This is a genomic window from Acidimicrobiia bacterium, assembly GCA_029210695.1.
Classification (GTDB): Bacteria; Actinomycetota; Acidimicrobiia; order Spongiisociales; family JAHEDJ01; genus JAHEDJ01.
Window position 1 is genome coordinate 1 of sequence record JARGFH010000026.1, and the last position, 49,233, is coordinate 49,233.

Genomic DNA, 49,233 nt, shown 5'->3' on the forward strand with positions numbered 1-49,233 from the left:
TCCCCGGCCCACTACCAACGATGTCCTGAACCCCATAGACGGTCTACAAACCGCCAACGATGTCCTGGACCTTCCCCTCTAGGTTCTAGGTTCTGAGTTCTCAGTCGGTCGGTTCGTAGACGCTGCGGCCGAACAACTCCTGGTTCAGACGTGCGACGGCCTCGCTGCCCTCCGGCGCCAACAGCCAATCGAGGAACTCCTCGCCGGCGCTCCGCTCGGAAGAAGCCGCAACCACGATCAGATGGTACGGATTGGCCGGGATGCCGGTCACGTCCAGGGGTTCGAGGGTCAGAGCATCCGAGGCGGCCAGGAACGCACCAAGCTCGCTCAGGGTATAGGCGTCACGCTGATCGGCCACTTGCAGGGTCAATCCCATCCCCTGGCCCGTCTCGATGTACCAGGGCTCCTTGCCCGGCTCGACTCCGGCTGCCTCCCACAAATCGACTTCCATCTCATGGGTTCCGCTCCCATCGGCCCTGCTCACGAACGGACCGCCCTGTCCGGCAATTGAACGCAGCACCTCCGCGACGGTGCCACCGTCCGGCACGCCATCAGGTGGACCGACGATCACGAAGGAACTGGTCAACACGAGCTCATAGCGGGCGGCCAGTCCCTCACCGACGAAGGCAGCCTCCAGGGCCGGGGCATGGGTGATCAGCACATCGGCGCCGCCGCGCCGCCCGAGCTCGAGCACCTGAGCGGTCGCCTCCCCCACAACGCTCAGCTCGATGTCCGGATGGCCTGCCTCGAAGGTCGCGGCCAGTTCATCGAGCAAACCGCTATCAACGAGGGTCGTCCCGGCCGCAACTATCACCCGCGTCTGCCCGACACTCGAACACGCCACCAGCACGAGCAGCAGCACCGCAACGGCCTGCTTCACGTCGGATTCACCCGAACGGCCGCCGCCTTGACCGTCGCCGTGACTCCTGCCCCCGGCTGCAACTGCAGCACTTCCTGCGAACCGGGCGTGACCAGCGCCACTACCCGGACGCCGGCGTCGATCACTATCTCGACGAGCCGGCCGAGTTGCCTGACCTCAGCCACCTGCCCCACCCATCGATTCCGAGCACTACCTGCAGCCCCATCACTGCCGCGGAACAACGTAACCGACTCGGCGCCGAACACTGCCCTCCCCGGACTACCGGCGGGCACATTGCCCAACCCCCAGATCGTGAGGTCGCCAGCTCGCAGCGAGTTCAGCGGACCCTCCCCTTCGGTGACTTCGCCGTCGATCACGTTGCCGATCCCAACCGCCGCCGCGACTTCATCGGAGACCGGCAGCGAGAACACTTCGGCCACCGGGCCCTCTTGAAGCAACCTGCCGTTCACAAGGACCGCCATCCGATCGCCGAGCACGGCTGCTTCGTCGCGATCGTGGGTGACGATCACGGCGCCCCGATCGCCGAGTCCATCAAGGAGCACGGCAGCCACCTTCATTCGATCACGGGCATCCTGAGCAGACAGCGGCTCGTCCAACAGCACCCAGGGTTCCGGTCGCGCCAGCGTTCGGGCCAGTGCCACCCGCTGCGCCTCTCCCCCGCTGAGCGAGGAGGCTGCGTATATCAGCAGCTCTCCGACACCGAGCCGGTCGGCGAGCTGTCGGGCTCGAACCGCCTCTTCGGCCGAGAGACCGAGGCCCATATTGAAGCCGGCGCTCCCGCGAAACAGATAGGGCCGCTGGGGCAGGTAGGCGGCCTCGAGCGCCGGACCTCCGCCGAGCGTCCCGGCCAGCAGTCGGAGCAGTGTCGACTTCCCCGCGCCGTTCGGGCCGAAAACCACCAACCGATCGCCCGGCCGCAGCTCCAGTCCATCGATGGTCAAAACCGATCCGTCCGCAGGAAAGCGAAGATCCAGTCTTTCATTCATGTCGGCCACTTCTCAGTTGCATCCAGGTGAGGAAGCCGTTGACGGCTGCCGCCAGAATGATCAGCAGCAGTCCGAGCGCCAGCGCATCGCCGAAGTTCGCCTGGCGTGTTTCCTGCACGATGGCGGTGGTGAGCACCCTGGTTTCTCCAACGATGTTTCCGCCGACCACCAGTACCGCCCCCACCTCGGACACCACTCTCCCGAAGGCGGCCGCTACCGCCGCGACCACTCCCGGCCAGACTTCGACCAGCATGACCCGACCGCGCTCCCAGCCGGGAAGGGCCAGTGCAGCCAGCTGCTCTGAGGCCGCCGGAGGCAGCCCCTTGATTGCGCCGGCGGTGACGCCGGCCGCGATCGGGATGGCCAGCATCGTCTGGGCGGCCACCATGGCGGCCGGGGTGAACAGCAATCCAAATCCGCCGAGTGGCCCGGTGTCCCACAACACGAGCAGCAGTGCCAGACCGGCGAGCACCGGCGGTATCCCCATTCCGATGTTGACCGCTACGAGCCAGGCCGTCCGCACTCTCGTCCGCCCCAGCGCGATCCAGGTACCGAGCGGCACCCCGACTACGACACCGAAGACCGTCGCCAACAGCGAAACGACGAGTGTGAGGCCCAGAACCTGCCGGAGCTCGTCGCCGAACCCGAACAGTGCTTCCAGCGCGTCGCCGAGGACCTCAACGAGGAAGTCCATGAGACCCGATCAGGACTGGAAGTAGTAGAACCAGGCGGCGACTCCGACGATCCCGGCGTAGATCGCCAGCTTGAAGAACTTCTTGAAGATCCACCACCCGACCAGGGCGGCGGCGGCGATACCGATGTACAGGGAGAGGTTTTCCATGCGGGGAGGATAGTCAAGCGCTCAGTTGGCAGGTGCAATGCGCCAAACGCTCATCGAGGTTCAGTGTTGAGTCCCGGTTTCCGGCCCGTTGGCGGCCACTTGTCTTGATGCCGGCCGCGTTCGGGCTACGCCAGTACGGCCGGGGTCAGGCGGGGGACGATGATGTCCGCCTGAGCCAGTTGTTCCGGCGAGTAGGAACCGCGCAGCACCGCCACCACGCGCATCCCGGCAGCTTTGCCCGCCGCCACTCCTGCCGGTGCGTCCTCGACGGCCACACACTCGGCCGGATCGACGCCCAGCCCTTCGGCGGCGGCTAGATAGATGTCGGGCGCCGGCTTGCCGCTGGGCACTTCGTCGCCGGCAATCACGACGTCAAAGAAACGGTCGAGACCGGTCGATCGCAGTGACAGGTCGAGTCGCTCCCGCGGGCTACTGGACGCCACCGCCATGGCTCGCCCGCGCTCGTGCAGCACTTCAAGCGTATCCGCAGCATCTTCGAAGGCTTCGAGATACTGTTCAAATAGCGCACGCACCCGATCGGCGAGCAGCGGCCAGAAGTCCTCATATGGAGGCAGCTCGGCACGACCGGCGAAATGGTCGAAGGCGTCTCTCTCGGTACGCCCCGAGAGATCGGCCACCTCCTGTTCGGAAATCTCAACGCCATGCGGTCTCAGCGCTTCGCGCCACGCAGACCAGGCCAGATCCTCCGAGTCGACCAGCACGCCGTCGCAGTCGAAAACGATAGAACGGCTCATCGCGAGGCCCTGTCCCGCAGGATCTCATTGACGACCTTCGGATCCGCTTTGCCGGAGGTAGCTCTCATCACCTGCCCGACCAGGTAGCCGAAGGGCTTCATGTCGCCGGCGCGCAGGGTCTCGAGTGCTTCGGGGTTGGAGGCCAGCACGGCATCAACCGCGGTTTCGATAGCACTCGTGTCCGAAATCTGGATTAGATCCCGAGCAACCGCCACCTCCCCTGGTGAACCCTCACGATCGAGGACGCCGGTCAGCACCTCTTTGGCAGCCGTGGCGGAGAGTTTCCCGTCGGCCAGCATGCCGGTGATCTCGACGAGATAGGCGGCGGTCAAGCCGGTCTGGTCGACCGGGGTCTCCTTCCGGCGCAGATAGGCGGTGGTCTCGCCACTGAGCCAGTTGGCGGCCTGCTTGGGATCGGCTCCCATGCCGACTGCTTCCTCGAACAGAACGGCCACGTCTGCTTCGCCGGCCACCAGCACGGAAGCTGCATGGGCTTCAAGCCCGAGCTCGATGTATCGCGCACGGCGCTGGTGGGGAAGCTCCGGCAACTTCGCGCGGATCTGTTCCCGCCACTCGTCTGACACGACGATCGGCAGCAGGTCGGGTTCGGGAAAGTAGCGGTAGTCCGAGGAGCCTTCCTTCGATCGCATGGCCCGCGTGCGCCCGGCTTCTTCGTCCCAGTGCCGCGTCTCCTGCTCGATGCGCTGCCCGGCTTCGACGGCCTCCGTCTGCCTGATGATCTCGAAATCGAGGGCTCGTTCCAGCGAACGGAACGAGTTCATGTTCTTGACTTCGACCTTGGCACCGAGTTCTGTGTCCCCTTCCGGCCGGATCGACACATTGGCGTCGAAACGCATCGATCCCTCTTCGAGCCTGGCGTCCGAAACACCGAGGCTCAGCACCACATCTCGCAACTGCTGAGCGTAGGAGCGCGCGTGAGCAGGGCTGAAGATATCGGGTTCACTGACAATTTCAACGAGCGGTACACCGGCTCGATTGAAGTCGAGGAGGGTCGCCTCAGCCGAATGGATTCGGCCGCCGCCACCCATGTGAATGCTCTTTCCGGTGTCCTCTTCCTGATGCACCCGATTGATCGCCACTCTGACGGTCTCACCGTCGACTTCGACGTCGAGATGACCGCCAGAGCACACCGGGATGTCGTACTGCGAGATCTGGTAGTTCTTCGGAAGATCGGCGTAGAAGTAGTTCTTGCGATGAAAGATGCTCTCCCGGGTGATGGTGCAGTTCAACGCCAGGCCGATTTGCACGATCCACTCGATGGCCTGTTCGTTCGGAACGGGTAGCGCTCCCGGTAACGCCAGGCACACCGGGCAAACGTTGGTGTTGGGAGCTGCTCCGAAATCGACCCGACACCCGCAGAACATTTTCGAATCGGTAAGCAACTCGACGTGCACCTCGATGCCGATCACGGGCTCCCAGTTCATGTCCACTCCTCCAGCCGCGGCGGCCGCGATTCGAACGCCACGGCCTGCTCCACGGCTCTGGCCACCCGGAACAGGACGGCCTCTCCCAGCGCCGGGGCCATGATCTGGAACCCGACCGGGAGACCGTGGCGGTCGAGTCCGACCGGGACTGAAATCGCCGGGTGGCCGGTGAGGTTGGACGGGATCGTGCAGATATCCGACAGGTACATGGAGAGGGGATCTTGTGTCTTGGATCCGATCTCGAAGGCGGTAGTCGGGGTGGTGGCGGAGACCAGGACATCAACCTGACGGTAGGCCGCCTCGAACTCGCGGAGGACCACGGTCCTGACCTTCTGCGCCTGACCGTAGAAGGCGTCGTAGTAGCCGGCCGACAGGGCATATGTGCCGAGCAGGATCCGCCGGGTCACCTCGGGACCAAACCCGTCTGCGCGGGTCGCCGTCATCATGTCCTCGACCGTTTCCCCATCGCGTCGTAACCCGTAGCGAACACCGTCGAATCTGGCGAGGTTGGCCGAGCACTCGGCCGGCGCAATCAGGTAGTAGGCGCTCAGCGACACATCCACCGAGGGAATCGAAACCTCTATCACCTCTGCTCCGGCGTCGCTCAGCAGATCGACCGTGTGGCGGACCGCCGCCTCCACGTCGGGTTCGAAGCCTTCGCCGGTCAACTCGCGAACGACGCCGATCTTGAGACCTCGAACGCCGGCTTCCAACCCGTCGCGAAAGCCCGAACGGTCACCCCGATAGGAGGTGGCGTCCAGCGGATCATGGCCTGCCACTGCTTCGAGTGCCGTAACGGAATCTTCCACCGTGCGAGTAATAGGACCGATCTGGTCGAGTGACGAAGCGAACGCAATCAGCCCGTAGCGACTCACCAGGCCGTAGGTGGGCTTCATCCCGACGACCCCGCACAGTGCGGCCGGCTGCCGTATGGAACCACCCGTATCGGAGCCGAACCCGACCACCGCCGAACCCACGGCCACGGCTATCGCCGAACCACCCGACGAGCCGCCGGGAACTCGATCGGTGTCCCACGGGTTGCGACTCGGCCCGAATGCCGAGTTCTCGGTCGAGGAGCCCATCGCGAACTCGTCCAGGTTGGTCTTGCCGACGACCACCGCTCCCTGACCCTTGAGGCGGACAACGGCGGTCCCGTCGTAGGGGGGCACCCACCCGGCCAGGATTTGTGAAGCGGCCGTCGTGGCAATGCCTCTGGTGACCAGGTTGTCCTTGAGCGCCACCGGAATGCCCTGGAACGCGCCCGAGTCGCGGCCCGAAGCGAACGAACCGTCGGCCGCCTCGGCAGCTGAGCGGGCCCCGTCGTGGTCGAGCGTGAGAAAGGCGTGTAACTCGGCTTCGGACTTGGCCGCCCGATCGAGTGCAGCATCGGTCAACTCACGGGACGACGTGGATCCGTCGCGAAGGGCGGTCGCCGCCTCTGAGAGTGTGTAGTCACTCACGGCGCCTCGAGATGAGGTGGAACCCGGAAGTAGCCGTCCTCATGGTCGGGAGCTTGTGCCAGCACCTCGTCTCGATCGAGCGGCGGACGGACCTCGTCGGGGCGAAAGGCGTTCACCATGGGAAGTGGGTGGGCGGTGGGTTCGACACCGTCGGTGTCGATTTGCTGAACGCGGGCGGCATGTTCGAGGATCACGCTGAGCTGCGTCGCATAGTGGGAGAGCTCCTCGTCGCTCAGCCCCAGCCGGGCGAGCCGCGCAACATGAGCAATATCAATGTCGATGGGCATCAGCTGAGTTTAGGGGTTGTGACGCGACACCTCTCTCGCCGCCCGGCCGCGCCCCGGGCGAGGCCGGCGGGTCGTACCCCCGCCGTCGCCCGGCTAGCGTGAACGGCGAAGGAGGAGCGACGACGTGCAACTGATATTCGCTGTGCATTGCCACCAGCCGTTCGGGCAACTCGAGACGGTTCTGGACCAGGCCATCCAGCGCGCCTACCTGCCGTTTCTCTCCGTTCTCGAACGCCATCCGGATGTGGCAGTGAACGTCCACTATTCAGGACCGCTCCTCGAGCAGCTCGACGACCGGAACCCCCTGCTCCTCGAAGCGCTGGCGGGGTTCGGCCGCCAGATCGAATGGATGGGCGGGGCTATGTACGAACCCATCCTGCCGGCGATCCCTCCGCGCGACCGGCTCGAGCATTTCAAGCGGATGCGGGCGACCATCAACGAGCGCTTCGCCCAGGATCCGGTCACGGCCTGGATCCCTGAGCGCGTTTGGGAACCCTCGCTCGTGGATTCCCTCGTTGAAGCGGGATACGCGGCCGTCCCACTCGACGACGTCCATTTCGAGCGGGCGGGCCTCGAACATCTCGATCGCCCGTATCTCGTTCACCATCTCGATCAGCTCATCACGGCGTATCCCATCTCCGTCGACCTCCGCTACGCAGCGCCGCGGGAAGACCCGGTGGTGTTGATCGAGAGCCTCCGCCACCTCCACGAGCACAATCCAACGGCGACAGCCGTGCTGGCCGATGACGGCGAGAAGTACGGCCTGTGGCCTGGAACTCATTCGCTCGTTTACAGCACCGACGGGTGGCTCGACCGGTTCTTCGCCGCCGCCGAGGTGGCAGATTGGGTGGAGCTGACCACCTTCGAGCAACACCTGTCCGATCACCCTGCCTCCGAGCGGACTTCACTTCCGCCTGGCTCATATCAGGAGATGACGGAGTGGTCGGATGGGAGATGGGAGCACTTCCTCGATCGCTATCCGGAAGCGGATACCCTCTACCGCAAGATGCTCAACGCATCGAATCGGGCCGCCGGAAGCAAGGCCCCGGCGGCCGCCCTCACCGAGATGCTGCGCGGACAAGGCAACGACGCCTACTGGCACGGGGCGTTCGGCGGGTTGTACCTACCGCACCTCCGCGCCGAAACACACCGGCGCCTGCTGGCGGCGAGGATCGCAGTGGACGAAGCCGGACGATCTGGGCGCTCGTGGGTGAAGGTCCACCGATTCGACTGGGATGCAGACGGGCGCGACGAAATCCACGTGGAGCTCCCCGACCAATCCTGGGTCCTCGACCTCGATGACGGCGCTTTCGCCTACTTCGACGACAAGCCGTCACAGTGGATGGTGCCGGATGTGGTCGCCGCCCATGTAGAGGGCTATCACACGGACGAGACACCATCGCGGGTTCATCGCTGGTTGGCGACGCGCACACTCCCGATCTCCTCAACTCCCGGGTCGCTCGAAGCGATCGGCCCCGACGTCGTTTCTGTAGGCCCATTCGAAATTGATGAGGTGGATGCCGGGCGGGGATCGGTAACGTTGACATCGACGTCTCACGAGGGGCGGGTGCGACGGGTACTACACGCCGAGAATCGCAAGTTCGATATCAGCTATGAGATCGACGATCTCCCCGATTGCCGATTCGGACCCGAGTTCCCGATCGGCATCTGGCGGGGCGCGGGTTCGTTGCGGGTTGATGGCGGGCCGTGGCAAGTTGTCGACATGCCGCTGGCACTGACCGGACACCGCTTCAGGTTTCGCCACGAGGGCAGGAGGAACGAGATCTTGATCGCTCTGCGACAGCCCGGCGAACTGTTTGTGTTGCCATTGACAACCGCCAACCGCAACGAGTCCGGCCGCGAAGAGATCCAGCAGGGCATCCTTCTCTGGCCCCACTGGGTGCGCCCGACCGGCGGAATCCACAGCCTGAGCGTGGAGGTGCTCGATGTGGCAGATGAGCCGGCCCCGGCCGAGGCAGAGGTGGACGAACAGTGAAAGTCCTCCTGGCCGCGTCTGAGTTCTCTCCTCTTGCCAGGACCGGTGGTCTGGGCGAGGCGGTGGCCGGCATCGCACGGGCGCTGGTGGCGGCCGGTCACGAGATTTCGGTTGCACTCCCCCGCTATCGACATCTCACCGCACTCGGAACGGCCGGCCCGTCGGTCGGCCCGGCGCAGGCAACGTACCGACACGGGATCGGAGGGGTAGAGGTGATCCTGATCGACGATCCACCTGCTTTCGATCGGGCCGGAATCTACGGCGATGGACACGGCGAGGGCTACGACGATCAATGGTGGAGATTCGCCAGGTTCTCTGCGGCCGTCCGAGTACTTGCTCATGACTACGACCTGGTCCATCTTCACGACGCCCACGCCGGTTTGGCCGCTCTGGATAGCGTCGTTCCTGCGGTGTTCACCATTCACAACTCGGCCTATGGCATCTTCGGTCCGCTGGTTGAGACGGCGGCCATCATCGGCGCCGATCCCCGCCATATCCAACCTGAAGGTGCACTGGAATGGTGGGGCCAGGCGAGCTTCCTCAAGGCAGGAATCGCCGGATCAGACCGCGTCACGACCGTGAGTCCCACGTTCGCCAGACAACTGACGGAAGATGGTTCGATTTCGGGTGGCCTGGACGGTGTCCTACGGGCGCTACCCCACCCGGTGGCCGGCATCGTCAACGGCCTCAACCCGGACGAGTGGAACCCGCGCACCGATCCGGCCGTAACGGCTCCCTTCACTCCCAACCGGCCGTACGGCCGGCGAGCGACCAGGGAGTCGCTCCTGGCCGAATCGGGGCTCTCCGACGGCATCATCTTCGGCAACGTCGGCCGCATGACCGAGCAGAAGGGCCTCCACTTGCTCGACCCGTCGATCGACCTGTTGATCTCCGAAGGTCTGCGGTTGGTTCTCGTTGGCGACGGCGAACTGAACCACATGGTCGACGATTGGGCGGAACGGTTCCCGCATGCCGTGTGGCACGCCCCCTATGAAGAGCGCCTCGCCAGAGTCGTGTCGGCCGGAACTGACTTCTACCTGATGCCATCGCGTTTCGAACCGTGCGGCATTGGACAGATGTACGCCATGCGCTACGGCTCGCCGCCGGTTGTGCGCTTCACCGGAGGGCTGAACGATACGGTCATCGACCTGGACGAGAGCCCCGCCGATGGCACCGGATTCGGCTTCCGGGACTTCAGAACCGAAGAACTGGTCAAGACGGTGCGCAGGGCTATGCGGATCTTCCGGCAGTCGCGAGCCGAGTACAGGAGGCTGCAGCGGAACGGCATGCTCAGTGACTTCTCGTGGGGGGCGGCCGCTCAGCACTATCTCGTCACCTACGAGCAGGCAACGACCTACCGTCGGGAACGATTGGCCCTCCGGTGACGTCGTAATGAGGATGAGAAAGATCATCCTATGGATGGCTCTGGGTGTCGTTGCGACTGCTTGCTCGGCTGATAGCGTCGCGACAACGACCTCTTTGCCGTCGAGTCAAACGACAACCACGATGGGGACCACCGACACGACCTCGCCTCCGGTCTCGACCACCCGGCCGGCACCGCCGGACGTTTCGCTGATCGTGTCCCGCGCCGGAGGCATCGACCTCCTCGCCGACGGTATCGATATCGAACTCGAAGGCGATTCCGATTACCCGGTGGTCGCAGCCTTCGATGATCTGGCCGGTGGCCTCGTGTATCAGTATGAGTTCACGCCCGAGCAATTCCCGGCGGACAGCATCCTCTGGATTCCTGCAGGCGGTTCTGCGCCGACGGTCATCCTGTCTGCAGATCCTGGGCGAACGATCCGGCTGCTCGACGTCGAAGTGCTGGATGGTCGTACGAACGTGCTGTTCCTCGAAGGTGATCCGGGGACCCATCCGGATTCACTCTTCATCGCCGATCTGGCTGGAGGAGCGCCGACCCGCCTGGCCGGCGCTGAACCGGGGGGCGAGGCGGGTCCGGCCGGCGTCACACCGACCGCCGTCCTGAGCGGCTCCCTGTCGGAGGCCGGTGTCGCCGTCGTCTGGTGGTATGGAGACATCGAAGCAGCCTGCAGCTACGTGGAGGTGGTCGACTTCGATGGTGAGGTGATTTTCGGACCTCTTCCCAACCTATGCGGGGAACAGAACCTCAATCAGGCGGCGCTCTCGGCGGATGGATCGCGAATCGCCTACGCAGGTGGAGACACCGTCGTTGTTGCCGACGTCGAATCCGGGGACGTGCTGGGCGAGTGGGTAACCGACGACGTGAGCGGCCTCGACTTCGACGGATCGACGGTCATCGTGACGACCGTCAACGGCTTCACCACACTGTCGCTCACCGGCAGAGCAACGGTCACCTATCCGCTACCACCGGCGACCAGGCTGATCGTTGCCGCCAGAGGGCCGGTCGACCTGGCGGCCGGAACATTCCTCGGCGGGGTGCGAACGTTGTCGACGAGTTGTTCTGCAACCGGTCTGCCGTCGACACCCGAGGCGCAGGGCGGGCTACCGGAAGCCGTCTCCATGACCAGGGAAGCCATCGTGGCGGCAGCCACCAGTTGCGACATAGATTCGCTGGCCGCCCTGGCGGGCGAGTCCTTCGTCTACGGCCTCGATCCGGTCGCCGGCCCCGGCCGAACCTGGCGGCAGATCGAGCAGCGGGGTGGTGGTGTGCTGGCCCGTATCGCCGATGTTTTGGCCTTGCCGTATGTGGTCATCGACGTTGATGGTTCCCGGGTCTATACCTGGCCGTCGGCTTTCCAGGAACAGCCCACCGAAGCGGACTGGGACGCGCTCAGTGCGGTTTACAACGAAGAAGACGTCGACAACTTCAAGGCCCTGGGTGGCTACGCCGGTATGCGAGTCGGCATCGCCGAGGACGGAGCCTGGGCTTTCGCCGTCGAGGGTGACTAAAGCGGAGGTTCTGAGTTATGGGTTGTAGGTTCTTGGTTGGTCCGAGATAGAACCTGGAACTCACAACCTGGAACTCACAACCTGGAACCTCGGGTGGCCACACTCCTGGCGGTCGCCTAGGAGGTCAGAAAGGCCTTCATGCCCTCGAAGGCCGGTTCCAGGTTGGCGATTGGAACGTGCTCGTGCACCTGATGGGCTTGTGCAACGACGCCGGGTCCGTAGTTGACGGCAGGCACCCCGTAGAGGGCGAGGCGGGCGACGTCGGTCCATCCTTGTTTGGCAGCCCGGTCGGCCTTCGTTACCGCGGCGAGACGATCGAGATGCGAATTGCCTTCCGGGACCGGGGCGGCCGGGGCACGATCGACGATCTCCACGTCATCGGCAGCCAGGGTCAGCAACCGCAAGCGCCCGACTGCTTCTTCGATGCTGAATACCGGAGGAAACCGGTAGTTCAGGTTCACTTCGAACATCGCGGGCAGGATGTTGTTGGCGATGCCACCCGCCGCCTTGGTGACCGAGTAGACCTCGCGGTACTCGAGGCCGTCGATCTCGAACAACACCGGTTCACGCTGATGGAGTTCGGCCAGCCATGCCCCCGCCTTGGTAATGGCATTCTGACCCAACCACGGCCGGGCGCTGTGGGCGGATTTCCCCGTGAATCGCACCGTGGCGTTGATGGCGCCGTTGCATCCGATTTCCAGCCGGAGGTCCGTCGGCTCCATGACCACGGCAAACTCGGCGTTCCGCAGCCACTCGACCTCCTGGAGCACTCGCTCGAGGTTGTTCCCGGCGGCCGGGCCCTCCTCTCCGTCGTAGAAGATTCCAACCACGTCGTAGGGCCCGTGGCGCACATCTGTGTCTTCGAGGAGATGCACCATGACGGCGACGCCCGCCTTCATATCGGAGGTGCCGAGACCGTACAGCAGTCCGTCCTCCTCGAAGGCGGGCGGTTGGCCCTGCGATGGCACCGTATCGATGTGACCTACGATGAGCATCAGCGGCTTGCCGGTCGGGCGGCCGATCACCACGCTGTCTCCGACACGAACGATCGACTCCTGGTCGTAGGATCCCGCCAAGCGATCTATCAACGCCGAACAAAGGCGGGCTTCGTCGCCGAGTTCGGATGGCGTGTCGACCATCCACACCAGAGTCTCGAGCAGCGTCATACCGTCAATCCGAACGTCCGGAGCGCGTCGTTGAGCGACGTACGATCGTCCGTCGCTTCGGAGCGATGGCCGATGATGTAGGCGCACTGGAGATCGACGGTGCCCGCCGGGAACTGCTTGGGCCTGGTACCCGGCACCACGACCGACCGGGCGGGTACCCGTCCCTTGAAGGTCACGGGCTCTTCACCCGTTACGTCGATGATCGGAATCGTGGCCGTGATCGTTGTATTTGCGCCGAGGACCGCCCCCTCTTCGATGATGGCCCCCTCGGTGACGATGCAGCGGCTACCGATGAAGGCACCGTCCTCAACGATGACGGGGCGGGCATTGGGAGGCTCCAGCACTCCCCCGATGCCGACGCCGCCCGACAGATGCACGTTCCGGCCGATCTGTGCACACGATCCCACGGTGGCCCAGGTGTCGACCATCGTCCCTGAGCCGACCCTGGCGCCGATGTTCACATAACCGGGCATCACCACGACCCCCGGTTCGCAGAATGCGCCGTAGCGAACGGTTCCGGGCGGTACGACGCGTACTCCGAAGTCGGCGAGGTTCGACTTCGTCGGGATCTTGTCGTGATACTCGAAGGGACCCGCCTTCATGGTGGTCAGTTCCTGCATCCGGAAGTAAAGGAGGATCGCCTCCTTGACCCACTCGTGCACGATCCATTCGCCGTCGATCTTCTCGGCCACCCGCAGCTCGCCGCGATCGAGCGAGGCGATCGTCCGCTCTACGGCCGGGCGCGCCTCGGCGAGACGGTCGAGATCTGCATATACCGCTTCGATCAATTCCCGGTCAGACACGTCGTCAGCACCTCCACCGCGTGTTCGGACTCTTCCAGCGTCGGAACCAGGGCGAGCCGGATGTAGCCCTCGCCGCCGGGCCCGAAGGCACGACCGGGCGAGACCAACACGCCTCCTTTGAGCAGGCGCGCCGCAATTGCGACATCGTCGTCGACCTCGACCCACAGGTACAGGCCGGCTCTCGACGCCACCACCGGGTAGCCGAGGTTCTCAAAGGCTGCTCGCAGCAGTGCTCGCTTGGCCCCGAATATCTGCCGGCGCTCGGCAGCGTGATCATCGTCCGACCAGGCGGCCACCGCAGCCGACTGCACAAACTCGGGCGAAGCCGTCCCGGTTGACGTCCGCAGCGAGCGCAAGGCGGTAATCGCCCTTGCATCACCAACGATGGCCGCCGACCTATAGCCGGTCATTCCAGACCGTTTGGAGAGGCTCAGGAACGATAGAGCGCCCTCGATTCCATCGTCGGCCACTTCGAGGATCGACGGCGGTTTCTCATCTTCGTAGAGGTCGACGTAACACTCGTCGCCCATCAGCCACGTATCCGTTTGCCGGGCTTTGCGATACATGGCTTCGACGTCGTCCCGGCTGGCGAGGGCGCCGGTCGGATTGTGCGGATAGTTGGTCCAGACGAGGCTGGCCCGTTCCCACACGGGCTCGGGAATCTGATCCGGGCGCAATACGAAGTCGCCGGTCAGTGTCACCGAATGGCCGACCGCGCCGGCCAGCAGGGCACCACGTTCGTAGATCGGATAACCCGGGGTCGCCCACACGACCACATCGCCGGCCGATCGATCGACGAACGCAAGCGGCGTGGAGAAGATGGCTTCCTTCGATCCGGCCGTAGGGAGGACGTTGCGATCAGGGTCGATCCGAACGCCGAACCTCCTTTGTACGTAATCGGCGACTGCCCTGCGCAGCTCTGGAAGACCGGTGGTGGTCGGGTACTGGGAAACGACCGGGACTGCGGCGCGGAGGGCGTCGGGGATGAACGCCGGTGTGGGTTCACGAGGATCACCGACCGAGAAGTCGAGTAACGGGTGACCCTCGGCGCGCATCGTGCGGGCCTGCTCCTGGAGTTCCGCAATCGGGTAGGAGCCGAGGCGGTCAAGCACGGGGTTCGTATGCATGCCCGGAACGGTAGTCGGCGCGGGAGCGGCAATAGGTAGGCTCAGACGCACAGGAAGGAGGGCACGACGGTGGCTCGACCGAGGAGACGACGGTGCCGGCGAACCTGACCCCTGCCTACAAATCTGCCGAGGCTGCCTACAAGAAGGCAGCCGATCCGGCGGAGCGTCTGGATCTGCTGCGAGAGATGCTGCGTCAGATTCCCAAACACAAGGGAACCGACCATCTCCAGGCAGATATCAAATCCAAGATCAAGGAGCTGACGGAGGCGTTGACCGGGCCGAAGAAGGGAGGGGCCAGAGGCGGCCCGCCCACGTCGTTCCGGCCGGAAGGAGCGGGACAGATAGCGCTGATCGGTCCGCCCAATACCGGGAAGTCGACGCTGCACGTTCGACTCACCGGGTCACACTCGGAGACCGGGCCGTATCCGTTCACGACCCAGTACCCCCAGCCGGGGATGATGCCGTACCTCGATATCGCCTTCCAGCTGATCGACCTGCCGCCGGTTTCGGAGCTGCATCCGATCCCCTGGATGAGCAACACGCTGCAGTCGGCGGATGGTTGCCTGCTGGTCGTGGACCTCGGACACCCCGAGTGCGTCGAGGAAACCCTGGCCGTCCTCGAACTCCTCGCAGCACGCAAGATCCGGCTGACCGAACGCTGGCCGGCGGACGGCGGCACCATCGGGGATCCGGCCGACCCGTTCACGCAATACCTGCCGACGATCCTCGTCGCCACCAAGAGCGACCGCAGCCGCGACCCGGGCGCCGACCTCGTCGTCTTCGAGGAGTTGACCGGTCTGCGATATCCCTACCTGGCGGTTTCGCTCGAGGAGGGACGGGGACTCGAGGAGATGGGGGCAATGCTGTTTGAACGGCTCCAGGTGGTGCGGGTGTACACGAAAGCGCCCGGCAAGCCGCCCGACCTCGATCGGCCGTATGCGATGCGAACTCGGCAGACCGTCGACGACCTGGCCGAGTTGGTGCACCGGGACTTCGCAGCGGGCCTTCAGTTCGCCCGCGTTTGGGGCGACGGCAGCTTCGATGGGCGCCACGTGGGGCGTGACTACGAACTCACGGACGGGGACGTCATCGAACTGCACATTTGAACGGTTTGCCCGGCAAGCCCGTACACTCGCTCGCCGTGAGAGCTACTCGATCGATTCAGGCGCTGCTGGCGGTCGCCGTCCTTGCCGTCGTGCTACTGGCCGTCTCATACGGCAGGGTGGACCCCTCGCCGGCGGATGAGGCGAGGTCGCCGATTGTCGAACGCGTCGAACCGGCGCCGGGAGACCTCGTGCCGCGCCAGTCGGTGATCGAGATCGACCTACGCACGGGCTACGTCGCCGAATTGTGGGTACTGGCCAACCCGTCGGCAGGTACCTGGCAGCGGATCCCGGACTCCGAGCTGACCTTCATCGAAGGAACCGGGGTCCATACCTGGGCGCCGGGGCCGGGCCGGACCGTCGAGGAGTGGCCGGCCGGTGAGCACACCTTGCGGATCGTCTGGGATACCATCACCGGACTGCCCGACGTCGGTGAATACGAGTGGTCGTTCCGCTCCTACTGAGGTGTTCTCCGCAATGCACTGACCCCTTTTCGAGTCATTACATTGCGCAGAAACCGACCTGTGTTTTCTCCGCAATGCAGTAACCGCTTTTCGAGTCATTGCATTGCGGAGAAAACAGATAGCCTCGGGGTTATGCGCGCACCCGACTACTCAGGCGGCGGACTCGTCAACCTGGCGGCCGAGCTCGAGTTTCGCCTGCGCGGTGAGCACCTCTCCCCGCGGCTCTATTCCGATCTCGTCGCCACCATTCCCGACGCGTCCACGTACGTGCTGGCCCTCTTCGACGGACTAGGCGATCTCCAACTCGCCCATCCGGCCGCCGCCCCGCTGCGTAGATACCGCAAGGCTGCCCTCGACGCCGCCTTCTCCACCCAGACCACGGTGAATCTGGCCACTCTGGCCACCGCCACGCCCCCCTCGGTGCACGGACTCGTCGCCTACCTTCTGCGATTCCCCGGCCGCGTCGTCAACACCATCTGGTGGTTCGACCTCCTCGGCCTACCGGTCGAGACCGATTACGCCTCCTTCCTGCCGGCGCCCAACCTCCCCGAACGGCTGGCGGCGGCCGGCATCGAAACCGTCGTCATTCAGCCCTCCGGCTATGAGGGCAGTCCCCTCTCAGAGGTCCTCTTTCGCACCGGAACCGCCATCGCCTACTCAGACGACACCAACGCAATCCCGCTGGCGTTGGAGGCGGCCGCTCAGCCTGGACGCTTCGTGTTTCTCTACTTCCCCCATGTCGACGCAGCCGCCCACTCCGAGGGCCAGGGCTCTGACTCCTATGCCGGGATGATGGATCGAATCGCCCGATACTGGGCGGAGCTGGCGGCGGGGCTTCCCGACCATGCGGTGGCCGTAGGCACCGCCGATCACGGACACGTCGATGTTCCACCCGAAGGCAGGCTCCACATCGATCCGCCGGACGGCCTGATCCTCCATGGTGACTCCCGTTGCGTCTGGGTGGCCGGCGACCGCGCCGCCGCCCGTCGAATGGCGGCCGATCTTCCGGTACGTTGGGTGGACCGGTCCGAGATGAGCGGCTGGTGGGGTCCTGAGCCCGTCTCGCCGACCGCCGCTGGACGACTACCGGACGGGGCGCTCATCGCAGAGGATTCGATTGCCCTGCACTACCCCGGCAGCGACGCCGAACTGGTTGGGTATCACGGCGGTCTGAGCCCTCAGGAGTTGCGGGTCCCGTTGCTGGTCGCTCACCCCTGACTGCGGGCTGCTGAGAACTCCTGAACCGCAAACAGCACGAAGATGATCGGGGCAAAGGTGTAGCCGCGCGAATAGAACCACCATGCGGCACCGACGGCCACGATCAGACCGATGACCGCAGCATGGAATCGTCCCCGACCGGGCATGACCTTCTCGAGCAACACTGCCAGCATGTGCGATCCATCCAACCCCCCGATCGGCAGCCAGTTGAGTAGGCCCCACACAACGCTGATCCAGATGAACGTCCCCAGGAAGAACTCGATCCAGAGTTGATCCTGGAGGATGTTTCCAAGATAGATGGTGAACGGAGACTCTATGAAGAGCTCTGCCTCGAAGCCGAACACGCCGGCTCGCACGAGACCGAAGACACCCAACGCAAAGGCGACCTCGAGACCCGACCCGGCGGCCGCCACCAGGAATCGCTTGCCGAGCGATTTGTTCATCCACGGCGCACTCCAGAACGTCGTCCCTCCTATGCCGTGAATCGTTACCCGATCGACCGATCCCCCTAGCGCGCGAGCGGTGAACGCATGACCGAGTTCGTGAACGAGAACGGAGAAGAACGCCGCCGCCATCCACAAGGCGATACCAACGGCCCCGTAGCCGGCGTCGAGTACGAAGACGGCCAGAATCAGAAAGGTGGCGTGCAGGTGCAGGGAAAACCCGAACAGGCGTAGCTTGAGCATGAAGACGGCAGCCTAGAGGGTCAGGTGCCTTCACCCAGTGTCTGCGGTCCCTGATCAAGGAGCAGGACGAATCGACCCTCGTCGATGATCGGCACTCCTAGCTCCGCCGCGTTCGTCAGTTTGGATCCGCCCGGCGAGTCGCCGGCGACCACCGCCGTGGTCTTCTTCGATACCGAACCGGTCACCTTGCCGCCCCGTTCTTCGACTGCCAGCTTGGCCTCATCTCGTGAGAAGCCGGCCAGTGTCCCGGTCACGACGAGCGTCACCCCGCTCAGGAGGTCGCCGGTCGCCGCCTCGGGTTCGGTGGCTGCCAGCCGTACACCGCCGGCACGGAATTTCGCGATCAGCGGGGCCGTCTCGGGGGCCGTCGCCCAATCGCGCACCGATCGGGCGATCGTGGGGCCGACACCCTCGACGGCTGCGATCTCCTCTTCGGAAGCGGCCAGCAACGCATCGATGCTTCGGAACGTCCTCGCCAGTACCCTGGCAACCGAGCCACCCACATGCCGGATACCGAGGCCGATCAGGAGCCTGGCCAGATCGCGATTCCTGGCCTCGTCGATTCCGGCCATGAGTTTCCCGACTGAAAGGTCACCCCAACCCTCGCGGCCCAACAGGGCTTCGGGCTCTAGAAAGAAGATGTCGGCCGGATCGCTGATCAAGCCTTCGGAGATGAGCAGGTCGATGGTTTTGTAGCCCATGCCTTCGATATCCATGCCGCTCCGACCGACGAAATGCGCCAGCCATTCCCGCAGGCGGCTCGGACACTCCAGACCACCGGTGCACCTGGCGACCTTCTCGCCTTCCGGCAGGACGATCGGATTGCCGCAGAACGGGCAGTCGTCCGGCATATACCAGACCTTCTCAGCGCCGGTGCGGAGGGAAACCACCGGCCCGACGACCTCCGGGATAACCTCGCCTGCCCGGCGGACGATTACCTGATCACCAATCCTGACGTCCTTGCGATGAACCTCGTCCTCATTGTGAAGCGTTGCGTTGGTGACTGTGACCCCGCCTACGAATACCGGTTCGAGTACCGCAAACGGTGTGACCCGACCGGTCCGACCCACACCCACTTCGATGCCGCGCAGCCTCGTGATCTGTTCTTCCGGCGGGAACTTGTAGGCGATGGCCCAACGGGGTGCTTTGGCGGTGAACCCGAGCTGCGCTTGCTCATCGAGGCTGTCCACCTTGATGACCACACCGTCGGTCTGGTAGTCGAGATGATGACGGGCCCCCTCGGTTTCGACGACGTAGCGCTCGACGGCGGCCAGGTCGTCGACCGCCTGCGAGGCAGGATTGGTCCGGAACCCGAGCGCAGCCAGGTACTCCATCATCTCCCAGTGGCGGTCGAGAGACGGACCACCTTGAACGAATCCAAGCTGGTACACCCAGATCGAGAGGTCGCGCGAGGCGGTGACGGCGGGATCCTTCTGCCGGACGGACCCGGCTGCCGCGTTGCGGGGATTGGCGAACACCCTCTGACCCGCGTCGAGCTGGGCGGCGTTGAGGGCCTCGAAGGCATGAATCGGAAAGTAGATCTCCCCGCGGGCTTCGAGGATCTCGGGGGCATCTCCAAACAGGCGCAGCGGAACCGCCTCAATGGCCCGCACGTTGGCCGTTATGTCTTCACCCGTCGTACCGTCGCCCCGGGTCGCGGCGCGAACCAGGACTCCGTTCTCGTAGGTCAGCGAAACCGCCAGCCCGTCGATCTTGAGTTCGCAGACGTAGCCCGACGGGGCCCGACCGAGTTGCCGGGCGGCTCGGTCCTCCCACGCTTCGAGGTCCCCGGTCGACTCGGCGTTGTCGAGGGAGAACATCGGCTCCCTGTGCGTTACCGGCGCGAAGAGATCCGACGGGGTCGCACCGACCCGCTGAGTCGGCGAGTCGGGCGTGATCAACTCGGGGTGTTCGGCCTCGATTGCGATGAGTCGATGGAGCAGTGCGTCGTAGTCCGCGTCGCTAATTTCGGGTTCGTCGAGAACGTAATACCGGTGGGCGTGGTAGCGAACTTGATCCCGCAGTTGCTCAATGGTCACGTCGTCCATAGCTCGGTCAATACTCCTACGACGCTGCGGACGGTGCCTGCCACGATCTCAGCCTGGCCCTCGGTCAGGCCCGCCAATCCGCACGAAGGCGTGTACAGAGCGTCCTCGGTGAGCGACACCATGTCGGCGCCGCCCAGCACGAGCGTACCGATTGCGCGCTGGAGGCGCGACACGAGATCGCGCGGCGGTGAGCCCATGGTTGCCGGGGCCACTCCCCACATGATTCTGGTACCGGCACTCGTGGCGGCGGCAATCGACTCGTGCTCCTCTTCGAACTGCGGCCCAAGCGCATCGAGATCCCATGAGATCCACGCAGGGTCAAGTCCGGCGACAAACGCCCAATCGGTCGGGCCGCAGCAGTGGATGCCGGGCCTCAACGGGAGGTCCTTCATCGTCTTCTCGAGCAGCGAGTGAACATCGCTCCTGCTGATCGGGAACAATCGCTCACCGACACCGGAGAGAGCTGGCTCGTCGAGCAGGAGAATCAGCTCCGTGGTTGGGAGCCGGGAACGGATCGCGTCAACGTGCGCGCTGATTCGGTCCGCCAGTTCAACTGTGAGGCATTCGTACAGGTTGTCACCACCGGGATGCCCCGCCGCCAGCATCGCGACGGCCAGCGTGACCGGACCGGTGACCTGCGTCTTGAGGGTCTCGATGTCCGGTGGGAGCATCCGCAGCAGCGTGTTTGATCCGAGCAGCGCCTCAGTGCGCTCGCTGTGAGGTGCTCCGTACCTGAGACCGAGCTCCGAGTCCGAGAACCCGCACCCACAGAGGCCGTCACCCCACTGAGGCAGCATCCGTTCTGCCGGGTGCCGGTTGGGAAGCTGCGGGAGGTATGGGACGTCGGTCGTGTCGAGGACGAACAGGGCGGCCGCGGTCGGGTCGATGTGAGGAAGACTTCCGATCCCGGTGATCATGGTGTCACTATCGTGCCGCCACCGACGACTTCGTCGCCGGCGTAGAAGACGGCAGCCTGTCCGGGGGCGATGGCTCCTTGCGGTTCGTCGAACTCGACCGACGCTCCCCCGGATGAGGGGGCGACCGAACCGGGCACGGCCGCCGTCTTGTAGCGGACCTTGACATCAAAGACGCCCGGGAGTGGGGGCTCGCCGGCCACCCAGACGGCTGCATCGACGCGGAAGTCCGTGGTCGCCAGTTCTTCCTTGCGGCCGAGAGTGATCGTGGCAGTCGACGGCTCGATATCGATCACATACCGGGGCTCACCGAGCGCTACGCCCAGTCCCTTTCGCTGCCCAATCGTGAAATCGATCACCCCGTTGTGCGTGCCCAGCTGCAGACCATCCGAATCCACGATCGGCCCCGGTTGGGCGACCTCGGCAGCCTGGTCCCGGAGAAAGTCGCGGTAGTTGCCGTCACCGACGAAGCAGATGTCCTGGCTGTCTGGCTTGGCTGCCGTTCGCAGACCGAGCCCTTCCGCATAGCGGCGGGTCTCAGCCTTCGATTGCTCGCCGACCGGGAACCGGACCCGCTCGAGTTCGGCCTGCCCCAGCATGTACAACACGTAGGACTGGTCCTTTGCAGCGTCGACGCCCTTGAGCAGGTGCCAACCCATCTCATCACGGTGGGTGCGGGCATAGTGCCCGGTGACCAGCACGTCGCAGCCGAAGTCGGCCGCCTGGTCGAGGAGACGGGAGAACTTCACGGTGCGGTTGCATTCGACGCACGGGTTGGGTGTGCGGCCACTGAAATAGTCGCCGATGAAACGATCGACCACACCCGACATGAAGTCATCGGTGTAGTCGAGGACGTAGTACGGGATGTCGAGTTGGGCAGCCACCCGGCGGGCATCCTCACTGTCGGACACCGTGCAACATCCGGCCGTAGGCGCCTCGCCGTTCGGCCCTTGCCAGAGCTTGAGGGTCGCCCCGATCACCTCGTGACCTTCCTCGACCATCATCGCCGCAGCCACGGACGAGTCGACGCCCCCGCTCATGGCCACCATCACCCTCATCGGCCCCCCTCCCAACCGTTTTCGCGCGGGAATCGCTCCCCATACGGTGGGAATCCCGCGCGAAAACGAAGTTGAAGGGAGTTCAACGGAGGCCCTGCACTGCTTCAGCGACGATGGCTGCCGCGTCGTCGCCATCTTGGGGAGTGGTCGTCCAACCGAAGCTCACACGGAGACACTGGCGGGCGGGTTCGTCGTCGAATCCCATCGCCGCCAGAACGTGCGACACGGTGGCTGCTCCCGACTGGCACGACGAACCCGCCGAGGCGGCCAGGCCCCGCTGATCGAGGCGGACCAGCAGGGTCTCATTGCGAACGCCCGGAATCCGCACGTGTGAATGCTGGACGAGCCGTCCATCGAGCGGGGCGTTCACTTCGAGGTCCGGGATGGCGACACGGAGGCCTTCTTCGAATCGACGGCGAGCCTCCCCGACGTCGACGACGAATCGTTCTCGATCGGAGGCGGCCAGCTCCATTGCCTGCACCATTCCGACGGCCCCCATGACGTTGTGCGTACCGGACCGACGGCCCAGTTCCTGGCCCCCGCCGTGCAAGATCGGCTCGAGACCGACGCCCGTTCGCACGTACAACAGCCCCACGCCCTTCGGACCGCCGAACTTGTGGGCGGCCAGCGACACCATGTCCGCACCCAGGTCGTCGACGTTGAGATCCTGTGAGATGAACGACTGCACCGCATCGGTATGGACCGCCACCTCCGGGTTGGCCGCCTTGACGGCCTCCGAGACCTTCCGGACCGGCTGGACGACTCCGGTTTCGTTGTTGGCCGCCATGATCGAGACCACCGCCGTGTCCCCGCCCACCGCGCCGGCCACTTCTTTTGGATCAACACGGCCCATCCGGTCGACTCCGACCAGATCGACCCGGCAGCCCAGGCCTGTCAGGAACGCAGCCGTCTCGAGGACTGCCTCGTGCTCGATGGCCGTCGTCACCACCCCGCCGCGCCGCCTTCCCGCCAGCGCGGCTCCCTGGAGAGCCAGATTGTCGGACTCGGTGCCGCCGCCGGTGAAGACGATCTCCAGCGGTCGAGCGCCGAGCAGGCGGGCGGCTCGTTCACGGGCCTCCTCGAGTGCGTTCTTCGCCAGCCGCGCAGCTCCGTGGCTCCCAGAGGCGTTGCCGTAGACCTCGCCGGCGTACGGAGCCATCGCCTCCCAGACTTCGGGACGCATCGGCGTGGTGGCGGCGTGGTCGAGGTAGAGCATGTGCGCCACGATTGTGCCACGGTCGAGCAGCTTGAACGACCGCGCCCTGCGCACCGAACCGACATCGCAGCCGGGCAGAACCTCCCCTATCGTTCTCTCATGGCTCGCATCACCGTATCTATCGAGATCGAAGCTCCCCTGGAGCGGGTGTGGGGCGAAGCAGCCGACCTCGCCGCACATGTCGAGTGGATGGCAGACGCCCGGTCCATCGAATTCCTGACCGATCAGCGGTCCGGAGTCGGAACCAGGATGCTCGTGGAAACCAAAGTCGGACCCCTGCAAACCAACGATGTCATGGAAGTCACCGGGTGGGATGAGCAGCACTCCATCGATGTCAGACACCAGGGGATCATCACCGGCCAGGGGTCGTTCCGACTTGAAGCAAGCCGAACGGGCACACGGTTCACCTGGACGGAACAGCTGGCCTTCCCCTGGTACCTCGGCGGCCCCGTGACCGCGCTGGCCGCCCGGCCGATCTTGCGCTGGATCTGGCGGCGCAACCTCGAAGGGCTCCGCCGCCGAATTGAGACGCCTACAGATCCGAACTGAACGTATCGCAGAGGTTTGGATCACCGGACTCATACCCGGCGGTGAACCACTGCATCCGCTGCTCGGAGGAACCATGGGTCCAGGATTCGGGAGTCACCCGACCTTGAATCGCCTCCTGGATGCGGTCGTCGCCAACCGCGGCAGCCGCATCGAGACTCTCCTGAATATCGCCGGGTTGGAGCACATCGCCGCGCTGGTAGATCGAGTTCGCCCACACCCCGGCCAGGCAGTCGGCCTGCAGTTCGATCCGGACCGATAGTTCGTTTACATCATCCGGATACTGCTGTTGCATCTGCCGGACGTCGTCGCTGATGCCGAGGAGCTGCTGAACGTGGTGAGCAACCTCGTGGGCGATCACGTACGCCTCGGCGAAGTCGCCGCCCTGAGCACCAAATCTCGCCTGCAGCTCACCGAAGAAGTCGAGATCGATGTAGATCGTCTGATCCAGCGGGCAGTAGTGGGGCCCAACCTGGGCGTTGGCTCCACCGCAGCCTGAGTTGGTGGAACCGCTGAACAAAACCAGCGCGGCGGGTTGGTAGGTGACGCCGGAACCCGTGAACATGTCCACCCACAGCGTCTCGGTCGAACCGAGCACGGCCTGGACGAACTCCCGTTCCTCAACGCTCTCCGGATCCGACGGCACCGTACCGACATCCTGTGGGACGGCCGCCGGCGCCTGCAAGCCCTCGAGCATCGATGCAAGTTGACTGAGGTCCGCTCCCCCGCCGCACATCCCCAGAACGATGGCGAGGACCGCCACGATCCCCACCCCTCCACCTCCGATGGCGACTCCACGTGAGGGCATCCCCCGGCGATCCTGCACATTTGTACTTTTCTCGAGCTTGCGCCAACGCATCGCCCCAACCCTTCCCGGCTTGTGAACCCAGGAAGCATAACTGCCGTCCTACGTCCGGTTCTCCGCCCTCCGGCGCCAGCTACAATCCTCCGGCTAGTTATCGACAACGCGTCGATAACCGGAAAAAGGATCTATGTCTACCGACCGAAAACGCTGGCTGGGACTCGCAGTGCTGAGCCTCGGAGTCGCCATCATCATCATGGACGCGACCATCGTCAACGTCGCCATTCCATCGATCATCCGCGACCTCGAGATCCAACTCGTCGATGCAGAGTGGATCACCACGATCTACTCACTCGTGTTCGCGGCGCTGCTGATCACGCTCGGACGGATAGGAGACCAGTTCGGGCGAAAGCACATCTTCCACGGCGGCCTGGTGCTGTTCATGCTGGCGTCACTGCTGGCAGGGCGAGCGCCGAGCGGTCCCGCCCTGGTCGGTGCTCGTTCGCTCCAGGGAGTCGGGGCAGCAATGATCCTCCCTTCCACCCTCTCGATCGTGAACGCGACGTTCCGGGGACGCGATCGGGCAATCGCCTTCGGCGTGTGGGGCTCGGTCATCGGAGGCATGGCGGCCATCGGACCGTTGGTCGGAGGCTGGTTGACCACGGACTACTCGTGGAGATGGGCGTTCTACATCAACATTCCCATCGGCATCGCCGTCATCGCCGGGTCGCTGCTCTGGGTGTCGGACAGCCGCGACGAGAACGTGCAGCGCGGAATCGACCCCGCAGGAATCGCCGCCATCTCGCTCGGCCTGCTCGGGCTCATCTTCTCTCTGATCGAGGGATCTCGCTACGGGTGGTGGACACCGACCAAACCATTCGCGATCGGATCGTGGAACTGGCCGTTGGAGAGCATCTCCCCGGTGGTCCCTGCGCTGGCAGTTGCTGTGACCGGGATCGCCCTGTTCTTCTTGACCGAGCGGCGCAGATCGGCGGCCGGCAAGCCGGTGCTGTTCAAACTCGAGCTCTTCCGCCTGTCGAGCTTCCGGAACGGCAACATCACAGCTGCCATCCTCAGCCTCGGCGAACTCGGCTTGATCTTCATCTTGCCGCTCTTCATGCAAGCCGTCCTCGGGTATACAGCACTTCGAACAGGGGTCCTGTTCGCGGCACTGGCAGCCGGTGCCTTTGTCGGAGGCCCGTCGGCCGCCGCGCTCGCCAATCGATTCGGCCCGAGACGGGTCGTCAGCACCGGTATGGGGATCGAGGCGATCTCCATCGGATTGATCGCCCTCACCATCTCCCCGGATGTCGGTGGATGGACCCTGGCGCCGGTGCTCTTTCTCTACGGCATCGGAGTAGGCCTTGCTACTGCCCAGCTCACCAGCGTGATTCTTGGCGACGTCCCTCCTGGTGATTCGGGCCAGGCATCCGGGATGCAAAGCACATTTCGTCAGGTTGGCTCGGCGCTTGGTATTGCACTCATCGGCACGCTCCTGGCCGTCAATCTGGCCACGTTCACCGAGAAGGAACTGGCCGACGTCGCCCTCCTCCCCGACGTTGCCCGTTCGGGCCTGGCCGGGGCCGTGAGTGCATCGGCAGGACAACTTCTACCGACCCTGCGCGAGGGAAACCTCCCTCAGATAGGTGAAATGCCTGCAATGCAGTTGGACGCCGCCACTCTCGCCCCCATCATCGATGGAATCGAGATGGCCTTCGCAGATGCGGCCGCACGAGCGGCAACGGCGGCAGCCCTTTTCGTCTCGTTCGGTTTCGCGCTGAGTTTTCGGATTCCAAATCCGGACTTCGAAGCGCGCGACGGGTCGCGACCGAAAGACGTTCCCGGCTGAGGTTGGTCAGCGACCGCGAAACTCCGCCTTGCGCTTCTCGATGAAGGCGGCAACCCCTTCTTTGGCGTCGTCGGTCCAGAAGCATTCGTCGAACGCCTGCGCTTCGACTGCCATTGCCTCGTCGATCGGCTTTCCCCATCCTTCGTTCATTGCCATGCGCGCCGCACCCAGCGCAACCGTCGGCCCCTCGGCATACTGCTCTGCTTCGGCGATCGCGGCCGGGAGCAGGTGATCGACCGGGAACACCTTGTCGGCCAGACCGATGGCGAGCGCTTCCGCAGCACCGATGTGGCGGCCGGAGTAATTGAGTTCCTTCGCCTTCTGAAAACCGACGATGCGCGGTAGCCGCTGCGTTCCGCCTGCGCCGGGGATGATGCCCAGCTTGATCTCCGGTTGTCCCACCAAGGCGTCATCCGACAAATACCGGAAGTCGGCTCCCATCGCCAGCTCCAGACCGCCCCCGAGTGCATAACCGTGGACGGCTGCAAATGTTGGTTTGGCAAGTTTCTCGAGCGCACGGACCGTTCCGGCCAGAACGCCGGCGAGGCCGCCGCCCTCATTGGCTCCGTCGTATGCCTTCTGGAATCCTTTGATGTCTGCTCCGGCCGCAAAATGGGGCTGGCCGGTAACCACGACCGCCCGCACGGCCGGATCGGCGGCCATGGTGAAGGCCTCGAGCAGGTCATGTGAAAGCTGGGCGGAGAGGGCGTTCACCGGCGGACGATTGAGTCGAATCAGCGCGACGGCGTTCTCTACGGAATACTCGACCAACTCCACGGTGTGACTCCTCGTTCGACGGTCAGGCAAAGGCTAACGCCCGAACGAGGCCCTGCGTCCGTTCAGGCGCCGGCCAACCACTCGCGGGCGACGTCGCCCGTCTCCTGCCGTTCGTCTTCTTCGAGCTCAGCCGAGGCAACCAGGAATTGCTGAACAAATCCTTGAACCCCGGCTGCCATCCGGACTGCGGTGTCGGCGAGCTTGCCCAGGAAGGCTTGCTGATCAATGGCGGTGAGCCCGACGTCCCAGTCAGCCGACCAATCGATGCCGGCCGCCCCAACTGAACGCCACAGACTGACGACCGGACCCTCTTCTGCGTAAATGCCCAGCGGGGAGCCGGTGGGCGGCACCTCGAGGGTGATGGTCGCGTCGATCTGGACCCACAACCCATCGCGCTCGTCCCATTCGAGGTTGCCGATGATCCCCTCTTCGATCAAGTCGTCGGGGGCCTGCTCGTACGGGCGGTGGTAGTAATGCCGGCGCAGTTGCATTGCCAGCTCCCCCAGCGCTACTGCTGCACGGGTTTCCTCAGACATTTCCATGGTTGTTCTCCTCCGCCAGTTCCGTGACAATTCGCCGGGCCGCCGTCCAGGGGTCGATCTGCCGTGAGCCGAGTTCGGCGAGTAGCACGGTGAGGGCCTGCCGGCCCGCAACCGCCTCGGCCTGGGCCGTCAGTTCCTCGATCATCGCCCGCCGGAACTCGAGTTCGAGCTTCTTGCTCCGTAGCACGGCCAACTCGCCGGTGGATTCCAGGTGTTTCCTGTGATCGACGATCGCCCGCCATACCCCGTCGATACCTTCGCCCGTGGTACCCACGGTCGGCAGCATCGGCGGCTCCCACGTCCGCCCGTTGCCGAGTTCCAGCATCTGGCGCAGATCTCGCACCGTATCGTTGACGCCGGGCCGGTCGGCCTTGTTGATTACGAAGATGTCGCCGATCTCCAGCAATCCGGCCTTGTTCGCCTGCACGCTGTCGCCCCACCCCGGGTTCACGACGACGATGGTGGTATCGGCACTCTCGACTATCTCGACTTCCGCCTGCCCGACGCCCACCGTCTCAACGATGATGTATGGGAACCCGGCACCGTCGAGGACGCTCACAATCCGTGGAGTGGCGGCCGCGATCCCGCCGAGATGGCCGCGACTGCCCATCGACCGGATGTAGACGCCTGCATCGCCGGCGTGGTCCTGCATGCGGATCCGATCACCGAGGATGGCACCGCCGGTGAACGGGCTCGAAGGGTCAACGGCGAGGACCGCCACCTCATCGCCGGAGGCGCGGATTTCGGTGATCAACTGATCAGTGATGGTGCTCTTGCCTGACCCGGGAGCTCCGGTGAGACCGATCACATAGGCACGGCCACCCATGGGATAGAGCGCCGCCAGCAAATCGGGGGCCATCTGGTGGCCTTCTTCGACACGGCTGATGATGCGGGCCAGAGCACGCCGGTCGCCGCTCAGCGTTGCGTCGATCAATTCGCTCGGGTTGGTCAAGGCCATGTGGGGGCAGAATAGCTAGTGGTCGTTGGGATTCGGCCCGGGCCGCGCGTTCGTCGCCGGGTCTACGTGCGGCGGGCCGGTTCCACTGTGGCCGGCGGGCACGTAAGGTGCTGGCATGGACGTAAGCAATCACCGCATCACTCTCGCCGAACGGCCCGTCGGTGTCGTTGCCGATCGCTGCTTTGCACACGACGACGTTCCCGTGCCCGCACCGGGGCCGGGTGAGATCCTGGTTGAGGTCACGTGGCTCTCGATCGATCCCACGATCCGGGGTTGGATGGCCTACGACACCTACCTACCCGCCATCGAGATCGGCGCACCGATTCGCAGCGGGGGCCTCGGGATTGTCATCGAGTCGAACAACGATGCCTACCCGGTCGGGGCCACCGCTTTCGGCATGACCGGATGGCAACAGTACGCCGTACTCGGTCGCGGGACACAGGTGGTGCCGGACGGTGTTCCACCGGAGGCTGCGCTGAGTATCTTCGGGCTGACCGGAATCACTGCTTACTTCGGACTCCTCGATATCGGCCGTCCCGTTGCCGGAGAGACCGTCCTGGTTTCGGGAGCAGCAGGAGCAACCGGTTCGGTGGTCGGACAAATCGCCAAACTCAAAGGTTGCAGGGTTGTCGGCCTGGCCGGTTCGGCCGAGAAGTGCGCATGGCTCACCGAAGAACTGGGTTTCGACGCTGCCATCAACTACAAGACCGAAAACGTGCGGAAGGCAATCCGGTCGGCCTGCCCGGACGGTGTCGACGTCTTCTTCGACAACGTCGGTGGCGACCTCCTCGAAGCCGCCATAGCCAACCTGGCGCGCCGGGGCCGGATCGTGCTGTGCGGCGCAATCTCCCAGTACAACGCCGAGGCGCCGCGTCCCGGACCCAACAACCTGGGCGTCCTGATCAGCAAGCGGGGCCGAATGGAAGGATTCATCGTCCTCGACTACATGGATCGAGCCGACGAAGCGATCGCCGGGCTGGGTGGCTGGGTGAAAGAAGGCAAGCTGACGTACAAGACCGACGTCGTCGATGGCCTCGACAATGCCCCGGCGGCCTTCAGCCGCCTGTTCACCGGAGCCAACACCGGCAAGGTGATGGTTCGCCTGTAGCCGAATGCCAGGATGCGGGCCCGAATGGGCCGGTCAGGCTGCGTCCGGCACCAGTCGTGTTTCGCTCTGCAGGGCGAGAAAGGGGCCCGAAAAATCTAGCTGGCGTTGACGACTTCGACGCCGGGCACACGGTCCATGAGGATCCGTTCGATGCCGGCCTTGAGGGTCATGGTCGAGAGCGGGCAACCGCCGCACGCGCCGACCATCTGAAGGTTGACCGTTCCCCCTTCAACCCCGAGCAGTACGAGATCGCCGCCGTCGGCTTGCAGCGCAGGGCGAATGTACTCGAGGGTTGCCTCGAGTGTCGGCAGGTCGATCAAGGCTTCGTCGACCGGAGCCGTCTCGTGCTCGTTCAGCTGTTGTGTATCTTCGGTCATCTGGGTTCCACCTCGGGCGCCATAGTGTAGAAAGCCCGCAGCACTATCCGGGCATCAACTGCAACGTCGAGAACAGGCGGTCCATTCCGTCCGCAGAGCGCGCTTCCATCATCACCCGGTAGATCCCCGGCGGGGCAACGCGGCCGCGCATGGTTCCGTCCCAGACTGCGACGACCTCGCCGGCGTCGCGAACTCTCCACTCGGTCGTTCCGACCACCTCGGCTCCTCTGAATACCACAACCCGCACCTGGGCCGGAGCAGACAGCATGCCCGTGAACGCGACGGCGCGTCCAGAAATCGCCGTTGCAGGCTCGAGCGATGCCAGAGTCGGCGCAAGGCCGGTCCCGTCCGGAGGGTTGGCGGCGACGCGGGTACCGCTGGCGCCGAAGGACCACGAGCCAAGCGCCACCTCGGCAATCGTCTTCCCGTCTGCCAGCACAGTGAACGGCCCATCGGCGGAGATGACCAGCTCTGTTGCTCCCCAGACCAGACCCACCTCTATTTCATCCGGTAAGAGGCCGGATCGCTCCGCCTCGAGACCCGTGTAGTAGTGAGAGAGGATCTGGTCGTAGCTGGCGCCGGCATCGGCCATCGCCTTCGCTCCGTACTGGCTCATGCCGACCAGGTGGCCCCAGCCCTTCCCACGCACGACCCATTCGAATCCGAGCCACATACCGTCGGGGCCGGCGAGGGGAAAGACAATGTCGTAGTCGATGGTGAACGTCGGCGAGAGGATGGTTTGCGGGTACGTTCCCCCGTCGGGTCGGGCCGCAGGGAAGTCATCGGGAAACACCCTCGGCGCCCACCGGTTCATCGTCGACCGGAAGTCCCAGGTATCGAGTTGTTCGTTCGTACGGCCGTTGATATCGATCATCCACGGGCCGTTGCCATCCCTGGTTTGAACGACTCCGATTGTGCTGAAACTTCCCTCGAGCACTCCGGCCGCCTTGAGGATCTCCCGCAGTTGGAACACGTCGAAGCGGACTTCCCAGTCGGTGAACGGTGAGTCCTCGTTCGGGCTGGGCACGGCCTGCAGATACGGATGCGGAGTTCCTCCGAACACATCCTGCACCGATCGAGTGCGGCCACCGGAGGTGCTGCTGTACAGAGCCTGGGCCGGGACGCCGCCCACGAGGAGTAACTCGCCCGCCGTCGAAGTCACTGCTTCTTCCCATTGCTCACCTCCCGGCCCCTCGACCTGGTCGAGACCCCCGTACACCTGACACTGGTCCGTGGCGCAGATGTCGAATCCGTACGTCGCGCCGGCTCCGGCGCGACCGCGCCGCAGCGTCCAGGCGAGATAGGTTCGAGCCGCCACAGCTTGTGCCCGGAGTGACTCGATAGGCCAGCTGAACGGGACTTCCTGGAGACCGAGCAAATACGCTTCGGGCGCCACCAGTTCGGTCAGCACCAGGCCGTCGGAGGCCCCATCCACAACCAGCCGTCCGGCATAGCGGCGGTCCCGCCATTGCAGTACGGTTCCGTCCACAGGAACGATCTCGATGGTATCGAAGACGGCCGGGGGATCCTCCTGCGCAGCGGCCGGAAGCGCCGTCAGGGCGAGAACAACCGCTAACGCAAGAGCGAGTTCACGCACTGCGCCGCTCGATGACCGCGCCGAGCGAGGCCAATCGTTCGACGAACCCCTCGTAACCCCGATCGATGTGCTGGACATCGGAGACGGTGGTGTAGCCGTCTGCCCGGAGACCGGCCAGCACGAGGGCCGCGCCTGCCCGGATATCCGGAGCAAGCACGGGACAACCCGAGAGGCGCTCCGTGCCGCGAATGACGGCGTGTTGCCACTCGATCGTCACGTCGGCACCCATCCGCATCAGCTCCCCGAGGTAGCGAAACCGGGCGTCGTAGAGGTTCTCGGTCACCACTGAGGTTCCCTCTCCAGAGGCAAGCAGCGCCACCATTTGCGGCTGCATATCGGTCGCAAAGCCGGGGAACGGCAAGGTGGCGAAGTCAACAGAGTGCGGCCGCTCCGGACCTTCGATCTCGATCCAGTCGTCACCACGGTCGACTCCGCATCCAGCTTCTGTGAGCTTCTTCAACTCCATCCGCAGGTGATCGGGAACGCAGTTGTCGACACGGACACGACCCCGGCTGATGGCGCCCGCCACGGCGTAGGTCCCGGCCTCCAGGCGGTCGGGTATGACCCGATGATCGACCGGGTGGAGTTCGCCAACTCCTCCGATCACCATTCGAGGAGTGCCCGCTCCGCTGACTGCGGCACCCATGGCATTGAGTTGTCTGGCCAAATCCTGGATCTCGGGCTCACGGGCTGGATTGTTGATCACGGTCTCGCCGGTCGCGAGGACGGCCGCCAGGAGAATGTTCTCCGTCGCTCCCACCGAAGGGAACTCGAGGTCGACCTCGGCGCCGGTCAGTCCATTGGGGGCGCGGCCGATGACCGTCCCGTGTTCGAGTTCGAACTCGGCGCCGAGGGCGCGAAGACCGGCGAGGTGCATGTCGATCGGTCGGGCTCCGAGATCGTCACCCCCTGGGAAGGCGACACTGGCGATTCCCGTCCTGGCCAGAAGCGGTCCGAGGACAATGATCGAAGCCCGCATCTGGCGGACCAACTCGAGAGGCGCCTCCGGCCGGAGATCATCCGGTACTTCCACAGTCAGCGTATGGCCGTCGAATTCGCATTGTGCACCGGTGTGATCGAGGACTTTGCCCATCAGTTCGACGTCGAGGATGCCGGGCACATTGGTCAGCCGGTGGACGCCGGGCGCCAGCAGCATCGCAACCATCTGCTTGAGGACGGCGTTCTTCGCTCCGAGTACCGATACGGAGCCCTCCAGTCGCGCTCCCCCGGTGACAACGATCTGATCCATCGTCGGGATTGTACGTGCCTACCGATGACATCTCCGGCTTCGACACAATCACTGCTCGACCCAGCCACCGACGCCACGCATCATCTCGACGTCGACCGGGGAACCGGGGTAGCGTCAGCGACCCCACGCAAAGGAGCTGAAATGGGTGGCCCACCCAGCAAACCGAGCAAGGAATACCGCGCCCGCATCTGGGTGAAACTCAGCGATGACTTTCTTCCGCATCCGTTGCTGTCGAAGGCCGAACTCGAGGCCCGCCTCACCGAAGCCCTTGGAGTCGGAACCGACGACTCGCCCGTCGCCTCCGTCAGGGTCGACGACCCTAGATAGGCAGGCCGGTGTGGCGCGAGCCTCGACACCGGGAGGGTGAATCGGGCATAGGCAGAATCACCCGATTCACCCTCTTCTTTGCCGAGACCCCTCGATTCGCCCATACCCACGGCGCCGACGGAGAGAGCCGGGGGACCGGTGTCGCGTGGGGGTCGGGCAGCCGGCGACTTGACTACGCTGACGTCGCCCTCGAGAAGGATGGAGTGTGCGGGTAGGAATTGGCGCAGATCACGCCGGCTACGCGTTGAAGGAGACCCTGGCGCGGATGCTTGCCGAGAAGGGTGTGGCCGTTACCGATTTCGGGACTCACACCGAGGAATCGGTCGACTATCCGGATTATGCGGCCGCGGTCGGCCGCGCCGTCCGCGACGGCCGGGTCGAACGCGGCATCGTGGTGTGCGGTTCCGGGGCCGGGGCGGCCATCGCCGCCAACAAGCTGCGCGGCGTGCGGGCCGCCCAGGGAACCGACACGTATACGGCCCATCAGTGCGTCGAACACGACGACGTTAATGTGCTGTGCCTGGGGAGCCGGGTGACCGGGGTGGCGCTGGCTACGGAGATCGTCGAGGCGTTTATCGGCGCCCAATTCACCCGCGAGGAGCGCCACGTGCGAAGGCTCAACAAAATCCTCTCCCTCGAGGCGGAAGAGTCGGGCTGACCTTCCTCTGATGGACCTTCCCCCAGAGGGACCCGTATTCCCTGAAAGTATCCAGGCGCCGAGACGAGGTCTGCGCAGGAGTACAGGCAAGGCTTCCGATTGGAGGGATCTCGCCGAATCTAGTTTCAACCTCGAGAGAAGCTAGATGAGGCTCCTACCACCACCGACAATATGAACCTGGCCTGTGATGTACGACGCGTCTTCAGAGAGAAGAAACTCCACCAGGGCAGCCACCTCGTCGCCGCGGCCGGGACGACCAAGGGGGATACGCGCCACCAGTTTGGCCAGCACCTCGGTTGGCATGGCTGCCGTCATGGGTGTGTCGATCAGACCCGGCGCGATGGCGTTGACACGGACCTTCGGCGCAAGCCGAATCGCCAGGGCGCGCGTGAGGCCAACCAGACCGCCCTTCGACGTCGCGTAGTTGTACTGCCCGAAGTTCCCTAGGTATGAGCGCGAGCTGATGTTGATTACGGATGCTCCGTCACCCATCATCGGGATGAGCGAGGATGTGAGCCGATAGGCGGCACCGAGATTCACGTCGAGAACCTCGGAGAACTGGTCGGCTGTCATCTTCACGAGACGAGAATCCCGAGTGATTCCGGCATTGTTGACCAGTCCCCTGATGGAGAACCCTGAAGCGGCCTCGACGACGCACGCCACACCCTCATTTGTGACCAAGTCCGCTTCCACAGCTATGGCTTGTGTACCGAGCTCAGCCGCCACCTCGGCGACTGATGGATCGCGATCAACGATGAGAAGGGTTCCCCGGCGCGCCAGGCGTTCCGCGATGGCCCGACCGATGCCCGACGCCGCCCCGGTGACAACGACAAGCGACTTCATGGCAGGGTCTTTCCTAGATGGCGGCTGCCGAGTCGTACAACCTCACCTGCAGGCCCGCCAGGTTCCAATGCAAGCAGTCGCGCCACCCATGCGGCCGTGGTCGCAGCTGGCGTGTCGTCTTCGATGGCGAGGACGTTCACAGGGACTCCGGCTTTCTGCATTTCAACGGCGGCCGACCGGGCGCCTGAAAGGAGACCGGTAGCCACCATCGCCGCTCCTGCGTCTCCGCCGGCGCCCAGCAAGTCCGCGTGCCAGACCACATAGACGATCGGAGCCGCGGCCATGACCGCCAAACGAGATAACTCGAACGCGGTCAACAGCTCGGCAGATACGTCGTGCCACTCGCTCCCGACGGTCCGGTCGGCCACGAACACCAGCCCCGACTCCGGGCCATCCTCAGCGATCGAGCTCCGCAGCGCCTCGGACAACTCCTCGTCGAGCACTCGGATACGAAGTTGGGCATGAGCGGTCAAGTAGTCCCCTCCAAGATCAGAGCGATTCCCTGCCCGACCCCGATGCACATCGTGGCCAGGCCGAAACGGATTGAATCGCGGTTCATCCCATGAACCAACGTTGTGAGGATCTTGGCCCCGGTTCCGCCCAATGGATGTCCGAGGGCTATGGCGCCTCCAGATACGTTGACAATTTCGTTATCTGCACCCAGCAAATCGATGCAGGCGAGTGTCTGAGCGGCGAATGCCTCGTTCATCTCGATCATGCCCACATCGTCGAGCGACATGCCGGCCCGATCCAGCGCTTTCTGAGTGGCTGGTACTGGTCCTATGCCCATCACATCGGGATGAACTCCGGCGGCGGCCGAGCCGACAATCCGGGCGAGCGGATTCAGCTGATGTCGAGCGATGCCCTCCTCAGTGGCCAGCAGCAAAGCAGCAGATCCGTCATTCATTGGACTGCTGTTCCCCGCCGTCACACTCCCGCCCTCTTTGAAGACCGGTCGAAGCGCCGCCAGCGCCTCGAGACTGGTGTCGGGGCGTGGCCCTTCGTCCCGATCGACTGTCGTCACTCCCTTCCCGCGAGGATCCGTTGCCGCCTCGATCGGTTCGATTTCTCTGTCGAATCGCCCCGCCTTCTGAGCCCCCACGGCGCGTTGATGTGAACGCAATGCGAACTCGTCTTGCCGTTCGCGACCGATACCGTATCGCTCGGCGACTACCTCGGCCGTCATCCCGAGACTGATGGGTGGGTATGCAATTTGCATGCGATCGTTGACAAATCGCCAGCCAAGCACCGAGTTGGCCATCTGCGGAGGAGAGGCCGTGAAGCCGGCGGGCGGCTTGGCCAACACGAAGGGGGCCCTGCTCATAGATTCGGAGCCTCCGGCGATCATCACATCACCCCAGCCATCCCGCATCGCCTGCACCGCCGATATCACCGCCTGCAAGGAGGACCCACACAAGCGATTCACCGTCTGAGCCGGCACCTCGACTGGGAGACCGGCAAGAAGGGCGGCCATCCGGCCGACGTTGCGATTGTCCTCGCCTGCCTGATTGGCCGCCCCCCAAACGATGTCTTCGACGGATGCCGGATCAAGGCCCGGGTGGCGAGCCAGCAGACGCCCGATGGCATGGGCTGCGAGGTCGTCGGGTCGGACGTGGGCGAGTGCCCCTCCCAGCCTGCCGGTGGGCGTTCGGCAGGCATCTACGATGAACACGTTGGTCAACGGGCTATCTCCTCCACCATGCGATTGCCATCCAAACGACTGCTACTGCGACCAGCGCCAATCCGACGGGTATGAGGCGTCTGGCGATTGGAGCACGGGCCAACTCAAGCAAATCGACAGGCTTGCTTGGAGCTGTGCGAGAAGGGGGTGCGGCGGTATCACCCGCCAGATCTCCATCGGAAGCTGCGACGCTGAGAACATCACGCTCGAGGTTGCTGGCAAACTCCGCGATGATCTTCGAAGCAACGTCGTTTATGACGCCGCGTCCGAACTGGGCAACGGTGCCGGTGATGGTCATGTCGCAATCGATGGCGACTTCCGTGTTATCGGACCCCTTGCCTTCGTGAAGCAAAACGATGATTTCCGCCTCGGCGCTGCCCATGCCCCTGGTTTCACGGCCCTTGCCGCGGAGGAGCATTCGTCGTCGGTCTTGATCGACCTCCGCAACGGTCAGTTTGCCGTCGTAGCTCGCCGCCATAGGCCCCACCTTGACATTGACGGCGCCGTAGTAATCATCGCCATCGACCCTCTGAAGCTCAGCCCCCGGCATGCAAGGAGCGATGCGCTCGAAGTCCAACAAGAGGTTCCAGGTGTCTTCTATCGACCGGGCAACCTGAAAGCTATCTTCGATCTGCACCCTATTGAGTATAATTGTTAAACTTCATGCCGCACAATTGGAAACGCCGCACGATCGGCGAACGAAGCTAGATCATGTCCCACGCTGGCACAAGCCCCGCTGGCGTCCATCCGCGGCCTGATCGCGACCACGATTCGGCAGACTGAGCGGAAGTGCGACAAGATACCCACGAAGCCGACCTATTCACCTGGCGGAGGAGAAGCAGCCGAGTGTCCGTCGGCGCGGGAATCCAAGCTCAGTCCAGCAGTATCAATGATTCAGTTCAACGACTGGCGCAAACAACCCGTCAATCGGCTGTATGTCCGCGAGGAACCCCTGCTGTACAAGATACCGCATTAGCGTCTCCAGCGTCTTGCGGTTGGGCTCAAGCCCGTAAGCCCAGAAGTCGGACCCGAAGAGATCGTCAGCCTCCGCTGTGGCCTCATGCTGCCATGGCAGCATTGTCTTCAAGGCTCCACTCCGGTGGTACAACTCCCAACACACATTCCGCGCTTCCACGAAGGCGTCATAGATGCTCTCGGCGACCCACGGGTGTCGTTCGAACAGCGACTCCTTCATCACAACGGTGTGCATGATCGGGAAGATCCCAGTTGATCCGTAATACTCACGCTCGGCCTCTACATGGTCGGGGAACAGGCGGCGAACCATGCGAGAAGAACTCAATGAGTCGGGCACGCGAGGGCTGATGAGTGCGTCGAGGGCGCCCCGCGCGAGCATGTCGCTCATCGAATCCCCGGCAGGGATCGGCTCGATGTCCACGGGATCGGCCATCTCAAAGACCAGCGACGACGAGGCGATTCTCTGCGTAGACTTCGGCTCATTGAGTCCGCCCTCAAACCAGCGCACGCTGCGAAGGTCAACACCGTACTCGTCGCGAAGAATGCCCCGCACCCAGACCGCGGCCGTGACGCGGTACTCAGGCACACCGATTCGTTTCCCGTCAAGGTCTTTCGGGGTCTCAATCCCGGATGCTGCGTTGACGAACACGAAGCCATGCCGGAACCGCCGGGATGGGAAGACCGGCAACGCTACGAACGGAAACCCCCCCTGTACCTTGCGCCCGAGGTAGTAGGCACACGACATTTCTGCCAGATCGAAGGCGTTGTTCTTCACCATCCTCGAGAACGCCTGACGCGACTCCTTGACTGACAAATAGACCAGATCGATTCCCGAAGGGCGAACCTCACCGGTTCGCAGCGCCTCGGTGCGATCGTATGGCCCGCAGGCCAGGGTCAGTGTCAATCTCTCCATATCGGCAAATGCCTCCCTGTTCCCTGCGGTGCGCCAGCCGAAGCGGTCAGTTGTCCGGCGCCAGGACCGGACCGCGAGACAACAGCGCCGTCGGAGGTTCGGAGCAGTAGTGCAATCATCTAGTGAAGTCGCATACTAGGCTCCCGAAGCAAGAGATCGCATGATGGTCAACGCAACCGGCTCAGGTATGAATCGTAGGGAAGCGCTAGAGGATTCGATCAACGATTCAACTCACGCCTCGACACCTTGACCCTTGTGGAGGAGTAGGAGATCGATGACGGATCGCAACACCATCACGGGACCAGCTACAGAACGGCCGGTGAACGTAGAGCAGCAGACGGGCAACCCTGAGTACGGTTCCGATCTGATCGTTGACCTTCTCGACGCCATGGGCATTGACTATGTCGCCATGAATCCGGGTTCGACCTTCCGTGGCATCCACGATTCAATCGTGAATTACGGCGCGAACCGCGCCCCGAAATTGCTGCTCGCTCTCCACGAAGCCGTCGCCGTCGGGATTGCCCATGGCTACGCCAAAGCCGCCGGGCGGCCGATGGCCGTCGCGTTGCACGATGTCGTCGGTTTGGGCAACGCGCCCACCGCTATCTACGAAGCCTGGACTGATCGAGTCCCGATCGTCATTCTCGGAGGAACTGGTCCAGTAGACGCCAGCCTTCGCCGACCCGGCAACGACTGGATTCACACAGCCCTGATCCAGGGCAATCTGATCCGCGACTTCGTCAAGTGGGACGACCAGCCGGCCAGCATCGCCGCCGTCCCTGAGTCACTGCTCCGAGCCCACCGCGTAGCCGTTTCTCGACCTGCCGGCCCGGTATATGTCTGTTTCGACGCCCTCGTACAGGAGGGCCGCATCGATCATCCGATCGACTTCCCTGAGGTCGATCGTTTCGCGCCGGCCCGGCCGATCTGGGGCGACCCGAACGCAGTGGATGAGGCCGCCCGGATGCTCGTAGAAGCCGAGTTCCCAGTCATCACCTCCGGCCGGGTTTGCAGGGATCAGGCCGGGCTCGATGGGCTCGTGGAGTTGGCAGAACTCCTGGCCGCGCCAACCTTTCCGATATATCGCAATGGATTGAACTTCCCATCGGCGCACCCTTTGAACTTCATGGGACAGGCCGAATCGTATGTGCCGGGTGCGGACGTCATCCTCGGGGCCGAACCCCTCGACTTCACCCACGTAACCCGTCGATTTCCGACGAGGGCGATCGGTCAGGGTGCGCCGATCACGAGGGATGACGCACGCTTCATCAGCGTTGGACTCGACGATCTCGCACTTCGAAGCTGGGCTTCTGAGTTCCAGCGCCTTTCCCCTGTTGACATACCGATCATGGCCGACACCGCTGTGGGTCTCCACCAGCTCGCCGAGGCTTGTCGGTCAATCATCGACAGCACAGCCTCGGAAAAGATCGAGGCACGCAGGGTGCGACTCCTCAGTGACCACAAGGAGCTCATGGAGCGCGCCGCGCGGAGAGTGGCCGACACGTGGAACGACCAGCCGATCTCCCTGGGACGCCTTCTCACGGAGGTCCGGGATGCGGTGAGCCAAGAGGACGAATTTCTCCTTCTCAAGAACCGTTTCTGGATCCCAGGAATCTGGGATATCGCCCATGTCGATCGGTTCCTGGGCGACGCCTGCGGCGGCACGATGGGCTACGGCCCTCCAGCCATGATTGGCGGTGCCCTAGCCGTGGCCGGGACGCCGCGTTTTGCGGTAGGCATTACCGGAGACGGCGACTTCAACTACACGGCTTCCGCCCTTTGGACGGCCGCGCACTACGAGATTCCCTGCCTGATCGTCGTGTTCAATAATCGGTCCTACCAATCGGATGTCGAGTTCCAGGACCACATTGCCCGCGAGCGCAACCGCCCTGTGGAAAACCGCAGTATCGGCCACGCCATGGATTCCCCTCCCGTTGACATCGCGGGACTGGCGCGGAGCTACGGATGCGCCGGAATGGGACCCGTGGAGAGTCCTTCCGATCTGGCTCCGACACTCGAGCGTGCCGTCCGTCAAGTTAAGGAAGGGCGTACAGTGGTCGTCGATGTTCTGGTCCAGCCGCGCTGACCTCATCCGCCTGCTGATGGCCAGTGCAGTCAGATTCACTCAGTCGGAAATCGTGCCCCGATTGGCAGGTCGATCAGCCTTCACGGCGACCACAGGACACCCCGCGCCCAGCAACACGCCCTGCTCATAGCTGCCCAGCAGCATCTTGCCAACGCGACTTCTCCGCCGCAGTCCCATGACAATCAGGTCGACGTCGAACTCCCCGGCAGTTTTCAGTACGACGTGGTCGAGTGATGACGCCCCGGCAGACCACCGTGTCTCACACTGGATTCCATCCGAGACGAGGCGGGTTTCGAGTTCCTCGAGCAAAGTGCGTAGCCGCTCGACCTCACTCCCGGTCTGCTCACTGGCCTCGGCATGGCCCATCAGCAGAATGGTCCCCATGTGGAGGCGCGCCTCGGCGACCGCATATTCGACAGCCGCCTCGCCCTCAGGAGTTGGCAATACGGGTACCAGGATCAACATCATGTCACCTTTCACATCTGATCATGCCTGCCGCTAATGCTATACGGCGGCGGCCTCGTCCAAGTATCCGACTCCTGATCACGAAGTGGCCAGAGCAGCGATGTGCTCCCTGATAGCCGATTCGAACCCGATTGGATCGAAGAAGTGAGGCCCCAGTCCACATCTCCACACGACCCTTCCCGCGTTATCAAGCAGGTATAGCCTGCCCGGCCAGGCCATGTAGGCATCTCCGACGGTGTCCTCCATATCATCAAGCACCATCGGGAAGGAATAGGAGTATCGCAGCCTGCAGGCAGCCGCCACCCCGGCGCGTTCGTCCTCCGTCAGCGGCTGTGCAAACAGCACCCCATCATCGAGATTGGCGGACGCTTGCGCCCCGTCGGTCGGATGGGCCTCTTTGATATAGACGCACAGGAACCGGACGCGGTCGCTGAACTCCTTCGCTATTCCATCGAGGCGCACGGCCTCACTCCGGAAGTGCGGTCAGGTATAGGACCCGAAGATCAGCCCGACCGGTTTGCCTCGCAGGCTGGATAGGCCCATCAAATCACCGGTACGCTTGCCGGTTGCAGTGAGTAATTCGAGTTCGAAATCTGGCGCTTCGTCGCCCAACTGCGGCGATACCAAATCGCGTTCCATGCGGTCCAGGAACCGCCGGCGCATACCTTTCCGGGTCCAGCCCCGGAGTTCAAGTTCCGCTTCGCTGATCGACGCGATCCTGTCCTCAATCACCTGCGGCAGGTCGAGGGACACGTCAGGCCCACTTGAGGCAGGACCCGAGTCGGTCACTCTGTCAGGTTGTGTCAAAGTCACCCACTTTTCGGATGCGATTGCATGCGTCGCTCAATCATCGCCTTGCTGAGAGGGCTAGTGATGCTCCGAATGGCAACGTTGATCAGAGCCGGTTTCCCCGAGTTCCAGGCCCGCTCGAAAGCCCCTCCGAGTTCTTCTGGCTTCTCGACAAACTCTCCATGGCCGCCCAATTCGGTCACCAGCCGATCGTAGCGAACCGGCCGCAGATCGGTGGCTACCGACCGGCCGTAATACGCCAGCTGAAACTGCCTATCGATACCCCACGCCGAGTCGTTGCCCACGATCGCGATGATCGGAAGATTGTGCCGAACGGCGGTGTCGAACTCCATGAAGTAGAACCCGACTCCGCCATCACCGATGAATAGGACCGAGCGGGAACTAGGGTCGGCCACTTGACAACCGAGCGCCAGCGGGAGACCGGCGCCAAGGTGACCTAGGGGACCAAGTCGAAGCCAGCGTCCCGGACGGCGAGCATCCAGGTAGCTACGGCCCCACTGGACGTAGTCCCCCGTGTCGAAGATTAGGAAGTCGGATTCGTCGAGAAACGGTTTCACCGCCTCTACCACGGTCATCGGGTGGAGAGGGAGCTCAGGGTCATTGCCGGCTTCCGCCATTTCCTGTAGTTGATCGGTCCGCACAGAATTGAGGACGTCTACCCAGTCGCCGCACCCTTGCCAAGCGAGTTTCCTCGCAGCGTCCGCGAGTTGGACTACCACGGTTCCAACGTCCGCGCATAGCCCAATCTCAACCTCCCGGTAACGGCCGATTTCGTCCGGATCAGGGTCGACTTGCAGCACTCTCGTGTCTATACCGACCCGGGGAGGGCGGCCATACGCGAGTCGGAAGTCGAACTTCTTGCCAAGCAGAAGGAGGACATCCGCTTCTGCAATATGACGGGCGGCGTGATTCAACGCCGGGTCGGCGTATCCCAGACACAGATCGTGCCGATCGTCGACGAGGCCACGAGCGGTCTCCACCGTGAACAGGGGTATGCCGGTTGTCTCCACCAATCCCTGAAGTGACGATGGGTCAACTCCGAATGCGGCTCCGGCCCCTGCGACAATAACGGGCCGCCGAGCGGATCGGAGGATCTCGATCACACGATTCACTGCGTTCGCGTCCATACCGGACCTCTCGGTGGCAGCCGTGCCCAAAGCCTCCACCTTCGCCGCGTCGCTTTCATCAACGGTCGCCTCCTGCACATCCAGCGGAATCGTGATGTGGGCTGGACCTGGTCGACCGCCCGTTGCGCTCCGGAAGGCGGCGTGAATCGCTTCTGGGACAGCTGCGGCATTGCGAACTATCTCCGCCCGCTTACTCAGGGGTGCCGCAGTTGAGATCTGGTCCAGTTCCTGGAGGGCGTCCATATTCTCATACGCCAGCTCAGAACGACCGCTGATATGGATGACCGGGACTTCCTGACGAGAGGCAACGGCGAGGCCCGCCAGGGAGTTGGCGTGGCCGGGTCCGCCGGTGACCATGCAAACGCCGGGACGACCGGTCGCCCGACTCCAGGCGTCGGCCATATGAACCGCAGCCGACTCGTGCCGGGTGTCTACAAACCGGATCCCGTAGTCGATAGCGTGGTCGCACAAAGGCAGCGTATGATCGCCGACAATGGTGAATATCGTGTCCACGTCGTGTGCCCGTAGCGCCCTAATGGCAAGCTCTGCGCCACTCACTCGGCCCATCTCAGTGGCCCCCCGCATTCAACCTCAAAGAGTCCACGATGACCCACCGTCGAAGTTCACGGCCGTACCGGTGATGTATCCGGCGCGCTCGGACACAAGGAAGGCGATCAGATCAGCCGCCTCGTCAGCGTCACCCAGGCGGCCAAGGGGTATGCCCCGGGCTTCCGCCAGCCGTCCGTACCAATCGTCTGCCGCCACGTCCGGTGCCTCGAGAAGTCGACGGCGCTCCCACTGGGCAGTCTTCACCGCGCCCAAACAGACTGTGTTCACGAGAATGTTGTCGGCCGCGTACTCTCGGGATAGCGCCTTCGTCATGGCCATGGCGGCGGCCCGACTGGCGACCGTCGGAAGGGAGCGCGGCAAGGGAGCTTTCGCCGTCACGTGAGTGATATTGATGATCCGGCCTCCGCCCCGCTCGCGCATCAGCGGGATGGCCAGGCGGGTACAACGGACAGCCGAGAAGAACTTCTGATCGAAATCGTAGGCCCACAAAGCGTCGTCGATCTCGTCAAATGGGTTTGCGGCATGGGTCCCCGCGTTGTTCATAAGGATGTCGAGGCCCCCAAAATGGTCGGCCGTCTGGCGGATGAACTGCTCGGTTTCTTCTGCCGAGGTCATGTCCGCCGGGATTGCGAGCACCTCACCGCCTGTCTCGTCGCGGATCTCCTGTGCGGTACGCTCGAGCACGTCGACCCGCCTCGCGCAAATTGCTACCTTGGCTCCCTCAGCGGAAAGGCGCCGGGCGACCGCACGGCCCAGCCCTTCGCTCGCGCCACTGATCGCCGCGATCTTGCCGTCAAGGCCCAGTTCTATAGCCATCTCATCCTCTCTAGAGCTCTTGCTGAGTGTTCTCATCCCGGTGAGTGATTGCCAGCACGACAGTAGATACTACCCAGAAACATCTTACTGATTCAAACACTTTGACCACATCCCGAGAGCATTCTGACTTCAGACCGAAGTCCCCCAACACTTCTACTGCATGTATGAGCCGCCATCGACTACCAGCGTCTGCCCAGTTACGAAGTCGCTGTCGGGTGAGGCGAAGAAGGCGACCACGCCGGCGACATCACTCGGCCGCTCAACTCGCTGGATCGCTCGACCGGAGAGGGCGCCTCGCCGAAGCTCCAAGGTCTCAGCATCCGGGTTGACCTCGCTCAGTGTGCTTCCTGGTGCAACACAGTTCACGAGTATCCCGTGCGGCCCGAGTTCGCGAGCCAGGGACTTGGTGAACCCCAGCATGCCGGCCTTGCTCGCCACGTAGTGAATCCGGTTCACCGAACCCTTGAAGGCAGACGCTGAACCGATGTTGATGATTTTCCCATATCCCAGCGCTTTCATGCTGGGTACTACGGCTCGGCAGGCCAGCCAGGCGCCTTTGAGGTTGACATCCAACAGATCATCCCACTCGTCAACCGGAACCTCGTCGAAAGGGACGCGAGACATCTTGATAGTCGAAAACAGCGCGGCGTTGTTGACGAGGATGTCGATGCGATCAGCGATCGCCAGGGTCCGGTCGGCGAGTTCTCGTAGGCTTTCTTCCTGACGAACATCGGTTTTCGTGGCAACACACAGCAATCCATCCCCACGGATTTGGCGAGCTGCTCGTTCCCCCTCCTCTCCATCCACATCGGCGACGACAACATGAGCCCCTTCGTGGGCGAGTCGATGCGCAAGGGCGAGCCCAATGCCGTGCGCGCCTCCGGTCACGATCGCAACACGACCATCCAGACGACGGTATGGCTGATCGGCTTGGCTCGTCATAAATCCATCATATCATTTGACCCAATGATCCCAACAGTAGTAGCGTCCAAGCCGGTCAAGACTCGGACCTTGATGCGCGGCTAAGCCGGTGCCTCAGGGGCCGATTTCGCGAGAAACAGGAGCGCGAGGCGGCACATCATGCTCGACGCATTTGGATCGGCCCTGACCCAGATATTCAGCTGCCCGTGCGTGGGTGGCGTTATCCCATCGAGGTTGGGGTTTCTCGCGATCGGTGTGTTCATGGGGCTTGCCCTGGGGGTCATCCCAGGATTGGGCGGACTCGTGGGGATGGCCCTTCTCCTGCCGTTCACGTACGGAATGGATACTCCTGCCGCTGCGGCAATAATGATGGGCGTGCTCGCCGGTGTGAACCTCGGCGACATGGTCTCCTCGGTGTTGTTCGCAGTTCCGGGATCCGCAGCCTCGCAGGCGACAATACTCGACGGACATCCAATGGCCAGGAAGGGCGAGGCTGGTCGCGCCTTCGGGGCCGGCTACACGGCGTCGTTGATGGGCGGCATCTTCGGAGTCATAGCCCTCTCCGCCGTTCTCCCGGTAATGCGCCCTATCGTGCTTGCCTTCGGAGCTCCCGAGTTCTTCATGATGGGGATTGTCGGTATCTCGATGGTCGGTTCGCTGAGCGGGCGGGCCCCGATCAAGGGTATCATCGCGGGCGCGCTGGGATTGCTTATCGGCACGGCGGGACTCGATCCTCAGTCTGGCGCCCTACGCTGGGATTTCGGTCAACTGTACCTTTGGGATGGGATTCCGCTCGTTGGCATCGCCCTCGGCCTCTTTGCCATCCCCGAACTCATAGACCTCACAATTGAGGGTACGGCAATCAGCAGCGTAGGGATGAAGATTGGCTCTGTGTGGGGCGGAGTTCGAGATGCGGTCAAGAACTGGTTTCTGGTGCTTCGCTGCAGTGTGCTGGGTGTGTGGATTGGAGCTGTGCCCGGTCTCGGCGCGCCGGTCGTCGACTGGTTCGCATACGGGCACGCGATGCAAACGGAAAAGGGGGCCGCCGAGACATTCGGCAAGGGAGACGTCCGTGGGGTCATTGCTGTTGAGGCAGCAGCAAATGCCAAGGAGGGCGGTGCCTTCATACCGACAATTGCCTTCGGCGTGCCCGGGAGCGCATCCATGGCGCTGATCCTTGGGGCCTTGCTGATTCAAGGGATACAGCCCGGCCCAGACATGGTGACCGAGCACCTTGACCTGACCTACGTCTTTATCATCACGCTCGCGCTGGCGAACGTTCTTGCGACGACCGTGAGCTTGCTGTACGCCAGACAGATCGCGCGGATTGCCCACATACCCATCCACATCCTTGCACCGATGCTGCTGGTGGTGGTGTTCCTTGCCGCGTTCCAGACCAGTCGGAGTGTCGGTGACCTGATAGTACTGCTCGCCTTTTCCGCGATTGGCTGGATGATGAAGCGGTTCCGATGGCCGCGTCCTCCCGTGATCTTGGGAGTGGTTCTCAGTCGCATCATCGAGAACTACCTCTTCATTTCCGTGTCTCGGTATGGCTGGACCTGGTTGTACCGCCCCATCGTGATGATCCTCATCGTCGTTGCGGTTTTCAGCATCTGGTATGGGTTTCGCGCAAAGAACAAGGCACCGAGCACCTCCGAGCCGTCGAGCGACTCTGCAATATGACGAAACTGCTTCGACGCCACTCGACCTCCGCTTTCACGCTCGCCGTTGTGTTGTTCATCGCCGGGGTCATCTACGGTTCGACCGGCATGAAGCATCAGGCCAGGTTCTTCCCGCTGGCGATTGGAATACCCACGCTTGTCCTGGCCATCATCCAGCTGGCGACCGAGATCGTCCGCACGCAACGTCGTGAAGAGGGCGAAGCGCAGGAAGATGAGGGGATCCTCGATCTGGCGTTTGACCGTGACGTGCCGCTCGATGTCGTCGTCCGTCGCGGGGGGACCCTCGCGTTGTGGATCGTTGGCTACTTCACTGGGATTCTGTTGTTCGGTTTCGTCATCGCAAGCCCTGCCTTTGTCCTTCTGTATCTTGTCTTCCGAGCCCGCGCCAAGGTCTGGATCATTGTGCTCTGCATCCTGCTGGTTCTGGCGCTGCACATTGGAGTCTTCGATCGGGTGCTGCACGTTCCCTGGCTGAAAGGTGTATGGCCCGGTCCGCAGAAATGGGTACTCGATTTGTTCAGCTAGACCGACTGCTTGATGTTGCCGCCGGAACCCATGTGGAATAGGACAACTTGCTGAGTACCAGGCCAAGGCCGAACGAACGACAACTGAGGAGACCAATCATGACAAGGAAGTCACGATGACAGGGTCGAGTGAGTACTACTACAACCTCGAGGAGCAGATGACCGGTGCCCCCGATCTGGAAGGCGTCAGTCACTGCCGACTCGAAGGGACCCTGCTACGAATCGAGCGGTGGGACGCGCTCGGCGCCGGCCCCGCCTCAATCCCAATCGACGGCGTAGCCGAAGCCTTCGTCCTGCCGCTCACCGGCACAGTTCGAGTCCACCCCTCAGATGTTGACGAGCGGCTGGAGGTCGGGCTGGGCGAAGTATGTCTGCTTCCCGATGCCTGGAACAACAGGTACCAACTTGACATCGAAGGTGGAAGTTGCATCGTCGCGGGGATGCCCATGGCGCGGTCAACGCAGGCATACCCGACTCAGCGTTCAGAACCGGAGAGTTTCCGATTCGATGAAGTTCTGGAAGACAAGTACGAGGGATGGCGCTTCTTCGCTCGTGACGGCGAGTACATAACCGTCGGCTGCAGCTATCGAACGGCACCACCACCGAGCCAGGAAACACCTCACACCCATCCTGGTGAGCAATTCAACGTCCCACTCGAGGGGTTGTTTGAAATGACCATCGGCGGTGTCACCCACGAGATCGAGCCGGGATGGGTGTCGCATATCCCGCCGGAGACCCTGCACACGGGCCTTCACCGTCGCTTCCCGTACTTCCAGCTGATCTTCTCGACGCCGCCCAGAGGCAAGCAGTACGACGAGTTCCTCGCCGGGATCTACGACGCAAGAATCGACACATGAAGACGCGTCGTGAGCCCTCGAGAAGAGGGCACGGTTGAGCATGCTTGCGAAACTGGCATTGGTGGGATATGACAGGGTTGCCGCGGTGGCGGACGGCCGGGTCGGTGTCGAGGGCGTCGAGTTCGAGGTCTCGCTCCTCGCCCCCTCCGAAATCTTCTTTCGAATGCTTGCTGAAGATGCATTTGACATTTCGGAGATGTCGCTTTCGTCAACACTCATCCACAAACTCCGCGGACGGGATTGGACGGTCCTTCCCGTCTTTCCCTTCCGGAGTCTCTTCCACACGGGCTTCCTCGTTCGTGATGAAATCAACGAACCGGCAGATCTTCGAGGTGGACGGATCGGTCTGGTCGAGTACCAAGTAACAGCCGCCCTCTGGGGGCGCGGTGTGCTCGCCGATGAGTTCGATGTCGACCCACGGGACGTTACCTGGTATGTCGAGCGAAGCGGCGCTCTCAGTCACAGCGGGGCCGGCGGATTCCTGCCGCCAGAAGGCGTTCGAGTGGAGCCCATCCCCGACGACTCGTCCTTGGCGGCGCTACTTGTGGCCGGCGAGTTGGATGCGGTCCTGCCGAGTCCAATGCCCGGCATCGCCAATCGCTTCAATCGGACGGATGAGCGCACCTTGCTGGCTTCGCCAGGGATCAAGCGGCTCTTCCCTGATCCCCTCGCCGAGGCCCGCCGCTACTACGCCAAGCATGGATTCCTCCATATCAACCACCTGGTCGTGGTCAAGAACGCTCTGGTGGGTTGAACCGCCCTGGGTTTGATGGAGACTCGGTTGTTTGGTTTCCAAGTCATCCGGTAGTGGTCAGTTGAGCGTAGTGA

General features: G+C 63.5%; 50 protein-coding genes. 16 read left to right on the forward strand and 34 right to left on the reverse strand.

Annotation, left to right across the window (positions count from 1 at the left end; genetic code table 11):
* Positions 1 to 100 precede the first annotated feature (100 nt).
* The 8 genes from P1T08_09830 to gatC all read right to left on the reverse strand — a co-directional run bounded on the left by P1T08_09830 (position 101) and on the right by gatC (position 6,654).
* On the reverse strand, positions 101 to 880 hold the full coding sequence (locus tag P1T08_09830) for an extracellular solute-binding protein (protein MDF1596375.1): 780 nt from the start codon (positions 878 to 880) through the stop codon (positions 101 to 103).
* Positions 877 to 1,866, reverse strand: a complete 990-nt coding sequence (locus tag P1T08_09835; protein MDF1596376.1) for an ATP-binding cassette domain-containing protein — start codon at positions 1,864 to 1,866, stop codon at positions 877 to 879. Before P1T08_09835 ends, P1T08_09830 begins: the two co-directional genes overlap by 4 nt.
* Complete coding sequence (locus P1T08_09840; GenBank protein ID MDF1596377.1) at positions 1,859 to 2,560, reverse strand: ABC transporter permease; 702 nt, start codon at positions 2,558 to 2,560, stop codon at positions 1,859 to 1,861. Before P1T08_09840 ends, P1T08_09835 begins: the two co-directional genes overlap by 8 nt.
* 9 nt (positions 2,561 to 2,569) lie before the next feature.
* Positions 2,570 to 2,707 (reverse strand): hypothetical protein, encoded by a 138-nt coding sequence (locus P1T08_09845; protein ID MDF1596378.1) that lies wholly within the window; start codon positions 2,705 to 2,707, stop codon positions 2,570 to 2,572.
* 125 nt (positions 2,708 to 2,832) lie between these two features.
* Entirely contained in the window at positions 2,833 to 3,462 is a 630-nt protein-coding gene (locus P1T08_09850; protein ID MDF1596379.1) for an HAD family phosphatase, read from the reverse strand.
* Positions 3,459 to 4,907 carry an Asp-tRNA(Asn)/Glu-tRNA(Gln) amidotransferase subunit GatB gene (gene gatB / locus P1T08_09855; protein ID MDF1596380.1) on the reverse strand — a complete coding sequence of 483 codons (1,449 nt, stop codon included), beginning with the start codon at positions 4,905 to 4,907 and terminating at the stop codon, positions 3,459 to 3,461. Before gatB ends, P1T08_09850 begins: the two co-directional genes overlap by 4 nt.
* Positions 4,904 to 6,367, reverse strand: coding sequence for an Asp-tRNA(Asn)/Glu-tRNA(Gln) amidotransferase subunit GatA (gene gatA / locus P1T08_09860; protein ID MDF1596381.1), 1,464 nt, complete (start codon positions 6,365 to 6,367; stop codon positions 4,904 to 4,906). Before gatA ends, gatB begins: the two co-directional genes overlap by 4 nt.
* Entirely contained in the window at positions 6,364 to 6,654 is a 291-nt protein-coding gene (gene gatC / locus P1T08_09865) for an Asp-tRNA(Asn)/Glu-tRNA(Gln) amidotransferase subunit GatC (protein MDF1596382.1), read from the reverse strand. Before gatC ends, gatA begins: the two co-directional genes overlap by 4 nt.
* A 124-nt stretch (positions 6,655 to 6,778) precedes the next feature.
* Here gatC and P1T08_09870 point away from each other — a divergent pair, with 124 nt between their 5' ends.
* The 3 genes from P1T08_09870 to P1T08_09880 are packed head-to-tail and all read left to right on the forward strand — an operon-like array spanning position 6,779 to position 11,542.
* The gene (locus tag P1T08_09870) at positions 6,779 to 8,650 is read left to right on the forward strand and encodes a DUF1925 domain-containing protein (protein ID MDF1596383.1); all 1,872 of its coding nucleotides are present in this window, start codon (positions 6,779 to 6,781) and stop codon (positions 8,648 to 8,650) included.
* Positions 8,647 to 10,035, forward strand: a complete 1,389-nt coding sequence (locus P1T08_09875; GenBank protein ID MDF1596384.1) for a glycogen/starch synthase — start codon at positions 8,647 to 8,649, stop codon at positions 10,033 to 10,035. The genes P1T08_09870 and P1T08_09875 overlap by 4 nt, the downstream gene beginning before the upstream one ends.
* Positions 10,036 to 10,048: 13 nt before the next feature.
* Positions 10,049 to 11,542: a hypothetical protein gene (locus tag P1T08_09880; GenBank protein MDF1596385.1), complete on the forward strand. Its 1,494-nt coding sequence runs from the start codon at positions 10,049 to 10,051 to the stop codon at positions 11,540 to 11,542.
* Between the two features lie 116 nt (positions 11,543 to 11,658).
* On the opposite strand, the gene dapE is transcribed toward P1T08_09880, so the two are convergent.
* The 3 genes from dapE to P1T08_09895 are packed head-to-tail and all read right to left on the reverse strand — an operon-like array spanning position 11,659 to position 14,638.
* The gene (dapE, locus tag P1T08_09885) at positions 11,659 to 12,708 is read right to left on the reverse strand and encodes a succinyl-diaminopimelate desuccinylase (GenBank protein MDF1596386.1); all 1,050 of its coding nucleotides are present in this window, start codon (positions 12,706 to 12,708) and stop codon (positions 11,659 to 11,661) included.
* Complete coding sequence (locus P1T08_09890; protein ID MDF1596387.1) at positions 12,705 to 13,511, reverse strand: 2,3,4,5-tetrahydropyridine-2,6-dicarboxylate N-succinyltransferase; 807 nt, start codon at positions 13,509 to 13,511, stop codon at positions 12,705 to 12,707. The genes dapE and P1T08_09890 overlap by 4 nt, the downstream gene beginning before the upstream one ends.
* Positions 13,493 to 14,638: an aminotransferase class I/II-fold pyridoxal phosphate-dependent enzyme gene (locus P1T08_09895; protein ID MDF1596388.1), complete on the reverse strand. Its 1,146-nt coding sequence runs from the start codon at positions 14,636 to 14,638 to the stop codon at positions 13,493 to 13,495. Before P1T08_09895 ends, P1T08_09890 begins: the two co-directional genes overlap by 19 nt.
* Positions 14,639 to 14,730: 92 nt before the next feature.
* Between P1T08_09895 and P1T08_09900 the strand changes: the two genes are divergently transcribed.
* The 3 genes from P1T08_09900 (at position 14,731) to P1T08_09910 (ending at position 17,423) form a co-directional block, all read left to right on the forward strand.
* Complete coding sequence (locus P1T08_09900) at positions 14,731 to 15,744, forward strand: 50S ribosome-binding GTPase (GenBank protein ID MDF1596389.1); 1,014 nt, start codon at positions 14,731 to 14,733, stop codon at positions 15,742 to 15,744.
* A 35-nt stretch (positions 15,745 to 15,779) separates the two neighbouring features.
* Entirely contained in the window at positions 15,780 to 16,205 is a 426-nt protein-coding gene (locus P1T08_09905; GenBank protein ID MDF1596390.1) for a hypothetical protein, read from the forward strand.
* Between the two features lie 132 nt (positions 16,206 to 16,337).
* Positions 16,338 to 17,423 (forward strand): alkaline phosphatase family protein, encoded by a 1,086-nt coding sequence (locus P1T08_09910; protein MDF1596391.1) that lies wholly within the window; start codon positions 16,338 to 16,340, stop codon positions 17,421 to 17,423.
* Here the strand turns inward: P1T08_09910 and P1T08_09915 are convergent.
* The 5 genes from P1T08_09915 to P1T08_09935 all read right to left on the reverse strand — a co-directional run bounded on the left by P1T08_09915 (position 17,414) and on the right by P1T08_09935 (position 23,399).
* On the reverse strand, positions 17,414 to 18,109 hold the full coding sequence (locus P1T08_09915) for a site-2 protease family protein (protein MDF1596392.1): 696 nt from the start codon (positions 18,107 to 18,109) through the stop codon (positions 17,414 to 17,416). The genes P1T08_09910 and P1T08_09915 overlap by 10 nt on opposite strands.
* A gap of 20 nt (positions 18,110 to 18,129) precedes the next feature.
* A complete protein-coding gene (ligA, locus tag P1T08_09920) occupies positions 18,130 to 20,157 on the reverse strand; it encodes an NAD-dependent DNA ligase LigA (GenBank protein ID MDF1596393.1) in 2,028 nt (675 codons plus the stop codon).
* The gene (locus tag P1T08_09925; GenBank protein ID MDF1596394.1) at positions 20,145 to 21,074 is read right to left on the reverse strand and encodes a hypothetical protein; all 930 of its coding nucleotides are present in this window, start codon (positions 21,072 to 21,074) and stop codon (positions 20,145 to 20,147) included. Before P1T08_09925 ends, ligA begins: the two co-directional genes overlap by 13 nt.
* Entirely contained in the window at positions 21,071 to 22,129 is a 1,059-nt protein-coding gene (gene mnmA, locus P1T08_09930) for a tRNA 2-thiouridine(34) synthase MnmA (GenBank protein MDF1596395.1), read from the reverse strand. Before mnmA ends, P1T08_09925 begins: the two co-directional genes overlap by 4 nt.
* 82 nt (positions 22,130 to 22,211) lie before the next feature.
* Complete coding sequence (locus tag P1T08_09935; protein ID MDF1596396.1) at positions 22,212 to 23,399, reverse strand: cysteine desulfurase family protein; 1,188 nt, start codon at positions 23,397 to 23,399, stop codon at positions 22,212 to 22,214.
* Positions 23,400 to 23,444: 45 nt separating this feature from the next.
* Here P1T08_09935 and P1T08_09940 point away from each other — a divergent pair, with 45 nt between their 5' ends.
* Positions 23,445 to 23,894: an SRPBCC family protein gene (locus P1T08_09940; protein MDF1596397.1), complete on the forward strand. Its 450-nt coding sequence runs from the start codon at positions 23,445 to 23,447 to the stop codon at positions 23,892 to 23,894.
* On the opposite strand, the gene P1T08_09945 is transcribed toward P1T08_09940, so the two are convergent.
* Complete coding sequence (locus P1T08_09945) at positions 23,878 to 24,750, reverse strand: zinc metallopeptidase (GenBank protein ID MDF1596398.1); 873 nt, start codon at positions 24,748 to 24,750, stop codon at positions 23,878 to 23,880. The two genes, P1T08_09940 and P1T08_09945, sit on opposite strands and share 17 nt — an antisense overlap.
* Positions 24,751 to 24,883: 133 nt before the next feature.
* Here P1T08_09945 and P1T08_09950 point away from each other — a divergent pair, with 133 nt between their 5' ends.
* A complete protein-coding gene (locus P1T08_09950; protein ID MDF1596399.1) occupies positions 24,884 to 26,542 on the forward strand; it encodes an MFS transporter in 1,659 nt (552 codons plus the stop codon).
* Between the two features lie 6 nt (positions 26,543 to 26,548).
* On the opposite strand, the gene P1T08_09955 is transcribed toward P1T08_09950, so the two are convergent.
* From P1T08_09955 to meaB, 3 genes are all read right to left on the reverse strand, one after another.
* Entirely contained in the window at positions 26,549 to 27,319 is a 771-nt protein-coding gene (locus P1T08_09955) for an enoyl-CoA hydratase-related protein (GenBank protein ID MDF1596400.1), read from the reverse strand.
* Between the two features lie 62 nt (positions 27,320 to 27,381).
* A complete protein-coding gene (locus P1T08_09960; protein ID MDF1596401.1) occupies positions 27,382 to 27,855 on the reverse strand; it encodes a hypothetical protein in 474 nt (157 codons plus the stop codon).
* Positions 27,848 to 28,819: a methylmalonyl Co-A mutase-associated GTPase MeaB gene (gene meaB, locus P1T08_09965; GenBank protein ID MDF1596402.1), complete on the reverse strand. Its 972-nt coding sequence runs from the start codon at positions 28,817 to 28,819 to the stop codon at positions 27,848 to 27,850. The genes P1T08_09960 and meaB overlap by 8 nt, the downstream gene beginning before the upstream one ends.
* Positions 28,820 to 28,934: 115 nt before the next feature.
* Here meaB and P1T08_09970 point away from each other — a divergent pair, with 115 nt between their 5' ends.
* Positions 28,935 to 29,927, forward strand: a complete 993-nt coding sequence (locus tag P1T08_09970; protein MDF1596403.1) for an NADP-dependent oxidoreductase — start codon at positions 28,935 to 28,937, stop codon at positions 29,925 to 29,927.
* Between the two features lie 95 nt (positions 29,928 to 30,022).
* Here the strand turns inward: P1T08_09970 and P1T08_09975 are convergent, their stop codons facing one another.
* Genes P1T08_09975 through murA form a run of 3 tightly spaced genes read right to left on the reverse strand, consistent with a single transcriptional unit; the run spans position 30,023 to position 33,150 of the window.
* Positions 30,023 to 30,304: a NifU family protein gene (locus P1T08_09975; GenBank protein MDF1596404.1), complete on the reverse strand. Its 282-nt coding sequence runs from the start codon at positions 30,302 to 30,304 to the stop codon at positions 30,023 to 30,025.
* A 43-nt stretch (positions 30,305 to 30,347) separates the two neighbouring features.
* A complete protein-coding gene (locus P1T08_09980; protein MDF1596405.1) occupies positions 30,348 to 31,901 on the reverse strand; it encodes a SpoIID/LytB domain-containing protein in 1,554 nt (517 codons plus the stop codon).
* Entirely contained in the window at positions 31,894 to 33,150 is a 1,257-nt protein-coding gene (gene murA, locus P1T08_09985; protein MDF1596406.1) for a UDP-N-acetylglucosamine 1-carboxyvinyltransferase, read from the reverse strand. Before murA ends, P1T08_09980 begins: the two co-directional genes overlap by 8 nt.
* Positions 33,151 to 33,174: 24 nt before the next feature.
* Here murA and P1T08_09990 point away from each other — a divergent pair, with 24 nt between their 5' ends.
* Positions 33,175 to 33,477, forward strand: a complete 303-nt coding sequence (locus P1T08_09990) for a hypothetical protein (protein MDF1596407.1) — start codon at positions 33,175 to 33,177, stop codon at positions 33,475 to 33,477.
* Positions 33,478 to 33,682: 205 nt separating this feature from the next.
* Positions 33,683 to 34,135, forward strand: a complete 453-nt coding sequence (rpiB, locus tag P1T08_09995; protein MDF1596408.1) for a ribose 5-phosphate isomerase B — start codon at positions 33,683 to 33,685, stop codon at positions 34,133 to 34,135.
* Between the two features lie 141 nt (positions 34,136 to 34,276).
* On the opposite strand, the gene P1T08_10000 is transcribed toward rpiB, so the two are convergent.
* The 5 genes from P1T08_10000 to P1T08_10020 form a co-directional block, all read right to left on the reverse strand.
* Positions 34,277 to 34,978, reverse strand: coding sequence for an SDR family oxidoreductase (locus tag P1T08_10000; GenBank protein MDF1596409.1), 702 nt, complete (start codon positions 34,976 to 34,978; stop codon positions 34,277 to 34,279).
* Complete coding sequence (locus tag P1T08_10005; protein MDF1596410.1) at positions 34,975 to 35,451, reverse strand: hypothetical protein; 477 nt, start codon at positions 35,449 to 35,451, stop codon at positions 34,975 to 34,977. Before P1T08_10005 ends, P1T08_10000 begins: the two co-directional genes overlap by 4 nt.
* Positions 35,448 to 36,659 carry a thiolase family protein gene (locus P1T08_10010; GenBank protein ID MDF1596411.1) on the reverse strand — a complete coding sequence of 404 codons (1,212 nt, stop codon included), beginning with the start codon at positions 36,657 to 36,659 and terminating at the stop codon, positions 35,448 to 35,450. The genes P1T08_10005 and P1T08_10010 overlap by 4 nt, the downstream gene beginning before the upstream one ends.
* A 4-nt stretch (positions 36,660 to 36,663) precedes the next feature.
* Positions 36,664 to 37,296, reverse strand: a complete 633-nt coding sequence (locus P1T08_10015) for an SRPBCC family protein (protein ID MDF1596412.1) — start codon at positions 37,294 to 37,296, stop codon at positions 36,664 to 36,666.
* Between the two features lie 249 nt (positions 37,297 to 37,545).
* Entirely contained in the window at positions 37,546 to 38,547 is a 1,002-nt protein-coding gene (locus P1T08_10020; protein ID MDF1596413.1) for an ABC transporter substrate-binding protein, read from the reverse strand.
* Positions 38,548 to 38,821: 274 nt separating this feature from the next.
* Here P1T08_10020 and P1T08_10025 point away from each other — a divergent pair, with 274 nt between their 5' ends.
* Complete coding sequence (locus P1T08_10025) at positions 38,822 to 40,633, forward strand: thiamine pyrophosphate-binding protein (GenBank protein ID MDF1596414.1); 1,812 nt, start codon at positions 38,822 to 38,824, stop codon at positions 40,631 to 40,633.
* 39 nt (positions 40,634 to 40,672) lie between these two features.
* Here the strand turns inward: P1T08_10025 and P1T08_10030 are convergent, their stop codons facing one another.
* The 6 genes from P1T08_10030 to P1T08_10055 form a co-directional block, all read right to left on the reverse strand.
* Positions 40,673 to 41,101 (reverse strand): universal stress protein, encoded by a 429-nt coding sequence (locus P1T08_10030; GenBank protein ID MDF1596415.1) that lies wholly within the window; start codon positions 41,099 to 41,101, stop codon positions 40,673 to 40,675.
* A 75-nt stretch (positions 41,102 to 41,176) separates the two neighbouring features.
* Positions 41,177 to 41,560, reverse strand: coding sequence for a hypothetical protein (locus tag P1T08_10035; protein MDF1596416.1), 384 nt, complete (start codon positions 41,558 to 41,560; stop codon positions 41,177 to 41,179).
* Between the two features lie 21 nt (positions 41,561 to 41,581).
* Positions 41,582 to 41,851: a hypothetical protein gene (locus P1T08_10040; GenBank protein MDF1596417.1), complete on the reverse strand. Its 270-nt coding sequence runs from the start codon at positions 41,849 to 41,851 to the stop codon at positions 41,582 to 41,584.
* Positions 41,852 to 41,907: 56 nt separating this feature from the next.
* A complete protein-coding gene (locus P1T08_10045; GenBank protein MDF1596418.1) occupies positions 41,908 to 43,593 on the reverse strand; it encodes a thiamine pyrophosphate-binding protein in 1,686 nt (561 codons plus the stop codon).
* A 33-nt stretch (positions 43,594 to 43,626) separates the two neighbouring features.
* A complete protein-coding gene (locus P1T08_10050) occupies positions 43,627 to 44,415 on the reverse strand; it encodes an SDR family oxidoreductase (GenBank protein MDF1596419.1) in 789 nt (262 codons plus the stop codon).
* 159 nt (positions 44,416 to 44,574) lie between these two features.
* Positions 44,575 to 45,363 (reverse strand): 3-oxoacyl-ACP reductase FabG, encoded by a 789-nt coding sequence (locus P1T08_10055; protein MDF1596420.1) that lies wholly within the window; start codon positions 45,361 to 45,363, stop codon positions 44,575 to 44,577.
* A 138-nt stretch (positions 45,364 to 45,501) separates the two neighbouring features.
* Here P1T08_10055 and P1T08_10060 point away from each other — a divergent pair, with 138 nt between their 5' ends.
* From P1T08_10060 to P1T08_10075, 4 genes are all read left to right on the forward strand, one after another.
* A complete protein-coding gene (locus P1T08_10060) occupies positions 45,502 to 47,025 on the forward strand; it encodes a tripartite tricarboxylate transporter permease (GenBank protein MDF1596421.1) in 1,524 nt (507 codons plus the stop codon).
* Positions 47,022 to 47,549, forward strand: a complete 528-nt coding sequence (locus P1T08_10065) for a tripartite tricarboxylate transporter TctB family protein (protein ID MDF1596422.1) — start codon at positions 47,022 to 47,024, stop codon at positions 47,547 to 47,549. The genes P1T08_10060 and P1T08_10065 overlap by 4 nt, the downstream gene beginning before the upstream one ends.
* A 115-nt stretch (positions 47,550 to 47,664) precedes the next feature.
* The gene (locus tag P1T08_10070) at positions 47,665 to 48,405 is read left to right on the forward strand and encodes a hypothetical protein (GenBank protein MDF1596423.1); all 741 of its coding nucleotides are present in this window, start codon (positions 47,665 to 47,667) and stop codon (positions 48,403 to 48,405) included.
* Positions 48,406 to 48,445: 40 nt separating this feature from the next.
* On the forward strand, positions 48,446 to 49,159 hold the full coding sequence (locus P1T08_10075; protein MDF1596424.1) for a hypothetical protein: 714 nt from the start codon (positions 48,446 to 48,448) through the stop codon (positions 49,157 to 49,159).
* Positions 49,160 to 49,233: the final 74 nt, after the last annotated feature.

Excerpts from the sequence above, each read along its gene's own strand:
- P1T08_09835 (MDF1596376.1), bottom strand. The coding sequence starts at position 1,866 with ATGAATGAAAGACTGGATCTTCGCTTTCCTGCGGACGGATCGGTTTTG.
- P1T08_09840 (MDF1596377.1), bottom strand. The coding sequence starts at position 2,560 with ATGGACTTCCTCGTTGAGGTCCTCGGCGACGCGCTGGAAGCACTGTTC.
- P1T08_09845 (MDF1596378.1), bottom strand. The coding sequence starts at position 2,707 with ATGGAAAACCTCTCCCTGTACATCGGTATCGCCGCCGCCGCCCTGGTC.
- P1T08_09850 (MDF1596379.1), bottom strand. The coding sequence starts at position 3,462 with ATGAGCCGTTCTATCGTTTTCGACTGCGACGGCGTGCTGGTCGACTCG.
- gatB (MDF1596380.1), bottom strand. The coding sequence starts at position 4,907 with ATGAACTGGGAGCCCGTGATCGGCATCGAGGTGCACGTCGAGTTGCTT.
- gatC (MDF1596382.1), bottom strand. The coding sequence starts at position 6,654 with ATGCCCATCGACATTGATATTGCTCATGTTGCGCGGCTCGCCCGGCTG.
- P1T08_09880 (MDF1596385.1), top strand. The coding sequence starts at position 10,049 with ATGAGAAAGATCATCCTATGGATGGCTCTGGGTGTCGTTGCGACTGCT.
- dapE (MDF1596386.1), bottom strand. The coding sequence starts at position 12,708 with ATGACGCTGCTCGAGACTCTGGTGTGGATGGTCGACACGCCATCCGAA.
- P1T08_09895 (MDF1596388.1), bottom strand. The coding sequence starts at position 14,638 with ATGCATACGAACCCCGTGCTTGACCGCCTCGGCTCCTACCCGATTGCG.
- P1T08_09910 (MDF1596391.1), top strand. The coding sequence starts at position 16,338 with ATGCGCGCACCCGACTACTCAGGCGGCGGACTCGTCAACCTGGCGGCC.
- P1T08_09915 (MDF1596392.1), bottom strand. The coding sequence starts at position 18,109 with ATGCTCAAGCTACGCCTGTTCGGGTTTTCCCTGCACCTGCACGCCACC.
- ligA (MDF1596393.1), bottom strand. The coding sequence starts at position 20,157 with ATGGACGACGTGACCATTGAGCAACTGCGGGATCAAGTTCGCTACCAC.
- P1T08_09925 (MDF1596394.1), bottom strand. The coding sequence starts at position 21,074 with ATGATCACCGGGATCGGAAGTCTTCCTCACATCGACCCGACCGCGGCC.
- mnmA (MDF1596395.1), bottom strand. The coding sequence starts at position 22,129 with ATGAGGGTGATGGTGGCCATGAGCGGGGGCGTCGACTCGTCCGTGGCT.
- P1T08_09940 (MDF1596397.1), top strand. The coding sequence starts at position 23,445 with ATGGCTCGCATCACCGTATCTATCGAGATCGAAGCTCCCCTGGAGCGG.
- P1T08_09945 (MDF1596398.1), bottom strand. The coding sequence starts at position 24,750 with ATGCGTTGGCGCAAGCTCGAGAAAAGTACAAATGTGCAGGATCGCCGG.
- P1T08_09950 (MDF1596399.1), top strand. The coding sequence starts at position 24,884 with ATGTCTACCGACCGAAAACGCTGGCTGGGACTCGCAGTGCTGAGCCTC.
- P1T08_09960 (MDF1596401.1), bottom strand. The coding sequence starts at position 27,855 with ATGTCTGAGGAAACCCGTGCAGCAGTAGCGCTGGGGGAGCTGGCAATG.
- meaB (MDF1596402.1), bottom strand. The coding sequence starts at position 28,819 with ATGGCCTTGACCAACCCGAGCGAATTGATCGACGCAACGCTGAGCGGC.
- P1T08_09970 (MDF1596403.1), top strand. The coding sequence starts at position 28,935 with ATGGACGTAAGCAATCACCGCATCACTCTCGCCGAACGGCCCGTCGGT.
- P1T08_09975 (MDF1596404.1), bottom strand. The coding sequence starts at position 30,304 with ATGACCGAAGATACACAACAGCTGAACGAGCACGAGACGGCTCCGGTC.
- murA (MDF1596406.1), bottom strand. The coding sequence starts at position 33,150 with ATGGATCAGATCGTTGTCACCGGGGGAGCGCGACTGGAGGGCTCCGTA.
- P1T08_09990 (MDF1596407.1), top strand. The coding sequence starts at position 33,175 with ATGACATCTCCGGCTTCGACACAATCACTGCTCGACCCAGCCACCGAC.
- P1T08_10000 (MDF1596409.1), bottom strand. The coding sequence starts at position 34,978 with ATGAAGTCGCTTGTCGTTGTCACCGGGGCGGCGTCGGGCATCGGTCGG.
- P1T08_10020 (MDF1596413.1), bottom strand. The coding sequence starts at position 38,547 with ATGGAGAGATTGACACTGACCCTGGCCTGCGGGCCATACGATCGCACC.
- P1T08_10025 (MDF1596414.1), top strand. The coding sequence starts at position 38,822 with ATGACGGATCGCAACACCATCACGGGACCAGCTACAGAACGGCCGGTG.
- P1T08_10030 (MDF1596415.1), bottom strand. The coding sequence starts at position 41,101 with ATGATGTTGATCCTGGTACCCGTATTGCCAACTCCTGAGGGCGAGGCG.
- P1T08_10055 (MDF1596420.1), bottom strand. The coding sequence starts at position 45,363 with ATGACGAGCCAAGCCGATCAGCCATACCGTCGTCTGGATGGTCGTGTT.
- P1T08_10060 (MDF1596421.1), top strand. The coding sequence starts at position 45,502 with ATGCTCGACGCATTTGGATCGGCCCTGACCCAGATATTCAGCTGCCCG.
- P1T08_10065 (MDF1596422.1), top strand. The coding sequence starts at position 47,022 with ATGACGAAACTGCTTCGACGCCACTCGACCTCCGCTTTCACGCTCGCC.
- P1T08_10070 (MDF1596423.1), top strand. The coding sequence starts at position 47,665 with ATGACAGGGTCGAGTGAGTACTACTACAACCTCGAGGAGCAGATGACC.
- P1T08_10075 (MDF1596424.1), top strand. The coding sequence starts at position 48,446 with ATGCTTGCGAAACTGGCATTGGTGGGATATGACAGGGTTGCCGCGGTG.